Genomic DNA, 53,745 nt, shown 5'->3' on the forward strand with positions numbered 1-53,745 from the left:
CTCACGGTCGGGCGCATCGAGCGCATGTCGAAGACCGTGTCGTCCTCGGACATCGTCGGCTTTGCCGAACTGACGGGCGACCGAAACCCGATCCACTTGTCGCAGCACTTCGCGGCAAAGACCCCCTTCGGCGGGCGCATCGCCCACGGCCTCTACACGGCGAGCCTGATTTCGGCCGTGCTCGGCACCCGCCTTCCCGGCCCGGGTGCGATTTACATTTCCCAGACGCTGAATTTCCGCGCTCCGGTTCGCATCGACGACACGGTGGAGGTGGAGGTCAAGGTCGTGGAGCTCATTCCTGAACGCCACCGGGCGAAGCTCTCCTGCATCTGCAGCGTCAAGGGCGAGGTGGTGCTGGACGGCGAGGCGTGGGTGAAGGTGCCTTCGTCCGGCGTACAGAAGGTTGCTTCGGCCTGAAGGGAAAGGCAGGCTGCCCCGCGCGGATGTTCGCGAGGGGCAGCATGTTCGAATCGGCCAAGTTTGAGCATCGGCTGGACAAGGCGGCCTTCAAGGCGCTGGAGCCCAGCCTGCGCGAGGATCTCCTCAATGCGCAATTCCAGCTCATCGACCAGAAGCGCCGCAGCCTCATCGTCCTGATCCACGGGCCTGACGGCGCCGGCAAGGGCGCGGTGCTCAACCGCCTTTATGGATGGCTGGACGTCCGCAAGCTGCAGACGCTCACCTTCGACATGCCGTGCGCGACGGAAGACCGTCCGCCCATGTGGAAGTACTGGCGGGAGCTGCCGCCGTTCGGGCAGGTCGGCATCATGCTCGGCTCCTGGTACCACGCGCCCCTGTGCAAGCGGGCGCTGGGGCAATCGGGGCGGGCGGCGTTCAGCTCCATGCTCGATGAGATCCAGCGCTTCGAGGCGATGCTCCATGCCGAGGGCGTCAGCCTTCTGAAGATCTGGCTTTACCTTGACCCGCAGGAGGCGCGGCGCCGCCTGAACGCCCTCAGCAAGGGGGCCTACCAGCGGCCGGTGGTGCGCGAATGGGCCGAGCTGGAGAGCGCCCACGCGCGCGAGCGCCTCGACGTGGCGACGGAAGAGGCGGCGCGGGCCACCTCCACGGAATTCTCGCCCTGGCACGTGGTTCCCGCCGCCGACGGCGACTATCGCGACGCCATGGCCGGCAGCCTGTTGCTGGAAAAGCTGCGCGCCATGGCGCAGGAGCCGGAGCCGGCCCCCCAGCCGCTGCCGCCAAACCCGACACGAGTGCCCGGCGCCCTTCCGCCCTTCTCCATCCTGTCGACCCTCGACCTGTCGAAGCGCCTGCCGGATGCGGACTATGCGCGCGAGCTCGAATGGGAGCAGAGCCGCATCACCCGCCTTACCAACACGTCGGCGTTCGACCGGGCGGGGCTGGTGATCGCCTTCGAGGGATCGGACGCGGCGGGCAAGAGCTCCACCATCATGCGCCTGCGCCAGGCTCTGGACCCGCGGCGCTTCCGTGTCCACGCCATCGCCGCCCCCACCGACGAGGAGCGGGCGCGGCCCTATCTCTGGCGCTTCTGGCGGCACGTGCCGCAACACGGGCGCACCGTGATCTTCGATCGTTCCTGGTATGGCCGGGTGCTGGTGGAACGCGTCGAGGGCCTCTGCGGTCCGGACGACTGGGGCCGGGCCTATGGCGAGATCAACGATTTCGAGGCGCATCTCAGGCGCGCCGGCTATGTGGTGGCGAAGTTCTGGCTGGCCATCAGCCAGGCGGAGCAGGCCCGCCGCTTCGAGGAGCGCGAAACCATCGCCTACAAGCGCTTCAAGCTGACCCCGGAAGACTGGCGCAACCGCGAGAAGTGGCCGCTCTATGAAGCGGCCGTCACCGAGATGGTGGATCGCACCTCCACCCGCTCGGCGCCGTGGACCCTGGTGGAAGCCGAGGACAAGCATTTCGCCCGGGTGAAGGTGCTGCGCACCATCGCCGACAGTCTCGAGGAGGCGTTGGGATAGAGGCCATTCAGGCGGCCTGCCACACCTCGCCCGGATGCAGGGGCAGGAAGCGTCCGGCGGCGACGCCGGCGGCGGCGAGCGCATCGGCCAGGGCGAGCTTCGGTGCGTCCTGTGCCTCGTCCGTCAGGCGGAACGTGCCCCAATGGATGCCGAGGGCCTGTTCGGCGCCGATATCGTCCAGGATGCGCACGGCATCTTCCGGATTGGTGTGCTGGCCCGCCATGAACCAGCGCGGCTCATAGGCGCCGATAGGGAGCAGCGCGAGCCGCGGCGCCCCGAACATGCGGCGCAAAACGCGAAAGATCTCGCCGGACCCGTAGGCGGTGTCACCTGCGAAATAGAGGACGCCCTCCGGCGTCTCCAGCACGAAGCCGCCCCACAGGGCGAGGCGCCGGTCGTTCAAGGAGCGGGCGGACCAGTGATAGGCCGGATGGATGGTGGCCGCGACGTGGTCCGACAAGGCAAAACGCGCGCCCCAGTCTCCCGTCTCTACCCGGGCCTCGGGCAGCCGCCGGCGGATCGGCACCTCGTTGCCGAGGGGCGCGAGAAGGCGCGGGCGATGCGCCCGCCACAGCCGGGCAAGGGTCGGCAGGTCCAGATGGTCGTAATGGCTGTGGGAGATCAGCACCACGTCGATCTTCGGCAGGGCGGAGAAGGAGATGCCGGGTGCGTTGAAGCGCCGGGGACCCAGGAAGGGCAGGGGACTCGCGCGCTCAGACCAGACGGGATCGGTGAGGATGTTGAGCCCGGCGACCTGGATGAGCAGCGTGGCATGGCCCACCATGGTCACCCTGAGGCCGGACGTCACCGCGGCCGGAGGCGCGTCGATCCGCGCGGGCAGGGGCGCGGTCGCCGGCCAGCCGGCGCGGGTGCGGCGCTGTCGCCGCCAGCGCCAGAGGTCGCCGAGGTTCTTGTCCGTGGACGGGTGATCCGGATTGAAGAAGCGCGTCCCGTCGAAATGATCTGTGGGCGCGCCGGTGTGGTAGGGGCGGGGCATGGCCACACTGTAGCGCGCCCCCCGCGTGCGGCAACGCCTGCTCCGCGCCACCAAGGCGCGATCAGAGCGGAAACGCCGAAGGCCGGGAGGTGGCTGGGGCGCCTGGATTCGAACCAGGGAATGGGGGAATCAAAATCCCCTGCCTTACCACTTGGCTACGCCCCAACGCGGCGGCGGACCATATAGCCGCGTGTTGGGCTTCTGTCCAACGCGGCCGGCGATGCGGCGCGGGTCTATTGCCGGACCCTGGCTGTGCTGGCATGCTCCTGCGCGTTGGAGTCGAGCCCGACTCCTTCCAAGACTGCCGCGCGTCGAGGTGCGGCGATCCCTGGAGGCCAGCGCAATGTCCTTGCGCATCCTTGTCCTTGGTGCCGCTTTCGCCCTGGCGCTGCCGGGCGTGTCTGCTTTCGCCCAGTCGAGCACCGCTCCGGCTGCCCCTTCCACGACGACCCCGGCGACAAAGCCTGCGGCGACGGCACCTGCCGCCACCAAGCCGGCGCCCGGGACGGCCCAGACGCCGGCGACCGGAACGCCCAAGACACCCACGCCCGGGCAGCAGGCCCTGCGTGAGCGCCAGAAGGCGTGCGGCGCCGAATGGCGGGCCGCCAAGACGGCCGGAAAGATCCCCGCCGGCCAGACTTGGCCGAAATACTGGAGCGCCTGCAACCAGCGCCTGAAGGCGAAGGGCACCTAGGGGCGATCCGATCAGAGGGACACCCCCTGATCGGTGACGCCGCGGCTCAGCTGCCGGTGAAGCGGGGCGCCCGCTTTTCGCTGAAGGCGCGGCGCCCTTCACCGTAGTCTGCGCTGGCGTTGGCGACGGTGGTGGCGCGCCGGGCCTCGCCGAGCAGGCTTCCGGCCCCCGTTTCCGTCGCGCGGATGGCGAGCTTCGCGGCCTTCAGTGTCAGGGGCGCGTTCTCGGCGATGCGCTGGAGCAGGCGCTCGGCGGCGGCATCCACATCCATGGCCGGGGCGAGAGCATCCACGGCGCCCAGAGTGTGCGCCCGTGCAGCGGACACGCGATCGGCCGTGAAGAAGAGCTGGCGGGCCCCCTGGCTGCCAAACACCCTGAGGATGCGGCCGAGGCCGCGCGGGTCATAGCCGAGGCCGAGGCGCGCCGCGGGGATGGCGAAGAAGGCATCCTCCGCCGCGACGCGCATGTCGCAGCTCGCAGCCAGAGCGGCGCCGGCGCCCACGCAGGCCCCCTTCACCAGCGCGACCGTCGGGAAGGCGAGGCCTTCCAGCGCCGAGCAGGCCTGCTCCACCAGGTCGTCGTAACTCTGCGCGCCGGAGGCATCCGAGCGGGCGGAATCGAAATCGGAAATGTCGGCACCGCCGGAAAAGGCCAGGTCCCCGTCGCCCCTCAGCAGCGCTACCCGGATGTCCGTGCGCCGCGCCGCATCCTGGGCGAAGGCGCTGATCGCGCGCCACATGCCGGCCGAGATGGCGTTGCGCCGCTCGGGATTGGTCAGGACGAGGCGGGCGATGCCGCCTTCCACGCTAATGGCGATGCTGCCGGCCACATTGTCCTCCCCGGATCGCGCCGGCGCAGGCGCCGGCTTCCATGAAAAAGGCGGCGCGTGCCCAACCGGCTCCCGGCGGTGCGTGCCGCGTGCGCGCCAGCCTCATGCCCCGGCGCGCGATGCCCGAACGTCGCCGACCGGTCTAGAGGGTTTTCGAGCGAAGTGGAAACCGGTTCGCGTGAAGAAAACGCTTCGACACGACGAGAGGGGGCAGGGATGGCTGAAAGCCCGCCGCAAGCCGGGCCGGCCAGGGGACGAAGGGGCGCGCCGGCATGCAGGGGTGGAGGCGGACGCCGGGGCGGCACCAAAGGTGCCACCCCGGCCCCAACGGGCGCCGGTCAGGGCTTGGCACCCGAAGCTCGCCGGGAGCAGGAGCAGGGACTGTGGCCGTACTCGCTTCTCACCTGACAGGATTCACAATTGTGTGTGTGGCGCCTGACGATGGCGCATTCAAGGAAAATGTGTGCCTCAGTGTCATTTCCCCTGCGCAGCTGGTAATAGCTTGCTGCTTGAAGAGGGTATTTACGTAGCGGTAAGTATGTAGCCGCTCCGTTCCGGTTGAGTTCGTTCACTCCTTTCTGAATAGCAGGTTGCCAATAAATCCAATGGCGAGACTGCCGAGGGCGACGGCGAGACCATAAAGCAGGCCGCTTCGCTGCGAGAATTCTGCGATCTTCTGTTCGAACCCCGTCTTCTGCACGTCGAAGGCGGTGGCGGCGGAGGCGGTGAGCCGGCCGCCGCGCAGCAGCTTCACCTCCACCTCGTAGCGCCCGAGGGGGGCCGTGCCGGGAATGGCGACCTCGGCGCGGAACACATGGGGGGCGATGAAGGACACCCCGCGCGTGTCCTCCCGGTAGAGGCCCTGGGCCTGCTGGATGCGCAGGAAGGCGGCGCGGAACGGGTCGGCGGGCACGACGTCCGCATAGTCGGTGCCGATCCTCTGCTTCAGCAGGACACGGGCAAGGCCGATCTGGCCGAGCCGCAGGGCATCGGCATCGGCCATCTCCTCCGGCGGGCGGCTGGTGAGGATATCGAGGAAGGACGGCACCTCGAGGAAGGTGCGGCTGTCCGAATTCACCCACAGCCCCAGAAGGCGCGTCTTGCGCCAGGTGGTGAAGGTCTGGCTCGGCCCGCGCACGGTCACCACCACGTCGGGGCTCCCGTCGGCGGCATCGTCCGGATCGGCGACGCCGAACACCACGAGGTCCGCCCCCGCGAAGCCGGAGGTGATGCGCACCTTCTCCTGCGACACGGACACGACCAGCCGGTCGGCCCGCGCCATCCCGCAGCCGCAGCACAGGGCGAGGAGAAAGGCGGCGGCGCGCGCCTTCATCGCACCTTCTCCACCGTGGACACGGCGAAGGTGTCCGCCGGGCGGGTGACGAGCTCGCCCGCCACCCGCACCGCCACCGCCAGCACCAGCAGGCCGAGCAGCAGGCGCAGGTGCTCCGCCCGCAGGGACTGGCCGGTGCGCGCTCCGAACTGGGCGCCCATGGTGCCGCCCACCATCAGCACCAGGGCGAGCACCACGTCCACGGTGCCGTTCGCCTCGGCATGGAGCACGGTCGCCGCCGCCATGGTGACGAGAGTGAGCACGAGGGAGGTTCCCACCGCGGTCTGGGTCGGCACCTTGAGGAGATAGATGAGCGCCGGCACGAGGATGAAGCCGCCGCCCACGCCCAGCACCGCGCCCAGCAGGCCGATGGTGAAGCCGATGATCACCACCGGCAGCACCGACACATAGATGCGCGAGCGGCGAAAGCGCATCTTCAGCGGCAGGCGCATGAACCAGGCCCGGGTGCCGGGGCGCCGCACCACCGCGGGCCGCCCCTTCGCCGTGCGGCGGATGGCCCGCAGGCTCTCCACCAGCATGAGCGTGCCGATGGTGCCGAGCAGCAGCGTGTAGGAAATGCGGATGAAGAGATCGACCTGCCCGATGACCCTGAGGAACAGGAACAGCATCACCCCGGCGAGCGTGCCGATGAGGCCGCCGCAGAGCAACGCGCCGGCCAGCGGCATGTCCACCATCCCCTTGCGCCAGTAGGACAGGGCGCCGGAGAAGGAGGAGGCGGCCATGTAGGGCGAGACGCTCGCCACCGCCACCGCCGGCGGCACGCCCGTGAAGATGAGCAGCGGCGTCATCAGGAAGCCGCCGCCCACCCCGAACATCCCCGAGATGAACCCCACCGCGAGGCCCATGGCGAAGAGCGAGAAGATGGCGACCGGAAGCTCGGCGATGGGAAGGTAGATGGTCACGCGGGGGCTTTCCGGGACGTTCACCGCCGCTATAGAGGGCCCGGCGCGGTGAGAAAAGCCATAGCCCGTTTATAGAAGAACTCTCGTTCGCGCCGCGAGCGTTGCTCCCGCCAAGCGGTTGAGCAGGCTTTCGGTTGATGCTTCAATGCACCTCCAGTCGCGCGAGGTGGCGGGTGACGGCTTCCGACGTCTACGCATTCATCGGGACGCTTCTCGATTCGCTCGAATTGGGCTTCTGCCTTTTCGATGCGGAGGATCGCACCCTTCTCTGGAACGACACCTTCCTGCGCTTCTTTCCGGAGCATGCCGGCCATGTCCACGCGGGCGAGCCGTATCGGGAGAACCTGCGCCGCTTCTACGCGGCGCGGCTGGCCGGGGAGGAACTGCGCAGCCTCGATCGTTATGTGGAGGAAGGCATTGCCCGGCACCGGGCGCAGGCCCGCCCCTTCGTCTTCCTGCACCTCGGCCGCCGCCTGCGTGTCGCCTCCCTGCCGGCGCCGGACGGGTGCCGCGCCCGGATCTGGCGGCAACTGGACGAGGAGGCCCCGGGCCGCCCCCACAACGCCGGCTGGGACACCTTCCCCATCGATCTGCTCGACCACATCGCCGACGGGGCGACGGTGCTCGACCAGCACGACCGCATCATCGCCACCAACGACGAGTTCCGCGCGCTCTATGACGTGCCGGCCGGCGTCGCGGTCATCGGCTCAACCCTTGAGGACGTGGTGGGGGCGGCCTGGGCAAGGGTCCCGCAGCCGGAGCGGCGGACCGATGGCTTCGTGCGCGACGCCCTGCATTTCGCCGGCGCTCCGTTCGAGGTGGCGCTGCCCGGCGGCCGCTGGCGGCGCGTGATCGCCCGCCGCTCGGCCGCGGGCATCGGCTATTTCACCCATGCCGACATCACCGAATTGAAGCGCCAGCAGGCGGACCTGAAGCGCGCGCTCGGCGAGCTTTCCGCCATCGCTGCCACGGACGTGCTCACGGGCCTTGCCAACCGCCGGCACTTCGATGAGGTGCTCGCTGCGGAGTGGCGGCGCTGCGCCGAGGCGGGCACGCCGGCGGCGGTGATGGTCATGGACCTCGACCACTTCAAGCGGGTGAACGACTGCTTCGGCCATGCGGCCGGCGACGAGTGCCTGAGGTGGGTCGCCTCGGCGGTGCGCACCGCCGTCACGCGATCCAGCGACCTTGCGGCGCGCCATGGGGGCGAGGAATTCACGCTGCTGCTCCCCAACGCCACGGCGGAGGAGGCGGTCGCGGTCGCCCAGAGCATCCGCCGCGTGCTGCGCACCGAGCCGTGGGTCCGGATCCATCCGGATCTGGCGCCCCTCACCGTCAGCGTCGGCATCTGCGCCGTCGCCGATGTGCGCGCGGTGGCCCACGCGGAGGCGATGCGGCAGGCGGACGAGGCGCTTTACCGCGCCAAGAATGCGGGGCGTGACCGCATTGAGGTTCAGCGGGCCTGACGGCGGGCTGCCCTTGCGCCATGGGCAAAGGTCGCCACGAGCCCCGACAGGGCCCGCGCCATGCGCAGGCGGGAGACACCGCTCGGCCGCCCCGTCCGCCCGGGCAGGTGCACGAACAGGATGGGGCGGCGCGTTCCGCCGTCCCCTCTGCGGAGGGTCAGCTCCCAGGCGAGGGCCTCGAGGAAGCTGGCGTTGCACAGATAGCGCCCGGCATCGCGCGAGGCTGTCGCCGGCACGCCGAAGGCCCGCAGGGCAGCGAGGAGGCGCGCCGGGTCCGCCGTCGTGAAAAGCGCGTCCGGCGCGTCGGTCCGCAGGCGCCGGGCCGCCGGATGCCGGCGGGCGGCATCGGGAATGTCGCGGGTGGCGTTCACCGCCCGCGTCTCGATGCAGACGCGCCGCCGCCGCGTTGCCACGCCGAACAGCACCACCCCGTCCGGCGCGAAGGCGTCCAGCAGGGCGTCGAGCCGGGCGAGAGCGTCCCAGCGCGTCGGCAGGATCTCCCCCCGGATATGGAGGCCGGCGAGGGCGGGACGAGACACCTTCAGCAGGTCCCGCACCGCCTGCTGCGAGGGGTTGACCGGCACGCCCGGAAATGGGCCGAAGGCGCACAGGAGCAGGCGCGGTGGCCGGGCCGGGGCGGGCGCCATGCCGGTCTCAGAGCCCGATGAGGCCGGCGATCTCCGCCGCCGCCAAAGCCGGGGCGAGGGTGCCCGCGGCCACCTCCCGCTCCAGCGCGGGCAGGCGGGCCTTCACCGCCGGATCGTGCGCCACCTTCTCGGCGAGGCGCTCGTTGAGCAGGGTCCACATCCAGCGCACCTGCTGGGACTGGCGGGTGGCGGCGAAGGTGCCGGCGGCCTCGCATTTCTGCCGATGCAGGACCACCTGCTCCCACACCTGCGGGATGCCGCTTCCCGTGAGCGCCGAATAGGTGAGCACCGGCGGCGACCAGTGCGGAAGCCGGGCCCCGAGGAGGTGGAGCGCCGCGCGATATTCCCCTGCCGCGGCGCGGGCGCGGGTGATGTTGTCGCCGTCCGCCTTGTTCACGGCGACGACGTCGGCGAGCTCCAGCACGCCTTTCTTGATGCCCTGCAGCTCGTCGCCGGCACCGGGCAGCATGAGCACCAGGAAGGTGTCGGTCAGATCCGCCACCGCCGTCTCGGACTGGCCGACGCCCACCGTCTCCACCAGCACCACGTCGAACCCGGCGGCCTCGCACAGCAGCATGGTCTCGCGGGTCTTGGCGGCGATGCCGCCGAGGGTGCCGCTGGAGGGGGAGGGGCGGATGAAGGCGTTGCGGTCCACCGAGAGGCGCGACATGCGCGTCTTGTCGCCGAGGATGGAGCCGCCGGTGCGGGTGGAGGAGGGATCCACCGCCAGCACCGCCACCTTGTGCCCCTGTTCGGTAAGGTACGTGCCGAGCGCATCGATGGTGGTGGACTTGCCCACCCCCGGCACGCCGGTGATGCCCACGCGGAAGGCGCCGCCCGTGCGCGGCAGCAGCGATTGCAGCAGCGCCTGCGCCCGCCGGCGATGGTCCGCGCGGCGGGATTCCACGAGGGTGATCGCCCGCGCCAGCGCGGCGCGCTCGCCTTTCGCCACGCCCGCGGCCAGCGCCTCGTCGTCCGGCTTGCCGTTGCCCTCGTGCCCGTGCCGTGCGCCCGTCATTCCCGCCTCGTCAGCCCCTCATCGATCCGGGTGATTTAGAGCGTTTTCGGGCGAAGTGGATACCGGTTCGCGTGAAGAAAACGCGCCGGCTCGACCATACCGGGCTCCTTCAATGGGCGCATGCGCGCGAAAAGTGCGCGGAAGGCGGATCTTGTCCGCAGGTCGCCCCCTTTGAAGAAGGGGCTCCGTGTGGCGCCGTAGACACCGGAACCGGATGCGTGGAGGGGACGTTGTTGGTGCATCTTCCCACATTGACGGAGACGCAGGCAATGAATTGGGATCGCATCGAAGGCAATTGGAAGCAGGTCACCGGCAATCTCAAGGCCCAGTGGGGCAAGCTGACCGACGACGACCTTGCGGAGATCAACGGGAGCCGCAAGGTTCTCGAAGGAAAGCTGCAGGAACGCTACGGTTACGCCAAGGATGAGGTGAAGCGCCGGGTGGATACCTGGTCCACCAACATCAAGACCATGTGACGCATCGCCGGCCGGTGGGCCGCGCGCCTGCAACGACGGCCCCGTGCCCTCCGGCGCGGGGCCTTCTCATGCGCGATCGGCGGGGACCTTCTCGATGCCGCTTTGGTCGAGCCCCGCCAGCGCATCGGCCGCGCGCACGCCGCAGATGCGGATCTCGGGCGCGATCTCCGTCAGCGGCACCAGGGCAAAGGCGCGCTCCAGAAGCCGGGGGTGGGGGATCTCCAGATCCTCCTCCTGCACCTTCTGCGTGCCGAAGAGCAGGATGTCGATGTCGATGCGGCGGGGGCCGAAGCGCACCTCGTTGGGGCGGTAGCGCCCCAGCATGTGTTCCACCAGCAGGGCGAGGACCAGCAGGCTGCGGGCCGGCACCGGGCTTTCCACCTCCACAACCTGGTTGAGGTAGGGCCCCTGCGGGATCGGCCCCCAGGGCGGGGTCTCGTAGAGTGAGGAGCGGGCGCGGATGGTGAGCCCCGCCCGCGCCAGCACCCCCAGGGCGAGGCCCATGGTGGCGGCCCGGTCCCCCACGTTGGAGCCGAGGCAGAGATAGGCGATGGTCATGACGCGTCCCGGATGGCCTCGGTGACGCGCGCGGCCTGCACATGGGCGGCCACGTCGTGGACGCGGATGATCTCCACCCCTGCCATGATGCCGATGACGTTGGAGGCGATAGTGCCCGGCAGGCGTTCCGCCGGCGTGGTGTCGATCACCTTGCCGATCAGCGACTTGCGCGAGGTGCCGAGCAGCAGCGGCAGGCCCAGCACCCGAAGCTCGGCCAGGCGGCGCACGGCGGAGAGGTTCTGCGGGAAGCTCTTGCCGAAGCCGATGCCCGGATCGAGCACGATGCGCTCGCGCTTCACCCCCGCCTTGTCCGCCGCCTCCAGGGACCGCTCGAAGAAGGCGAGCATGTCGGCGACGATGTCGAGGCTCTCGTCCACCTGGTCGCGATTGTGCATCACCACGGCGGCGGCATCGTAGTCCGCCACTACCTGCGCCATGTCCGGATCCCGGGCGAAGCCCCAGACATCGTTGACGATCACCGCGCCGGCCTCCAGCGCGCGCCGGGCGACGCTGGCCTTGTAGGTGTCCACCGAGACCGGCACGCCCGCTTCCGCCGCCAGCGGGCCGATGACGGGGGCGATGCGGGCCCATTCGTCCTCGGCCTCCACCGGAGTGTGGCCCGGCCGCGTGGATTCGCCCCCCACGTCGAGCATGTCCGCCCCCTCGGCGACCAGGCGACGGGCATTCGCCAGCGCATCCTCGGGCGCGGCGCTGCGGCCGCCGTCGGAGAAGGAATCGGGCGTCACGTTGAGGATGCCCATGATGAGGGTGCGCGGGCCGAGCGGAATGGCGCGGCCACGGGCGAGGAGGGTGCGGGAGGGGGCTGCGGGCATGGGGCTCTTCCAGAAGGTCTCCTATGAAGCGCCCCGGAGCCGGGATGGCAAGCCGTGCCGGTGGCGCACCCGCCGGCGCTTCAGCCCCCCGCGCGGCGCGCCTCCACGATGGAGAGAGCCGCCGCAAAGGCCGAAGGGATGTCGAGGGTGGACGTGTCGAGCAGGACCGCGTCGTCCGCCTTCACCAAAGGGGCGGACGAGCGGGCCGAATCGCGTGCGTCCCGCTTCCTGATGTCCGCCAGAACCGCCTCGAACGTCGCGGGCTCGCCGCGGCCCTCCAGCTCGCGGAAGCGTCGCGCCGCCCGGACCTCCGGCGTGGCGGTGACGAACAGCTTCGCCTCCGCCTTGGGGCAGATGACGGTACCGATGTCCCGCCCGTCGAGCACCGCCCCGCCCGGCTGGGCGGCGAAGCGGTGCTGGAGGGCGAGCAGCGCGGCGCGCACGCTCGGCCTCGCCGCCACCACCGAGGCGGCCTCGCCCAGCTCCGCGGTCCGCAGGGCCTCGGGGTCGAGGGTGGCCACGTCCAGCGTGCGGGCGGCGTCCTCGGATGCGGCCTCGTCGTCCAGCCGGCCGAGGCAGCGGGCCGCTACCGCCCGGTAGAGCAGGCCGGTGTCGAGGTGCGGCAGGCCGTAGTGGGCGGCGAGCCGGCGCGCCAGCGTGCCCTTGCCGGAGGCCGCCGGCCCGTCGATGGCGATGATCACGGCAAGCATCAGTCGATGACCGCGCCGAGAGCGCGCATCATGGGCATGAAGGTGGGGAAGGAGGTGGCGATGAAGGCCACGTCGTCCACGCTCACGCCGTTTTCGCTGGCAAGGCCCAGCACCAGGAAGGACATGGCGATGCGGTGGTCCATGTGGGTCGCCACCGGGCCGCCGCCGCCAACCGTGGCGCCGCCGGTGACGAGGAGATCGTCGCCCTTCACCTCATGGGCGATGCCGCAGGCGGCAAGCCCGTCCGCCACGGCGGCGAGGCGGTCGCTCTCCTTCACGCGCAGCTCGGAGAGGCCCCGCATGGCGGTGACGCCGTCTGCGAAGGCTGCGGCCACGGCGAGGACGGGATATTCGTCGATCATGGCCGGCGCGCGCTCCGGCGGCACCTCCACGCCCTTCAGGCGGGAGTGGCGCACGCGCAGATCCGCCACGCGCTCGCCGCCCTCGGTGCGCTCGGCCACCACCTCGATGCTGGCGCCCATCTCAAGGAGGGTGGTGATGAGGCCGGTGCGGAGCGGGTTCATCATCACGTCCGTCAGGACGATGTCCGATCCGGGAACGATCAGGGCCGCAACCAGCGGGAAGGCGGCCGAGGAGGGGTCGGCCGGCACATCCACCGGCGCGGCCTTCAGTGCCGGACGCCCCTTCAACGTGATGCGGCGGCCGTGGGCGCCGTGGGGTTCCACCCGGATGTCGGCGCCGAAATGCTCCAGCATGCGCTCGGTGTGGTCACGGGTGGCCTCCCGCTCGATCACCACCGTCTCGCCCGCGGCACCGATCCCGGCCAGCAGCACGGCGGATTTCACCTGCGCGGAGGGCATCGGCGTCTCGTAGGTGGTGGCCTTGAGGGCGGTGGAGCCCTTCAGCGACAAGGGCAGGCGACCGCCCTCGGCGGCGGAGGCCACCTGCGCGCCCATGGCGGTGAGCGGATCGAGCACGCGCTTCATGGGGCGGCGGCGCAGCGAGGCGTCGCCGTCGAAGGTGGCAGTGACATTCTGTCCCGCCACCGCGCCCATCATCAGGCGCACGCCGGTGCCGGAATTGCCGAAGTCGAGCGGGGCGGCAGGAGTCGAGAGGCCGCGGGCGCCCACGCCCTCCACCTCCCAGGTGCCCTCGGACAGCCGCGTCACTTTCGCGCCGAGGGCGGCGCAGGACTTGGCGGTGTTGAGCACGTCCTCGCCCTCGAGCAGGCCGGTGATACGGGTCACGCCTTCGGCGAACATGCCGAAGATGAGGGCGCGGTGGGACACCGACTTGTCGCCGGGCACGCGCACCCGGCCTTCGAGGCCGCCGGAGCGGCGGGCGGTGGCGGGCGTGGCGGGGCCTTCCCCATGGCCGGCCGCGGGGCTGGCGGCGGCGGACGCGCCGGCGCTGGGGCTGTTCAATGCGGTCATGGCGGGCCTCGCTCGGGCAGTCGGTCCCACGCTTTTGGCGGGACATTCCTGTGTTTTTGTCGGGTGGGGTCGTCTAGCACACTGCCACGGCGTGCGTCACGAGCCGGCGAATCGCCCTTGACAGGGGGAGAGTCAGGCGCCAATGGAGCACGCTCCTTTTACAGCCCTACCGAGGATCTTTGCCGTGGCGAAGCCTGAACTCGGCACCAAGCGCATCTGTCCTGTCACGGGGCGCAAGTTTTACGACCTGAACAAGGACCCCATCGTGTCCCCGTTCACGGGCGAATCTTATCCGCGGTCCTATTTCGAGCCGGCTGCACGCGGTGCAAGCCGCGCCGAGCCCCGCGCCGTCGCCGAAGAGGCGGACGGCGAGGAGACGGAGGCCGAGGTCATCAGCCTGGAGGAGGCTGACGAGGAAACCGCCGGCACCGCCAAGGTGGTGGCCGACGACGTGGATGTGGACGACGACCTCGAGGCCGGCGACGACGACGCCTTCCTCGAGGAAGACGAAGATGATGGGGACGACGTCTCCGATCTCATCGGTGAAGGCCTCGAGGACGACGAAGAGGCTTGATACCCGGCGCGGCCTGTGCTTAAAGGCCGCTCTCGCTCGGCGGACACGCGCTGCCGGGCAACCCGCCGCGGGACTTCCCGGCGCTTAGAAATCCTTCAGGCACAACGGCTTGGGGAAATCAGGCGCAGCCCGCGGCCCGGTGGGGCCATAGCTCAGTTGGGAGAGCGCTTGAATGGCATTCAAGAGGTCGGCGGTTCGATTCCGCCTGGCTCCACCAAATTTTATCGAGGTTTGAAGTTCCCAGCGAATACCGATCCGGCGCCACGCGCCCGGTGAGGGGCCATAGCTCAGTTGGGAGAGCGCTTGAATGGCATTCAAGAGGTCGGCGGTTCGATTCCGCCTGGCTCCACCAAATCCGGTTCGCTGACGCCCTCCTGCATTGTGATTGCCCACCCGGCCGGCTGACCGCAGACGCGGCTTCCGCATCTCGTCCTGCTCCCGGTCGGCTGATTCGCAGCGTTGCCCTGCAGCTGCGCTGCCCCGCTTGTCCGCCGGGATCGCGCCGCTCCCTCAAACGGGGGATGCTGCGCGCGCAAGCTTTCCCTATTGTCGTCCAGGGTTGTGTGCGGCGTCGGTGATGCCGGGCCGTATCGGGCCGGGCGGGGTGGTCAATGGGGGGCGGGTGATTCCGCTCATCTGATTCGTTCGGCGCGTCGCCTCCGGGGCAGCGGTCCACCTGACCGCGAGGGCCCGACGGGTGTCTCGTCCTGCTGCGTCCGTTCCTCCCGCGCCCGCTCCTGTGCCCCTGCATCCATCGGTTGGCGCGGCCCGCCATTTCCGGAGGGAGGGCGACATGGACCTGTGGACGGCATCGGCCGCGGAGGGTTTCTTCCAGCGCAAGCCGGACGACGGGTACGATCCTAAGGCCGTGGGGCTCTGCCTGTCGGGCGGGGGCTACCGCGCCACCCTGTTCCACGCGGGGGCCATCATCCGCCTCAACGAGCTGAAGGTGCTGCCACGGCTGAGCCGCATCTCCTCCGTCTCCGGCGGGTCCATCTGCGCCGGCATCCTGGGCATGGGCTGGAAGACGCTCACCTTCGTGGACGATGTCGCCACCAACCTGCGCGAGGTGTTCGTGCGGCCGTGCATCAAGGCCACGTCCCGCACGCTCGACATCCAGGTCGGCATCGCCGGCTACCTTCCGTTCGTCTCGGCCGGCAATTACCTGTCGAGCCTCTATGACGACCACATCTTCGACGGCTTCCGGCTGCGCGACCTGCCGGCCGCGCCGCGCTTCGTCTTCAACGCCACCAACCTGCAGACCAGCGGCCTCATTCGCTTCTCGCGGGACACCATCGCCGACTGGAAGGCCATCATGTGCCGGGACCACAAGGTGTCGCTGGCGGATGCGGTGGCTGCCTCGTCCGCCTTCCCGCCGGTGCTCGCGCCGCTCCGGCTCGACCTGTTGGAGGAGAAGGTGGAAGCGCCGGAGGGCGCCGTGTTCGACGACCCCGCCCTGCGCATCCGCCCGGTGCTGGTGGATGGCGGCGTCTACGACAACCTGGGCCTGGAGACGGTGTGGAAGCGCTGCGGCGTAATCATCGGCAGCTACGCCGGCTTCAACATGCGGTCGAAGCCGGGGAATTTCGATTTCGGCCACCTCTATCCCATGGTCATGTCCATGACCGCGGCCGGCGTCGACTGGCGCGAGCGCATCCTCGTCGACCTCTTCCAGCACATCCTCGCGGACGGCCTGCCCGAGCGCCGGGGCGTCTACTGGACCGCCGACACGGCCATGGAGAAATTCGCGAAGCACGATGGCTGGAAGCCGTCCAAGGCGGCGCTCGACCGCGCGCGGGATACGCCTACCCGCCTCCAGGCCCTCGACCGGGACCAGCAGCGCACGGTGATCGAGGCCGGCTACGCTTTCGCCGATGCCGGCGTGCGCACCCGCCTCCTGCCCGATGCGCCGCCTCCGGACGGCCCGCCGGACCTGCCCTTCGACGACTGACCCGGCGCGTCGGCGCCCTCAGGTCGCCGCGTCGGCACGGAAGCGGGCGGGCGCGCGGCGCGGGCTGGGCGGGGCAGGGGCGGCGGCCGCCTGCTCCGCTTCCAATTCGGCACGATATTCCGCGATCAGAGTTTCCAGCGGTGGCCCGGCATCCACGCAGGCCAGGGGCCGCAGGCGCGTCTCCACCATGGCGAGGTGGGTCGCCATGGCTTTGCCGGCCCGCGAGCGCTCACCGCCCGCCAGGGCCCGGAAGATCGCGCGGTGCTCGTCGCAGCCGCATTGGGCGCCGGCGCTGTTCTCGTAGAAGGCGACCAGCATCCGCGTGCGCCCCACCAGCTCGCGCGCCTGCTGCTGGATGATCGGGTTGCCGGTCATGGCGGCGAGCAGGAAGTGAAACTCGGCGGAGAGCTTCAGCCAGGTCTCGCGGGCGCCGGTCTTCAGCGCTTCGCTCTCCCGCTCCATATGGTCGCGCAGCGCCTCCACCTGCTCCTGGGTGAGCGTATCCGCCAGATGCGCGGCGATGCCGCCTTCCAGAATGCGCCGCGCCTCGAAGATGAGGTGGATCTCCCCCGGATCGGGGGCGAGGGTGAAGGCGCCGCGGTTCTTCACCACCTCGATCAGCCGCTCGTGCCCGAGCCGGTGCAGCACCTTGCGCACCCGCTCGCGGCTCACCCCGAGGATCTCCGCGAGCCGGTGCTCGCCCAGCTTGGTGCCGCCGGGCAGGCGCCCCGCCAGAAGCAGGCGGGAGAGAAGGGCGTGGATGGTCTCTTCGTCCATGGGGTGGAATCGCAGGCGACGCAGCTTTCTTGCCCCGCAGCATCGGGCGAAAGCACCCCGGGGTCCAGTCCGGGCGGAAATCATATGTTGCACAAATGATAGACTATTGTGCACAATTTTTGCCGATCTGTTCCTGCCTGTCAGACGGCCTGCCATTCCCGCATCAGGCCTAAGACAATGAATAAAAAGGATTATCTAAAATCAGGGCCATGCGGGGCGTCTGGCATGCCCGTTGCGAAGAGAATGGCCGCGTCTTTCGACGCTCAGGAGAGAGCGAAAGGTTTGGCCATGGACATCATCCGCAACAGCGCCCCTACCCGCCGCGCCGTGCTGAAGGCCGGCGTCGCCGCGGCCGGCCTTCTCGCCGCCCCCTCGGTGCTGCGTGCCCAGACGAAGGAGCTCGTCGTCGGCGGCGCCGCCAGCCACAAGCCGTGGGTGGAGGGCATCGTCATTCCGGCGTTCGAGAAGAAGTACAAGGCGAAGGTCATCTTCGAGGGCACGAAATCCCTCGTGAACCTGGAGAAGATGCAGAAGAACAAGGGCGCGCAGTATCTCTCCGTGGTCCAGATGGACGACCCGGTGATGATCCTCGCCGTGAAGGAGGGCCTGCTCGATCCGCTCACGCCGGCCAACACGCCGAACCTCGCGGACCTCGTGCCCGGCGCCGTGCACATGGACGGCATGTGGGCCAATTATCTCCAGCCGTGGCTGGGCATCGCCTACAGCAAGACGGGCATGAAGACCCCGCCGACCTCCTGGGCCGACCTGTTCGAGGCCAAGTACAAGGGCCGGGTCATCATTCCCTCCCTGCAGAACACGGAAGGCCTCCCGCTGGTCTTCATGGCGGCGCACCTCGCCACCGGCGCCTCGTTCGAGGCGGCGCAGAAGGATCCGGATGCCGGCTTCAAGAGGCTCGCCGCCATCAAGGCGAACCTCCTCACCATCTACACCCAGATGCCCCAGGCCTATAACCTGATGGAGCAAGGCGAGGCGCTGATGATCGGCCCCGCGCTCTCCTCCTACGCCAGCGAGCGCAAGGCCGCCGGCGCCCCCATCGACATCGCCGCGCCGAAGGAAGGCGTGTTCGCCATGCCCTCCGGCGTCGCGGTGGTGAAAGGCGCGCCCCAGAGCGAGCTGGCCTTCGCTTATGTGAACGAGCTGCTGTCCGCCCCGCTTCAGGCGGAGCTGGTGGGCCCCACGAGCTCGCTCGGCGCCAACAGGGCGGCGCCGAAGCCCGCCGGCCTGCCGGCGGACCTCAAGGTCATCCAGATCGACTGGGCGAACGTGGCGGCGGAGCGGGGGAACTGGGTCGCCCGCTGGGACCGCGAGATGGCGCTCTGATCCCTATGGAGCGCGCAGCCTCCCCGCCGGGCGCCGCGCCCGGCTTCCTCACCGTCTCCGGCGCCGAAAAGACTTTCGGCGCCGCGCGGGTGCTCGACGGGGTGGACCTGTCCATGGCCCGCGGCGAGTTCGTCTCCCTGCTCGGCCCCTCGGGCTGCGGGAAGACCACCCTGCTGCGCATCGTCGCCGGCCTCATGGCGCCCGACCGGGGCCGCGTGGTGCTGGACGGGCAGGACATCACCCGGCGCCCGCCGCACAAGCGCGACGTGGGCGTGGTGTTCCAGAGCTATGCCCTGTTCCCGCACCTCGACGTGCGGGCGAATGTCGCCTTCGGGCTGAAGGCGCGCGGCGTCCCGGCTGCGCGCATCGGCCCGGCGGTGGAGCGCCTGCTCTCCCTCGTGCGCATGGAGGCCTATGCCGACCGCTCGGTGAAGGCCCTGTCCGGCGGCCAGCAGCAGCGGGTGGCGGTGGCCCGTGCGCTGGTGGTGGGGCCGAAGCTGCTGCTGCTCGACGAGCCCTTCTCGGCGCTGGACCGCAAGCTGCGCGAGGCGATGCAGATCGACCTGAAGCGCATCCTGCGCGAGGTGGGCACCACCGCGGTCTTCGTCACCCACGACCAGGACGAGGCGCTCGCCATGTCCGACCGCATCGCGGTGATGGCGGGCGGGCGCATCGAGCATCTCGGCACGCCGGAAGAGATCTACGAGCGGCCCGCCACCGCCTTCGCCTTCTCCTTCGTGGGCCTCTCCACCCGCCTGCCGGGCCACGTGTCCGCCGCGGCCGGGGGCGAGGTGGTGGTGGACACGGCCGTCGGACAGGTGCGGGCGAAGGCGAATTTCCTGCCCGGCAGCCCGGTGCTGGTGGGGGTGCGGCCCGAACGCATGGTGGTGGGCAACGCCTTGGCGAACCGCATCGTCGCCCCGCTCGCCGACGTGGTGTTCAAGGGCGCGCGGGTGCAGCTTCTGTTTCACGCGCCGGAGGGAGCGGAGATCGTGGTGGAGGCAGCACACCTGCCGCCGGGCGCAGCCTCGGGCTATGAGAGCATCCTCTCGTTCGCGGTGGAGGACACCCTCGTCTATCCCGCCCCCGACGCGCTGCCGGACCTGGGGGTCGCGGCATGACGCGGGCGCGCCTCGACCCCGTGGCCCTGCTGGCGTTGCCGGCGGTGGCCTACCTCGTCCTCGTCTACGGCCTGCCGCTGGCGGGCCTGCTCGCCCGCAGCGCGATGGTGGACGGCACGCCTTCGCTCGCTTCCTTCGCCTCTTTCTTCGCCGACCCCTTCTCGTGGACGGTGATGGGCAACACGGTGCGGGTCGCCGCGGCGGTCACGGCCCTGTGCCTCGTCATCGGCTATCCCACCGCGCTGGCCCTCGCCCGGGCGCGGGGCTGGGCGCAGGCGCTGATCCTGGTGGCGATCATCCTGCCGCTGTCGGTGGGCGTGGTGGTGAAGGCCTTCGCCTGGCAGATCGTGCTCCGGCGCGACGGGGTGGTGTCCCAGCTTCTCGTCGCGCTGGGCGCATGGGACGAGCCGCAGCGCCTGCTCTTCACCGAGACAGGCCTGGTGGTGGGCGCGGCCAACGTGTTCGTGCCCTTCATGATCCTTCCCATCTACTCGGTGCTGAAGCTGGTCGACCCGCGCCTCACCGAGGCGGCGGCGACGCTCGGCGCCTCGCCGCTCCACCGCTTCTTCCGGGTGGCGCTGCCCCTGTCGCTGCCGGGGATCGTGACGGGCATCGCCTTCGTCTTCGCCATGGCGACCTCCATGTATGTGGTGCCGAGCCTGCTCATCGGCGACCGCTTCCAGACGCTGGCGACCCTCACCGGTCGCTCCTTCCTGTTCATGCGCAACGCGCAGCTGGGCTCCACCACGGCGGTGGTGCTGCTGGTGCTGTCGGTGGCCGTGGTGGTGGGAAGCGCCGCCCTCTCGCGCCGGTTCGGAGGCGCCTCATGACCCTGATCGAGCGCATCGCCAATGCCGCGGTCTGGATCGTCGCGGCGGCCACCGTGGTCTTCCTCCTCACCCCGCTGGCGGTGACGGTGGCGGTCTCCTTCGGGTCGAGCGCGGTGTTCACCTTGCCGGCACCGGGCTGGTCGCTGCGCTGGTACGAGGCCATGGGCCGCTCGCGGGACCTGTGGCCGGCGGTGGCGACCTCCGTTCAGCTCGCGGCGCTCTCCACCCTCGTGGCGCTGGCGCTGGGGGCGCTGGCGGCCATCGGCCTGCTGCGGGGGCGGTTTCCGGGGCGCGATTTCGTCGTCACCTTCCTCGTCTCGCCGCTGATGCTGCCGGGGCTGGTGCTGGGCATCGCCATGCTGGAGGCCTTCCGCGCCGCCGGCCTTACCCATGTGTGGACGAGCCTCGTCCTCGCCCATGTGGTGATCACGCTGCCTTACGTGGTGCGGACGGTCTATGCGGCGCTGAGCCTGTTCGACTTCACGCTGATCGACGCGGCGCGCACGCTGGGCCTGTCCTACCCGAAGGCCGTCGCCAGGGTGATGGTGCCGGCGCTGGCGCCCGCCTTCGTCACCTCGGGCATGTTCGCCTTCCTCGCCTCCATGGACAATTACCCCATCTCCATCTTCTTCACCGACGCCTGGACCAAGACCTTGCCCATCAAGATGCTGCAATATGTGGAGGAGAGCCCCGATCCGATGATCGCGGCCATCTCCACGCTCCTCATTCTCTTCGCCGTGCTGGTGCTGGTGGCGGGCGACCGGCTGGTGGGCCTGCGGCGGATGGCGGACCTGTGATGGACGCGCCGAACACCGATCGCGACTTCCTGGGCTACGGCGGCCATCCACCGGCGGTGCGCTGGCCGGGCGGCGCGCGGCTCGCCGTCTCGGTGGTGGTGAACGTGGAGGAGGGCGCCGAGCTCTCCCTCGGTGCCGGCGATGGGCGCAACGAAGGCGTCTACGAGGTGGCGGACGAGGTGGTGGGCGCGCGCGACCTGTGCATGGAATCCCACTTCGAGTATGGCCCGCGCGCCGGCTGGCCGCGCATCCGCGCGGTGCTGAAGCGCTATGGTGTCGCCGCGACGCTGAACGCCAACGGCCGGGCGCTCGCCCTCTGCCCGTGGATCGCCCGCGAGGGCGTCGCCGATGGCCATGAGGTGGCGGCGCACGGCTGGCGCTGGGAGACCCATGCCCACATGGCGGAGGAGGAGGAGCGGGCCGCCATCGCCCGCACCGTCGAGGCCATCACCGCGGCGGCCGGCGCCCCGCCGCGCGGCTGGCACACCCGCTCGGCCACCTCGGTGAACACCCGGCGGCTGCTGCGCGAGCATGGCGGCTTTCTCTACGATTCCAACGCCTATAACGACGATTTGCCCTATCTGGTGCGGGAGGACGGCGCGGACAGCCTGGTGCTGCCCTATGCCTTCGACACCAACGACATGCGCTATTCCCCCGGCGGCGGCTTCGTGTTCGCCGACGACTTCGCCCGTTACTGCATCGATGCGTTCGACAAGCTCTATGAGGAAGGTGAGGAGGCGCCGCGCATGATGTCGGTGGGGCTGCACCTGCGCATCATCGGCCGGCCGGGCCGGATCGGCGGGCTGGAGCGCTTCCTTGCCCACGCGGCGGGAAAGGCCGGCGTCTGGTTTGCCCGGCGGGAGGACATCGCCCGCCATTGGCTTGTGGCCATCGGGCGGGAGGACCTCATCCGTCGGGCGCTGGGCGCCGATGCGGCGAAGGCCGCGAGATGACCCGCCTTCTCCTCCTCAACCCCAACACCAACACCGCGACCACGCAGGCCATGCTCGCCATCGCCCGCCGCGCGGCGCCGGAAAGCGTCGTGATCGCGGGGCGCACAGCTCCGCGCGGGCTGCCGCTCATCACCGACGAGGCGGCCCTCGCGGTGGCGGCGGACGCGGTGGCGGAACTGGTCCCCGAGATCCGGGCCGATGCGCCGGACGGCGTCATCCTCGCCGGCTTCGGCGATCCCGGTCTGGAGCGGCTCCAGGCGGGTCTCGCCTGCCCGGTGACGGGCATCGGCGAGGCCTCCATGCGCGAGGCGATGGATGGGGGCGGGAGCTTCTGCGTGGTGACCACCACGCCGGACCTCGCGGCCTCCATCTCCGCCATGGCGGAGCGGTGCGGTGCCGGGACCCTGTGGCGCGGCGTGGTGCTCACCGAGGGCGACGTGCATGCGGTGATGGCGGACGAAGGCCGCCTCCTCGCCAGCCTCGCGGCGGCGTGCCGCATGGCCATCGACCAGTCGAAGGTGGCCGCCGTCATCATCGGCGGCGGGCCGCTGGGGGTGGCGGCGGACGTGCTGAAGACGCGCTTCCCGATCCCCATCATCAACCCGGTGGTCGCCGCCGTGCGTCTTGCCCTGCGCCGCTGCGCGGAGCGGTAGAGCGCGGTCCGACCGGCCTGCATGGCAAGCCGGTCGGACGATGCGTTCTCTGTCCTGAAGCGATGGGCGACACATCGAGTACGTGGCTTCAAGCAACCCGGATCGCGTTCAGGCGCGCGGCACCTGAAAGAGGCGCGCCGGTGCCGCGACATCAAACCAGCATCTGCAGATCGGCATCCACGGCGATGGCCTGGCCGGAGATGGAGGAGCCGAGCGGCGAGGCCAGGAACACCGCCACGTTGGCGAGGTGCTGCGGCGGCACGAGCTTCTTCAGCGAGGTGGCGGCCAGCGCCATGGCCTGCACCTGCTCCACCGACAGGTTGCGCTCGCGCGCCTTGTTCTGGAACACCGACTGGATGCGCGGGCCGTCCACCGAGCCGGGCAGGATGGCGTTGGCGCGGATGCCGAACTCGCCGAGCTCCATGGCGAGCGACTTGATGAAGCCCACCACGCCCCATTTCGCCGCCGCATAAGGCGAGCGCAGCGGAAAGCCGAAGCGCCCCGCCGCCGAGGACAGGCCGATGATGGAGGGGTTGGCGCTCTGCTTCAGCGCCGGCACGGCAAGCCGGGTGACGTTGAAATGGCCGGTGATGTCCACGGCCAGCGTGCGGTCCCAGTCCTCCGGGGAGATCTGGTCCACGCGGCCGGTGGGGCCGGCGATGCCGGCGTTGTTCACCAGCACGTCGAGCCCGCCGAGCCGGCCGAGGGCCGCCTCCATGTAGCGGCCGACAGCGGCGCGATCAGCCACATCGCACACCGCGCCCACCGCGCCCGGCGCGGTCTCGGGCAGGGCGGCGAGGGCGGCCTCGTCCACGTCGCTGACCTCGACGCGCGCGCCCTCCTTCAGGAAGGCGCGGGCGATCTCGAGGCCGATGCCCCCCGCGCCCGCAGTGATGAGCACCCGAAGGCCGGTGATGCCGAGGTCCATGGCGTTTTCTCCGTAAGGTCCGAGCTTGGGCCGGTTCAGTCCGGCAGGATGCCGCGCGAGAGGATGAAGTCCCCGGCGCTCCAGATGTCCGCGACGAGGGCCGCGCGCGCGGCCTCCGCATCGCGGGCCCGGAGCGCGGCGACGAGGGCGGCGTGGTGGACGTGGGCCTCGCCCTCCCGCACGCGGGCCGGGCCGGCGCGGAAATCGAGGTTCAGGACAGGGCCGATCTGCAGCCACAGCCCCTCGATCATCTGCATGAGGGTGGGCATGTGCGCGGCCCGGTACAGGGCGAAGTGCAGGTTCTTGTTGTGGCGCATGGCGGCTGCGCCGTCGGGCTTCTTCTTCTCCCGCTCGGCGGCGAACAGGCGCTCGTGGCGGACCACCTCGGCGATTTCCTCCTCGGTGGCCGAGGTCGCGGCGGTGGCGGCGGCGAGCCCTTCGAGGCTGACGCGGATGAGGCGCAGCTCCACGAAGCGGGCCTGGGGCATGAGCGGCACGCGCACCGCGCGGTTGGGCAGCACCTCCAGCGCGTTCTCGGCGACGAGCCGCGAGACCGCCTCGCGCACCGGCATGGCGCTGGTGCCGATGGCGCTGGCGAGCCCCCGCAGGGTGAAGCGCTCGCCCGGCGCGGCGCGGCCGGCGAGCAGCAGCTCCTTCAGGTCGCCATAGACCTGATTGGCCAGCGTCTGACGGACGATGCGGCCCATCCGGGCGTCGAGCCCGCCGGCCTCGCCGTCGCTCTCCCCGACCTGCGCGCCTGTCTGTTGCGCCTGCGCAGATGCCGTCTTGTGTTCCATCTTGCCCGTCTGCTATGTGTGATCACAGATAACAGATCGCCGACCCGTTCGGCAATCGCCCGGCGCGGACAGGACAGGGAAAAATCCCGCCACCGCAGGAAAAGCCGGCCCTCTGGGAGGAGACGACGCCTGTGAAAGATCCGAAGCTTCCCGTCCCCGGTCTGTCTGCATCGAGCCTTGCCGCTCCGGTCGCCCGCCGCACGCTGCTGAAGGGGGTCGGCGCGGCCGCCCTGCTCGGCGGCGTGGGCATGCCGGCCATCGTGAAGGCCCAGGCCGACACCATCACCTTCGGCCACCTCACCCCGCTCACCGGCTTCCTCGGCCCGCTCGGCGCCTACGGACAGATGGGCGTGCAGCTGGCGGTGGAGGAGCTGAACGCCGCCGGCGGCATCAACGGCCGCAAGATCAACCTGGTGATGGAGGACAGCGTGAACCCCGCCACCGCCTCCTCCAAGGCGGAGCGCTACATCGAGCGCGACAAGGCGGCGGTGATCATCGGCGAGATTTCCTCCGCCTCCGCGCTCGCCATCTCGCAGGTGGCCGCGCGCAACAAGATCACCTTCTTCAACACCGGCGGCAATTCCGACGCCTTGCGCGGCAAGGACTGCAACCGCTTCATGTTCCACGTGGAAGGGGCGAACACCCAATATGTGAAGGCGGTGGGCGCGGCCATGCTGCGCGACGGCCTCATCAAGGGCAAGAAGCTGTTCTTCCTCACCGCCGACTACGCCTTCGGCCATGACCTCTCGCGCGTCGCCAAGCGCTACATCGGCCAGAACGGCGGCGAGGTGGTTGCGGACGAGCTGGTGCCCACGGATGCCACCGACTTCTCCCCCTACCTGCTGAAGATCCGCCAGGCGCGCCCCGACGTGGTGATCTCCAACCTAGCCGGCAACCAGATCACCAACTTCATCAAGCAGTATTCGGAGTTCGGCCTGAAGTATCCGTTCGGCGGCTTCGGTTTCGACACGGCGGTGGCCTGGGGCGCGGGCAAGGGCACGTTCGGCGGCATCTGGCCCCTGATCTGGCACCACGACGTGCCGGCAGCGGACTCCAAGGCCTTCGTCGCCGCCTTCGTGAAGAAGTTCGGCAAGCCGCCGGAGAACCAGGCCTGGGGCGACTATGTGGCCGCCAAGGTGGTCGCCCGGGCGATGATCGAGACCAAGAGCACCGACAGCGCCCAGCTCATCGCCTTCTTCGAGAAGGAGCCGGAGCTGGACATCCTGAAGGGCCGCAAGGGCTACTTCCGCGCCTGGGACCACCAGCTGATCCAGGAGATGTACACGGTCACCGCCCGTCCCGTGGCCGAGGTGAAGGACCAGTGGGACCTCATGATCCTCGGCCCCGCCGTGCCCGGGGCGGAGACCGCGCTCTCCGCCATCGCGCCGACGCCGGAAGAGAACGCCTGCACCTTCCCGGGGTGAGGAAGGGGGGGATCCTCCCCCTTCCCCTCACAGGAGAAGGCCGGCGCCGCGCTCAAGAGTGCGGCGCCTGCGTGCCCCGGACCAGCGACGGCGGAGCCGGAGCGCCGATCCGGGGCCCAGCGGAAAATGCGGCGAACCCGGCGATATCCGCCGCGTTCGTCGTCCGCCGGGGTCGTCGATGGAGCCGCCTTCGGCGCATCCTTGCGCCGGGCCTCGGCTCTCCTTCCACGGCGCTGACGCTCCGTTCCAGTCGGCCGGGGCACGACCGTCGCCGCCGTGTCCCGCGCCCTCTCCCGTCCGAACCCGGCTGTGGCCGACTTCGAGGGGAGAGGGAAAGGCTTGTCGCCGCCGATGACCCGATCCGCCTCAGGCCGGAGATGACCAAGATGCCCCTTGAACTCGTCTTCCTCATCGAGCAGCTGCTCAACGGCCTCCTGGTGGGCGTCGCCTATCTGCTCATCGCGCTGGGGCTCTCGCTCATCTTCTCGCTGGGCGGCATCGTGAACCTCGCCCATGGCGGCTTCTATGCCATCGGCGCCTATATCGGCGTGGCGGTGGGCACTAGGTTCGGCTTTCCCGCCGCCTTCCTCGCCGCGCCGATCGCGGTGGCGCTTATCGGCATGGTGATCGAGCGCACCCTGTTCGCGCGCTTCTACCGGGCCGATCCCATCCTGTCCCTGCTGCTCACCTTCGGCCTCGCCATGGTGATCGAGCAGGCGCTGCGCATGGCCTTCGGCGCCACGCCCATTCCGTTCTCCATCCCGGAGTTCCTGAGGGGCCAGGTGTTCATGGGGGACTTCATCTATTCACGCTATCGCCTCGCCATCCTCGGCGTCGCGGCGGCGGCGGTGCTGGGCCTGTGGCTGCTGCTTCAGCGCACCGCCTTCGGCCGGGTGGTCCGGGCCGGCGTGCAGAACCCCGACATGGTGGGCGCGCTCGGCATCTCGCTCAGGCCGTACCTGACCGCGGTGGCGGCACTCGGCATCGGCCTTGCCGGGCTTGCCGGCATCATGCTCGCGCCCATCTCCGGCGTGCATCCGGCCATGGGCGCGGAGATCCTCACCGCCGCCTTCGTGGTGGTGGTCATCGGCGGCCTCGGCTCCTTCTGGGGCGTGGTGGCGGCGGGCCTGCTGGTGGGTCTCGTGCGCGGGCTCACGGTCTATTTCTTCCCGCCCGCCGCCGAAGCCTCCATGTACCTGCTGATGCTGCTGGTGCTGCTGACCCGCCCGAGGGGCCTGTTCGGCGAACGCATCCTCCGCTTCGAGTGAGGCTGAAGATGCTCCAGCAGTCCTCCGCCTTCCGCCCCGAAACCGAGACCCGCCCGGCCAAAGGAGGCGTCATGCTCGCCCGGAACGCCAACCTTCTCATCGCCGCCGCGAGCCTGCTGGTCCTGCCCTCCCTGCTCTCGGCGCTCGGGCTGACCACCACCTCGGCCACCGACGTGGTGATCCTCGCCATGGCCTGCATGGCGCTGAACCTGCTGGTGGGCTACACCGGCCTCGTCTCCTTCGGCCATGGCGCGTGGTTCGGCCTTGGGGCCTATGCCGCGGCGCTCATCCAGCAGAAGCTCTTTCCCGGCTGGGGCGTGGCGCTGGCGTTGCCGGCGGCCTTCGCGGTGATGCTCGCGGCGCTGCCCATCGGCTTCGTGGTGCTGCGGCGCCGGGGCGTCTACTTCTCGCTGCTGACCCTCGCCTTCACCGCGCTGCTCTATTCCGTCGCCTTCCGCTGGACCGAGGTGACGGGCGGCGAGAACGGGCTCGGCGGCGTCCGTCGCGGGCCCTTCCTCGGCCTCGACCTGGAGCAGAACGCCACCTTCTACGCGGTGGTCGCGGTGGTGGCGTTCGTCGTCATCTTCAAGCTGCAGCGCTTCGTGCGCTCGCCGGTGGGCACCGTGCTGGTCGCGATCCGCGAGAACGAGCAGCGCGCGCGCTTCATCGGCTATGACACGCGCTTCTACAAGATCCTGTGCTTCACCCTCTCCGCCGGCATCGCCGCGCTTGCCGGCGCGCTCATGGCCTTCAACCACCGCTTCGCTTCGGCCGATCCCATCGCGGTGGCCTTCTCCGGCGAGCTGCTGGCCATGGTGGTCATCGGCGGCATGCGCAGCTTCCTCGGCCCGGCGCTGGGCGCGCTGTTCTTCGTGCTGTTCCGCGAGTTCCTCTCCATGTGGACGGCCAACTGGCTGTTCTTCTTCGGCCTCTTGTTCATGGCCTTCATCGTCTTCTCGCCCACCGGCCTCGTCGGCGTGGCGGGGCGGCTCCTCGCGCCGCTCAGGAAGAAGAAGGTGGAGGCCGCCGCCATGGGCCAGCGGACGGCGGCGGAGGCCCGCCCGCTGCCCGCCGGCCTCATGGCGCGGCCCCGCTGGGACAGCGCGGCGCCCATTCTGGAAGCCAAGGGCCTGGTGCGCAGCTTCGGCGGCATCAAGGCGGTGCGCGAGGGCGCGGTGGCGGTGAAGGATCGCACGCTCCACGCCCTCATCGGTCCCAACGGGGCGGGCAAGACCACCGCCTTCAACCTCATCTCCGGCATGTTCGCCCCACAGGCCGGCGAGATCCGCCTCGCCGGGACGCGCATCGACGGCCTCGCCCCCAATGCGGTGTGCATGAAGGGCCTCGCCCGCTCCTTCCAGATCACCAACCTGTTCCCCACCCTCACCGTGGAGGAGAATCTGCGCCTCGGCGTGCAGGCCACCCACGCGAGCCGCCTCGATCCCTGGCGGGACGCGGCCTCCATCCCCGAGATCGCCGCCGAGACGAAGGAGATGATGTCCTTCCTCGGCGTCACCGGCATGGAGAAGGCGGAGGCGGGCGCGCTCTCCTACGGCGGCCAGCGGCTGCTCGACATGGGCCTCGCGCTCACCTCCCGGCCGCGCGTGCTGCTGCTGGACGAGCCGCTCGCGGGCCTCGCGGCGGCGGAGCGCACACGGGTGTCCAACCTCATCAAGCAGATTTCCGGCGAGGTGCCGGTGCTGCTGGTGGAGCATGACATCGACCGCGTGTTCGAGCTGGCCGACGCCGTCACCGTCATGGCCGACGGTGCGGTGCTGGTGGACGGCACGGTGGAGGATGCCCGCTCCAACAAGCGCGTGCAGGAGGTCTATATCGGCTCGGGCGCGGCCGCGCTGGCGGCGCGGGATCTCGAATCCGCCGCCACCGACGCCCCCATGCTCACGCTCTCCAAGGTGGACGCCTTCTACGGCAAGAGCCGGATCCTCTCCGGCGTCTCGTTCGATGCGAAGGAGGGGGAGATCATCGCCCTGCTCGGCCGCAACGGCGCGGGCAAGTCCACTTTGCTGAAGACCGTCACCGGCATCGTCAAGCCGGCCGCCGGCTCCATCACGCTCGCGGGGGAGGAGCTGGCCGGCCTTTCCTCCGCGGCTATCGCCCGGCGCGGTGTCGGCTACGTGCCGCAGGGCCGGGCGCTGTTCCACGGCATGAGCGTGCGCCACAACCTGGAGCTCGGGCGGTTGAAGCGCATCACCGGCGCCGGGAAGCACTTCACGGAAGAGGAGGTGCTGGACCTCTTCCCCCGCCTCAAGGAACGCATCGACACGGCGGCGGACCTCCTCTCCGGCGGCGAGCAGCAGATGGTGGCGGTGGCCCGCGCGCTGATGGGCGACACCCGCGTGCTGCTGCTGGACGAGCCGTTCGAGGGCCTCTCGCCGGCGGTGACGGAGGAACTGTTCGACGCCTTCGACCGGCTGCGCCGGACGCTGACCCTCGTCATTGTCGACCACCATCTCGACGTGGTGCTGAACCTCGCCGACCGGGCCGTGGTGCTGGAGCGCGGGCAGGTGATGCACGAAGGCCCCGCCCGCCCGCTCGCCCGGGACCTCGACCTGCGGCGCAAGGTGCTGTGGCTGTGAGGGCCCGGCGCAGGACTCCGCCGAAGGCGGCTTCAGCGGAGATGGCGGACATCGCCGGCTTCGCCGACTTTTCCCCTGGGCCCCGGATCAGCGCTCCGGCTTTGCCGTCGCTGGTCCGGGGTGCGGGGCCGATCGACCACAAGAGGCTTCCATGACCAAGATCGCCATCGTCGGCTCCGGCTTCATCGGCCGCGCCTGGGCCATCACCTTCGCCCGTGCGGGCTTCGACGTGGCGCTCGCCGACAAGGCGGATGGCGCCCCCGAGGCCGCGCTCGCCTATATCGAGGGCGTGCTGCCGGACCTCGCGGCCAATGACCTGCTCAACGGCGCCGCGCCCGAGGCGGTGCGGGCCCGCCTGTCCGCCGCGAAATCCTATGCGGAGGCGCTGGATGGCGCCGCCCATGCGCAGGAGAACGCGCCGGAGGACCTCGCCGTCAAGCAGGCGCTCTATGCCGAGCTCGACGCCATCGCGGCACCGGAGACGGTGCTCGCCTCCTCCACTTCGGCCCTCCTGCCGTCCCTGTTCACGGAACACCTGAAGCACCGCGAGCGGGTGTGCGTGTGCCACCCCATCAACCCGCCCTATCTCATCCCCGCGGTGGAGGTGGTGCCGGCGCCGTGGACCTCGGCCGAGACCATGCAGCGCTCGGCGGAGCTGATGCGCGCCGCCGGCCAGTCCCCCATCGTGATGAAGAAGGAGCTGGACGGCTTCGTCATGAACCGCATGCAGGGCGCCCTGCTGGAGGAGGCCTTCCGCCTCGTCGCCGATGGCTATGCCAGCGTCGAGGACGTGGACGTGGGCATCCGCGAGGGCCTTGCGCTGCGCTGGTCCTTCATGGGGCCGTTCGAGACCATCGACCTCAACGCGCCGGGCGGTGTCGCCGATTATGTGGCGCGCTACCAGCAGATCTACGAGCGCATCTCCCCCGACCAGTGGCGCCGCGTGGACTGGGCCGGCCCGGTGCTCGGCACCGTGCTGGCCGAGCGCCGCGCGCGCCTTGCCGAAGACCGGCTGCAGGAGCGCCAGGTGTGGCGCGACCGGCGGCTGATGGCGCTCGCCGCGCACAAGCGCAAGGCGGCGAAGGATATCGGCGCCTGACCGCGAGACGCCGCACGCATTTCCCGATCATCCAACAGAGGCTCGAAGACGATGGCCGAAGCAGCGCCTGCCAAAAAACCGAACCGCAAGGTGATCATCACCTGCGCCATCACCGGGGCGATCCACACCCCTACCATGTCGCCCTATCTGCCCATCACGCCCGACGAGATCGTCGCCGATGCGCTCAAGGCGGCGGAGGCCGGCGCGGCCATCCTGCACCTGCACGCCCGCAATCCCGAGACCGGCCAGCCGGACCAGACGCCGGAGGCCTTCGCTCCCTTCCTGCCGCGCATCAAGCAGGCCACCAAGGCGGTCATCAACATCACCTCCGGCGGCAGCCCCTACATGAAGGTGGAGGAGCGCGTGCTGCCGGCCGCCACCTTCAAGCCGGAAGTGGCCTCCCTCAACATGGGCTCCATGAACTTCGGCCTGTTCCACCTCGCCGACAAGTACAAGGAGTTCAAGTTCCCGTGGGAGAAGGCGCATCTTGAGAATACGCGCGACCTCGTCTTCCGCAACACCTTCAAGGATATCGAGTACATCCTCTCCACCTGCTACGACAACGGCACGCGCTTCGAGTTCGAGTGCTACGACATCGGCCATCTCTACAATCTCGCGCACTTCCTGGAGCGCGGGCTGGTGAAGCCGCCGCTGTTCGTGCAGTCGGTGTTCGGGCTCCTGGGCGGCATCGGTCCCCATCCGGAGGACGTGATGCACATGAAGCGCACCTGCGACCGCCTGTTCGGCAACCAGTATCGCTGGTCCGTGCTCGGCGCGGGCCGCAATCAGCTGCCGATCGCCGCCATGGCCGCCTCCATGGGCGGCAACATCCGCGTGGGGCTGGAGGATTCCCTCTGGGCCGGCAAGGGCAGGCTCGCCACCTCCAACGCCGACCAGGTGAAGCTCGCGGCCAAGATCATCGAGGGCCTGGGCCTCGAGGTCGCCAGCCCCGACGAGGCGCGCGAGATCCTGGAGCTGAAGGGCGCCGACAAGACCAACATCTGACGGCTCTTTGAGAGCCACGATCCGGCGGGCCTCTCGCCGCGCCGTCGTCCCCGGGACATGCCCGGCCGCGACGGCGGAGCGTGAGGCTCGCAGATCATGCCGCGGCTTCGATCTGCTCCGCCGTCATGCTTCGGAGCGTCCGCGGCATCCACTCGAGCCTCTGCGGGCGGCGCGGAAAGCGGGCGCGCCGCCGCGGAGGGGTAGATCGTCCGGACAAGCCGGGCGATGACGGTGGTGCGGAAGGGCCGCCTGGAGTTTGTTCCGGAGCCCGGCTCGCGCCTCAGCGCACGTGGCGGCCGGTGAGGGCGTAGCAGAAGATGTCGAGCATCTCCGCCTCGCGCTCGTTCACCACGCCATCGGCGGAGACCACCCGCATGCCGGCGCGCAGCAGGGTGGCGATGGCCTCGGTGCCGGTCTCGAACAGGGTGTCGAGGGCGCCTTCCACCGTCTCGCGGGTGGGGCGCAGGCGCGCCACCCATCCGGACAGCCGCTCCCGCTCGGCGCCGGTGAGGTCGATGCCCTCGGCCGCGCAGGCGCGCTCGCAATAGAACACTATCTCCTCCACCTCGGCGGCGCCGACCTCCCGGTCGGCCCGGGCGAGGGCGGCGAGCAGCACCACGCCGGCGCGGCGGATGACGGTGCGGATCTGGTCCCAGCGCTGGTCGTCCGCTTCCATCTCCGGCACCAGGATGGCGTCCTTGGGCCAGAGGAAGCCGAAGGTCTCGTAGAAGAAGCGGGAGAGCGGCTCGCGCCTCGCCCCGTCGAGATCGGTGACGGAGAGGATGCGGTCCACCCGGAAGGACCGGGTGGCCTGCCGCTCGTGGCACTTGGCGATGAGGATGGGCACGCCCTCCACATTGCGCTGCACCGCCCACACCGAGATGCGGCGATGGCTCTCGTTGCCCACATGGTCCACGTAGTCGATGACGAACGACTGGCCCTCCGCCGGGTCGTGGTCCTCCCCGTGGCCGGCGGCGAGGTCGTCGTGCGGGTCGTCCGCAGGCACGCTGACGCGCCCCGCATGGGCATAGAGCGGCGTGCCGAACAGCTCCACGCGATCCATGAGGAAGGTCTTGAGCGACATGATGGCGTTCATGGGGGCGTCACCGGGCAGAAGAGCGTGCAACCTTGATAGCCGGCGGAAGAGGCGCGATCCAGCCTTGTGGCGGGGCAAGAGCGGGGCAATGCAGCCGGAGCGTGCATTCCCGCTTCCTTTTTTGTGGTCGCACGGTTTCAATGCCCACGGGTCGGGGGGCTCGCCATGGGGAAGACCGGGGCAGGGTGGTATTTAGGGGCCGTTGTCCTGGTCGCGTCCTGCGTGTTGCCCGGGCTGGCGGTGGCGCAGCCTGCGGCGGGGCAGGGCACGGCGCAGCCGGTGGCCGCGACGTCGGGCGAGGTGGTGAGCACCCGATACGGTCCGGTGCGCCTTTTCGCCGATGCGCGCGACGGGTCGGGCGAAGGGGGCGAGGCGGTCTTCGGCGCCCAGCGGATCAAGCTTCCCGGCTATGGCTTGTCGCTGGAGGCGAGCTTCCAGATGCCGGAGGCGGACCTCCTCGTCCTGACTTCGGGGAGTGGCGCGCGTGGCATGCCTCCCGCTTATTTTCTCATTCAGGTGACGGCCCAGGGCATGGCGGAGCTGTCCGCCGGCAAGGATTTCAGCACGGCCGATCATACGTTCAGGATGGAGCGGACCGGCATCGGCCTCGTTTTCGATCTCGGCTTTGAAAACAAGCGCAAGAAGAAGGCGATCTACCGCGACGGCGTGCTCACCGTCGAATTCGGCCCCAGCCGGCCCGACGAGCCCTTGAATCGGGAGACCTGCGCGGATCTGCTCAACACCGTCGTCCAATGCCTGGGAAAGGAGGAGTGCGCTGGCGATTCCCTCGACCTGTTTGCCATGGGCACGCAACGGATGCTGTTCGCCCTCGACAACACACCCGGGTTTTCCTCGGACACTTTCTTCAAGGTGTGCCGGGAGATCTGCCGGAGCCGCCGCTACGATGCCCGCGCGGCCCGGCAGAGGATCTGCCATTATTGAAGTGCGCCACACCGGCCTGGTCTCTCGTCCGCATGGCAGCGTGACGCAGGGGCGCATCTTGGTTGCGGCCGCATTCGGTGGCACAGTCTCCCACCCTTGAGGAGACGCACCCGATCGTGACCCGCCACCGCCCCGCATGGAAGGACTGGACCGCGTTGATCGCGGCCTATGTCCTTGTGCTGCAGGCGATCGTGCTGGGGCTCGCGTCGGGGGCCATGGCCGCGCCCCGCTTGGACGGGCCGGGCGCCCTCCTGTGTCACGGCGCCGATCCACGCTCCGCTCCCGCCTCCGGCGACGGGTCCCTCCCGCACGGGGACGAGCCCTGCTGCCCCATGGGCTGCGCCGCCCTCGGCCCGCTGGTGGCTCCGCCCCCGGCGGAAGGCGCGCTGCCCGAGCGGCCCTCGGCCTTCATCGCGGCGCAGGCGGTGCGTGCGGGGGAGGCGCCCCGGCGGGCCGGCAATGCGGGGACGCCGAACCTCGCCCGCGCGCCTCCGGCCGCGTGACGTCCGGGCCGGACGGCCCGCTCCTTTCCCTCAGGCGTTCGACAGGTCTGCCCGGCCCCATGGCGGGCGGGCGACCCTTATCCGGAGCATCCCCATGTCCTTCTTCCTGCGTTCCACGCGCGGCGGCGCGCGCCTGCGCCGGCACTTCTCCGTGGAGGAGATGCTGGCCGCGGCGGCCTTCTCCGCCTGCGCCCTCGTCTTCTCGGCCCAGGCGCTGATGGCGAGCGATTTCAAGGCCGGCCCCATCGAGATCGACCATCCCTGGTCGCGCGCCACCCCCAACGGCGCCAAGGTGGCCGGCGGCTTCCTGGTGCTGAAGAACACCGGCGCCACGCCCGACCGCCTCGTCTCCGCCACCGCGCCCTTCGCCGGCAAGGTGGAGATCCACGAGATGGCGGTGAACAACGGCATCATGACCATGCGGCCGCTGGACAAGGGCCTGGAGGTGCCGGCCGGCGGCACGGTGGCGCTGAAGCCGGGCTCGTACCACATCATGTTCACCGACCTGAAGCAGCCGCTGAAGGAAGGCGAGCTGGTGGATGGCACCCTCACCTTCGAGAAGGCCGGCACCGTGAAGGTGCAGTTCAAGGTCGAGGGCATCGGCGCCGGCGCCCCCGCGCCGGCGCCTGCTGCCGATCCGCACGCCAGCCACACCGGCCACTGACGCCCCCCGGCGTCAGGCAGGGAGGGCGGCCGGATGCGGGGCCTGCCGCCCTCCCGTGGTGTTCAGGCCGCGGGCAGGGCGTCGCGCAGCAGCAGGGCGATGTGGCGCGCCTTGCGGCCCGCGCCGTGCTCGATCTGGTGGCGGCAGGAAAAGCCGTTGGCGATGAGCGGGGCGTCCTCGGCGGCGGCGCGCATGGCGGGGAGCAAGGCGATCTCCGCCATCAGCATGGAGGCGTCGTAATGCTCCGCCTCCAGCCCGAAGCTGCCGGCCATGCCGCAGCAGCTGGTCTCCACGATATCGTAGGAGAAGCCGGGAATGAGGCCGAGCACCTTGCGCGTCGCCTTCATCACCCCGAACGCCTTCTGGTGGCAGTGGCCGTGCAGCACCGCCCGCGGCAGGTCGAGCGGCTTGAGCTGAAGCCTCAGGCCCCGGTTCTGGTGCTCGCGGGCGAGGAATTCCTCGAACAGGAACAATTGCTTGCCCAGCGCCCCCACCTTCTCCCCCAGGCCGAGGCTGTAGAGCTCGTCCCGCAGGGAGAGGAGGCACGAGGGCTCCAGCCCGATGATGGGCGTCTGCGCCGCGATCTCCTTCTCGAACGCGGCGAGCACGCGCTTTCCCTCGCTGCGGGCCTTCTCCACCATGCCGGTGGTGAGATAGGTGCGCCCGCAGCACAGGGGCCGGTCCGGCTCGGCGTCGGCGGGATCGGGCCGGGCGATGCGCACGTGGTAGCCCGCATGCTCCAGCACCTGCTGGGCCGCCTCCGCCACCTCCGGCTCGAAATGGTGGCAGAAGGTATCCACGAACAGGATCACCTCGCCCCGCGGCGCCTCGGCGGCGGCGCTGTCGGTGGCGGCGAAGGGGGCGGGGGCGGGCTCGGGGATGGGCCGCCGGGCGGTGATGCCGAGGAGGCGTTCCGTCAGCCAGGCGAGGCCGGGCACCCGGTTGCGCAGGAGGATGGCGCGGCGCAGCAGGCCGCGGTGCCGGCCGGTCCATTCGGGCACGCCGCCGAACAGCCGGGTGCGGGTGGGCACCCCTTTGATCTCGTGGCGCTGGGCGAGATACTCGGTCTTGATCAGCGTCATGTCGACGGCGGAGGGGCATTCCTTCTTGCAGGCCTTGCAGGACACGCACAGGTCCATGGCCTTGTCGAGCCGCGGATCGGCGAAGGCGTGGGCGTCGCCCCCGTCGTTGAGGGCGGCCTTGAAGGCGGCGACCCGTGCCTCGGTGGAATGGGCCTTGTCCCCGGTGATGCGGTAGCTGGGGCACATGACGCCCTTGCCGGTATTCTGACAATCGCGGCTGTGCATGCACACGGCCACCGCCTTCGCGTAGTTCCCGCCGGTCGCGGGGATTCCGGAATAGGCGTCGCCGATGCCGTAGGTGTCGTAAGCCGACCAATCCAGGAAGGTTTTCATGCCGCGGATCCCGTTCGCGCATGCCCAAGCAAGAAGCGAACCGCAGCGGGACGGCCGGCCCGGTGGCGCACGAGGGGCGGGTGTGCACCACCGGGACCGCCCTGCGGAGCGTCACTGGACGACAGATGCCCCGCAGCCTGGGGGAGGGGCCCCGTGCGGGCCGCCTCCGGTCTCAGCGATGGGAGGGATCAGAAGCGGGTGGTCAGGCTGGTGAGCCAGGCCGGGGAGGCCTGGACCAGCGCCGCCTCGATGGTTTTGTCCCAACCGGTCACGATCAGCAGCCCGACCCCCACCAGCACAAGGCCCAGCAGCGCCTTCGCCCCGGCGCCGCCATTGATCATGCGCGTGCGCCAGCGCATCAGCGTCGGGCGCGACAGGGTGCCGAGCAGCGCCAGCGGCAGGCCGGCGCCGAGGCCGAACAGGGCCATCACCGCCGCCACCTCGCCGAGGTTCCGTCCCTGTGCCGCCAGCACCGAGGCCGCGCCCAGTGTCGGCCCCACGCACGGGCTCCACACCGCCCCCAGCAGCAGGCCGACGGCGAACTGCCCGCCGACGCCCCGGGTGCCGAACCCGGAGAGGTGCCGGCTGGCGAGGTCGCTGACCGGCCCGCCGGCGGCGGCGAGGCGCACCTGGAGCGGCGGCACCGCCAGCACCGTGCCGATGCCGATCATGAGCACCGCCGCCACCAGCCGGAAGGTGTCGCCCTCCAGCCCGATGGCATAGCCGATGGTGGCCACGAACAGGCCGATGGCGACGAAGGAGAGCGCCACCCCGCCGGCCAGCGCCAGCGGGGCGCGGCGATGCTCCGCCGCGGCCGCGCCGAGCACCAGGGGCAGCAGCGGCACCACGCAGGGCGACAGGATGCTGAGGACCCCCGCGAGGAAGGCGAGGCCGAGGCTGCCGATGGCCATGGCGGGCCTCAGATGGCCTTGGCCAGCAGGGCCTCGATGGACGCCTTGCTGGTGTCACCCACCGAGCGGCCCTCCTCGGTCATGCCCTTGTAGACGATGAGGGTGCTCTGGGAGCGGGCGCCGAAGCGCTTCACCGCGTCCTTCTGGCTGTCGAAGTCCACGCGGAACACCACCATGTCCTTGAACTTCGGCGTTCCCAGCAGCTCGCCGAGGATGGGCGCCTGCGCGGCGCAGACCGGGCACCAGCTGGCGTGGATCTCCACCAGGATCGGCTTGCCGGCGTGCTGGGCCTGCTGGAAGGCGGCCGGGGTATAGGCTTCGTGGGCGGTGCCGGCGAAGGCGGAGGCGGCCGCCAGGGTGCCGGCGACAGCGGCGGCGAAGGTGAGTGCGAGGGTGGCGCGGCGGGTGAGCATGCGGGGGTCCTTCATCCCGGACGACGGCCTCTTTCGGGCCGACATGAGCTTCTTCGGACGGGAGGCCGCGGTGGTTACACGGGGGAGGCGTGGTCACGGCCAGTTGATCGGCGTTCACAGGCCGCGCGGATTCCGCTAGACCTCGGGACATGTTTGGGGCTGGTGCGTCGCCGGTCCGGGAGGTTTTTGATCCGTGAACGATCCGGTGAAGCTCGTCCTCGCCTCCGGCTCCCCGCGCCGGCTCGCGCTGCTCAACCAGGCGGGGATCGAGCCGGACCTCCTGATGCCCGCCGATGTGGACGAGACGCCCGAGCGCGGCGAGCTGCCGCGCCGTCTCGCCCAGCGCCTGGCGGAGGAGAAGGGCAAGCTGGTGGCGGGGCGCGCCCGCGAGGCGGAGATGAACGCCCTGGTGCTGTCGGCGGATACCGTCGTGGCCGTGGGCCGGCGCATCCTGCCCAAGCCCGACCTGGTGGACGAGGCGGAAGGCTGCCTGCGCCTGCTCTCCGGCCGCACCCACCGGGTCTACACCGGGGTGTGCCTGGTGGACACGCGGGGCCGCGCCCACACCCGCCTCGTCGAATCCCGCGTGCGTTTCAAGCGCCTGTCGCGCGAGGAGATCAACGATTACCTCGCCTGCGGGGAATGGCGCGGCAAGGCGGGCGGCTACGCCATCCAGGGCATCGCCGGCGCGTTCGTGGTGAAGCTGGTCGGCTCCTACACCAATGTGGTGGGCCTGCCCTTGGCGGAGGCCGTCGGCCTCATCGCCGGCCAGGGCTATGACGTGCGCGCCGGCTGGGTGGAGCGCGCGGCATGAGCGCGGGCGGCAAGAAGCCTCGCGCGCCTTCGGACACCGGCGTCGCCCCGGCTGCGGCAGAGCCCCCGGCGGCGAAGCCCGCCAAGGCGTCCAAGACGACAGAGTCCAAGACGACAGCGCCCAAGATGACGCCCCCCAAGACGCCGGCCCCCGAGACGCCGGCCTCCAAGGCCAGGGCAAAGCGGGCCGCGGCGAAGCCGGCCAGGGCCGCGGCGCCCCGGCCGGAGGCCGCAAAGCCTGCGCCTGCCGCGCCCGCCGGGGGCCCGCCGCCGGCCGCCGCGCCGACGCTGGCGCCGGAACTGCCTTCCAAGCCCTGTCCCATCTGCGGCAAGCCGTCGGTGGAGCGCTACCGTCCCTTCTGCTCCAAGCGTTGCGCCGATATCGACCTCCACCGCTGGCTCTCCGGCAGCTACGCCATTCCCGGCAAGCCCGAGGAAGACGAGGACGGGGAAGGCGGCACGGACGCCTGATCGCCCGCATGGGCCATCCGGCGCGTTTTCTCCGCGGCATTCGCAGCGCGCCGTCATTCCCCGGTTCGTCCGGAGGATCCATTCTGCGGCCGCGATGGCGTTCGGGTATGAGGCGGACCGGCCCGGAGGTGTGGATGCCCCGGACGAACGGGGCATGACGGGTGTTCCTGGGGCTCCACCCAGGCGGGCCCTGAGCCCGCCTGCCGCGCCGGATACCATCTTGGCCGCCCCAGCTTGACGCCTTCCCGGCGCCGCGCGAGGTTCTCCATACGCAAGGCGCAAGGAGCACATCATGGCGGTGGCGGAACGGGTCGCGGATCAGCATCCCACCTTCCGGACCCTGGCCCTCATCGACGGGGCCTTCGTCCCCGCCGCATCGGGCCGCACCTTCACCGCGATCAACCCCGCCACCGGCAAGCCCCTCGCCGAGGTGGCCGCCTGCGATGCGGCGGACGTGGACAAGGCGGTCGCGGCCGCCCGCCGCGCCTTCGAGGATCGCCGCTGGTCCGGCCTGCGCCCGGTGGAGAGGAAGCGCGCCCTCCAGCGCTTCGCCGAGCTGATCCGCAGCCACCGCGACGAGCTGGCGCTGACCGAGGCGTTGAACATGGGCAAGCCCATCGCCGACGCCCGTTCCATCGACGTGCGCTCGGCCGCCGACTGCTTCGCCTATTACGGCGAGTGCTGCGACAAGGTCTATGGCGAGGTGGCGCCCACCAATGGCGACAACCTCGCCCTCGTGCTGCGCGAGCCCCTCGGCGTGGTGGGCTGCGTGACGCCCTGGAACTTCCCCATGATCATGGCCGCCTGGAAGGTGGCCCCCGCCCTCGCCATGGGCAACTCGGTGGTGCTGAAGCCGGCGGAGGAGAGCCCGCTCACGGCCCTGCGCCTCGGCGAGCTGGCGCTTCAGGCCGGCATCCCGGCCGGCGTGTTCAACGTGGTGCCGGGCCTCGGCGTGGAGGCGGGCCGGGCGCTCGGCCTGCACATGGACGTGGACGCCATCGCCTTCACCGGCTCCACCGAGGTGGGGCGCTATTTCATGCGCTATTCCTCGGAGAGCAACCTCAAGCGCGCCTATCTGGAGCTCGGCGGCAAGACGGCGTTCGTGGTGGCCCACGACGTGCCGAACCTGGACAAGGTGGCGGAGGAGGTGGCCGCCGGCATCTTCTTCAACCAGGGGGAGATGTGCACGGCCGCCTCGCGGCTGCTTGCCGACCACCGCATCAAGGACGAGCTGGTGGCGCGCGTCGCCGCGCTCGCGCCCCGCTGGATGCCGGGCGATCCGCTCGATCCCAACTCCCGCGCCGGCGCGGTGGTGAGCCGCGAGCACCAGGGCCGCATCCTCTCCGCCATCGCCGAGGGGGTGTCCTCCGGCGCGCGGCTCGTCACCGGCGGCACGGCGGTGCACGAGGAGACCGGCGGCGCCTTCGTGGCGCCCACCGTGTTTGACGGCGTGGACCCCTTCTCGCCGCTGGCGCAGAAGGAGATCTTCGGCCCGGTGCTCTCGGTCATCGGCTTCGACGGGCTGGACGAGGCGGTGTCCATCGCCAACAACACGGTCTATGGCCTCGGCGCCGCGGTGTGGAGCGGCGACCTCTCGGCTGCCCACAAGGTGGCGCGGCGCTTCAAGGCCGGCGTCGTCTATGTGAACTGCTTCGATGCCGATGACATCACCACCCCCTTCGGCGGCGTGAAGCAGTCCGGCTTCGGGCGCGACAAGTCCCTGCACGCGCTCGACAAATATTGCGACCTGAAGACCGTGTGGACCAGGCTGTGAGATCGTGGCCCGGTCCCTTCCCAACCGCTCAGGCGTGATCGAGCAGCCAGACCTGCTCGGAGGCCGCGCACTTGCCCTTGAGGCCGCCCGGCACCTCGACGCTCTCCACGAGCGTGAGGCGGTAGGCCGCCCCGTAGAGCGCCTCCACCGTCTCCGGCGGCACGGAGAAGGGCGGCCCCTCCTGCAGGGACTGGTCGTAGACGAAGCAGATGACAAGCTGCGGCGCATCCGCGGTGATGCCCGCGAGGTGGGTGGCGTAGCTTGCGCGCATGGGGCCGGGCAGCGCCACGAGGGCGGCCCGGTCGTAGACCGCATCCACCTTGCCGAGGGTCTCGGCGTCGAGGTCGAAGATGTCGCCCACGAAGATATCGAGGCCGGGGGCGGAAAAGCGCGTGAGCGGGCCCGCCGCTGCCACCTCGGGCGCGACGGCGAGCTCGTCGAACAACTGCTCCACGGCGAGGCGGCTCAGCTCCGCGCCCACCACGCGGAACCCCTGGTCGAGCAGGAAGGCGATGTCCCGGGTCTTGCCGCACAAGGGCACGAACACCCGCGCGCCCGCCGCGAGGCCGAGGCGCGACAGGTGCTTCACCAGCAGCGCGTTGGGCTTGCCCTCGTGGAAGCCGATCTGGTTGCTTTCCCACCGTGCCTGCCAGAATCCCGGTTCCATCGGATGCGGCCTCCCCTGCATGTGGCCATGGGTCTAGCAGAAGCCGCGCGAAGGCGGCAGGCCGCCGATGCGCGCAGGCCCGCGGGGGACCATCGGCGCGGACACCGTCCTCATGTCACAGGGCCTGCGTAAGCAGGGGCCCTGATCCCAACCGGTCCAGAAGGAGCAACATCATCGTGACATCGGCCCCCCTCTCCAACTCGACGGCCCACTGGCGCGCGCTCGACGCCGCGCATCACCTGCACCCCTTCTCCGACACCAAGGCGCTGAACGCCGAGGGGGTGCGGGTCATCACGCGGGCGGAAGGGGTCTATGTCTTCGACAGCGACGGCAACAGGATCCTCGACGGCATGTCGGGGCTGTGGTGCTCGCAGGTCGGCCACGGGCGGCGCGCCATCGTCGATGCCATCGCCCAGCAGCTGCACCAGCTCGATTATTACAACACCTTCTTCAAGACGACCCATCCCGGCGCGGCGGAGCTGGCCGCCGCCATCTCGGAGGTGGCGCCGGCGCACATGAACCATGTGTTCTTCACCTCCGGCGGGTCGGAGGCGGTGGACACGGTGCTGCGCATGGTGCGCCACTACTGGGCCGCCATGGGCAAACCCGAGAAGTCCATCTTCATCTCCCGCCGCAACGGCTACCACGGCTCCACCATGGGCGGCGCCTCGCTGGGCGGCATGAAGCCCATGCATGCCCAGGGCGGCCTGCCCATTCCCGGCATCATCCACGTGGCCCAGCCCTACTGGTGGGCCGAGGGCGGGGAGATGAGCCGCGAGGAGTTCGGCCTCTACGCCGCCCGCGAGGTGGCCCGCGCCATCGACGAGGCGGGACCGGAAAATGTCGCCGCCTTCATCGGCGAGCCCATCCAGGGGGCGGGCGGCGTGGTGATCCCACCGGCCAACTACTGGCCCGAGGTGGAGAAGATCTGCCGCGAGCGCGACGTCCTGCTCGTCTGCGACGAGGTCATCTGCGGCTTCGGCCGCACGGGACAGTGGTTCGGCGCCCAGTTCATGGGGGTGAAGCCGGACCTCGTCACCTTCGCGAAGGGGGTGACCTCCGGCTATTTCCCGCTGGGCGGCGTCATCGTGGGCGACCGGGTGGCCGAGGGCTTCATCGAGCACGGCGGCGACTTCAACCACGGCTACACCTATTCCGGCCATCCCGGCGGCTGCGCGGCGGCGCTCGCCAACCTCAGGATCATGCACGAGGAGAAGCTGGTGGACCGGGTGCGGACCGACATCGGTCCGTATCTCCAGGAACGCTGGCTGAAGCTGGCCGAGCATCCCCTGGTGGGCGAGGCGCGCATGGTGGGCCTCATCGGCGCGCTGGAGCTGACGCCGGAGAAGGCGACCCGCGCCGCCTTCGCCGCGGAGGAGGGCACCATCGGCCTCATCTGCCGCGATTTCTCCTTCCGCGAGGGGCTGGTGATGCGTGCGGTGCGCGACGGCATGATCCTCGCCCCGCCCTTCACCCTCTCCCATGAGGAGGCGGACGAGCTGGTGGCCATCGTCTGGCGGGTGCTGGACCTCACCCACGCGGAGCTTCTGAAACGCTCCCTGATGGTTCCGGTTCCCCGCGTGCCCGCGCGCGCCGCATAAGCTTTGGCGTAGTCGGACGCGCAGGGCCGGCGGGATGATGTTCCGCCGGCCGGGGATTGATAAAGATTTTCTCTTGCATCTCACAAGACTAGCGCCGCATCCGGCCTCGCGGTGAGGCTGGATGCGGAACGATGTCGCATGTTCATCTGTTTCTGCTGCGACCCGACCACAGCAGGGAGAGGTATGATGCGAAACAAGCTTCTGATCGGCCCGGTACTGCTGGGCCTTGCGCTGCCGGCATTCGTCCCGGCATCGGCCTTCGCCCAGGCGTCAACCGCCACGGGCGCCGTGGGTGGCGCGGCGGTGGGGGCCGTCGTCGGCGGTCCTGTGGGTGCGGTGGTGGGCGGCGCGGTGGGCGCGACCGTGGGCGCCACGGCCGAGCCGCCGCCGGAGGTGCGCAGCTATGTGATGAGGGAGCGCCGCGCCTCGGTCCGCGTGGAGCAGGACGTGGTGGTGGGCGAGCCGCTGCCGCCCGACGTGGTGCTCTACGAAATCCCCGACACCGATGCCTACGAATACACCGTGGTCAACGACCGCCGGGTGATTGTGGAGCCGAGGACCCGGAAGGTGGTCTACATCGTCCAGTAAGGCCGGTGGCCGGAGAGGTCCTCTCCGGCCCGCGCCCGCCCGCCGGGGAGCACGGTCGAGGCCGGGGCGTCACGCCACCGGCTTCGACGCCTCGAAGCCGGGGCAGGCCTGCACGAAGCCTTCGTACCAGGCGACGAGGCGGGGGTGGTCCGCCCGCCAGGCGCCGCCGAAACGGAAATCGAACCAGCCGAGCGCGCAGCCCAGCGCGATGTCGCCTACCGTCGCCGGCGCCGCGAAGGGGGCCGCCTCCGCCTCGAAGGCGGCGAGGGCGCGCGCCATCTTCTGTGACTGGTGCTCCAGCCACTTGGGCTCGTGCTTCTCCTGCGGGCGGAAGCGCGCCTCGTAGAGCACGAGGATGCCGGCATCCATCATGCCGTCCGCCAGCGCTTCCTTGCGCAGGGCCGCGAAGCGCGCCTTCGGCTCGGCGGGCACGATGCGGTGGCCGCCGGCCAGATGGTCCAGATAGGCGAGGATCACGGAGGAATCGAACAGCACCTCGCCGTCCGCGGTGACCAGCGTGGGCACCTTGCCCAGCGGGTTCTGGCTGCGGAGCGTGTCGCCCGGGTTCAGCGTGTCGGCCGGCTCGAGCTCGAGCGTCTGGCCGAGCAGGGCGGCGGCGACGCGCACCTTGCGCGCGAACGGGGAGGTGGGGGAGAGGCGCAGCTGCATGGCGGGAGGTCCGGGGCACGGGAAGGCGCCTCTGGATAACCTCGGGCGCCGTCAGGCGAAAGCGGAAATCGCGCGGATCACCCGCCGGGCGTCAGCCAGGACACGCGGACCCGCCCCGTGCCGTCCTTCGAGATCAGCGGGGCGAGGGCGGTGAGGATGGTGCGCATCTCGTCCGCCAGGGTGAAGGGCGGGTTGACGATGATGAGCCCGGAGCCGGAGAGGGTGTCGAGGGCGCGCACGGTGGAGAAGTCCAGCTCCACCCGAAGCGTCTTCGGCAGGCCGAGGCGGCCCACGTCGCGGCGGAAGGCGTCCACCGCGCGCAGGTCCTTGATGGGGTACCACAGCATGTGGATGCCGGTGGCGAAGCGCCGGTAGGCCGCCTCCAGCCCCGCGACCATGCGCTGGAACTCGCCCGGTTCCTCGAACGGGGGGTCCACCAGCACCAGCCCGCGCCGCTCGCGCGGGGGCAGATGGGCGGACAGCGCCTGCCAGCCGTCCTGCGCCAGGATCTTGGCCCGCGCATCGGCGCCGATGCGCTTCTCCAGCTTGGCGCGCTCTTCCTTGTTCAGCTCGCAGAACAGGAAGCGGTCCTGCGGCCGCGACAGGGCGAGCGCCAGCGCCGGCGAGCCGGGATAGAGCCTGCGCCCCTCGGCCCGCAGCGCGCGGATGGCGTCGAGATAGGGGGCAAGGAGGGTGGCGGCGGGCTCCGGCAAGGGCGCCGCCAGCACCCGCTCGATGCCGTCCTCCGCCTCCAGCGTGCGCTGGGCGCTGGCGCCGGCAAGGTCGTAGAGCCCCGCGCCGGCATGGGTGTCGAGCACGCGGTAGGGCGTGTCCTTCCTGCCGAGATAGGCGAGCACGCGGGCCAAGGCCGCATGCTTCATGACATCGGCCGGATTGCCGGCATGGAAGGCGTGGCGATAATTCATCGGTGCAGGGCGGATGCCGTCACTGCGCGCCGCGCATGGGCGGCATCACCATGCGGTCGAGCCGGCAGGCGCGGCGGTCCACGTCCGGGCAGGCGCGGAAGGAGAGGTCGCGGGAGAGGCAGACGCGCACCTCCTTCAGCCGCCGCCGGTCGCATTCCACGGCCATCATGTCGGGGGTGAGCCCGGGGTTGGCGGCGAGGAAGGCCTTCTCCACATCGGCCGGCGAGACGGTGCGGTAGTAATAGAGGCGCTTGAACTCCTCCGGCACCGTCACCTTGTCCCGCGCCGCGCGCACCTGCGCGAAATAGCCCTCGGCCGCGAGGCCGGAGCAGGTGCCGTGGGTCTTCCATTCATGGATCACGAGGCCGCGGCTGGGCATCACGTCCAGCATGGAGCGCACGAGGGAATTGGAAATATAGGGCGCCGGCACCTGGCAGCTGCGGGGAAAGCCGCGCTCGTATTGCGGCCACAGGCCGTGCACCACGAAGGCATAGGGCCGCTCCACGCTGCACTGCGGCTCGCGCGCGGCCCTGTCTCCCTTGTCCTCGCAATAGGTGGGCGACCAGGAGAGGGAGAGCACGTAGAAATCGAACTGGCCGGGGGTGCCGCCCGGCTGGGCCCGCGCGCCGGACAGGGACAGCAGCAGGCCGCAAACGGCGAGGGCGAGCGCCGGAAGCCGGCACTCGCCCGAAAACGCGCGGAAGAGGCGACGCAGGATGGGGCGGACCAGGTTCACGGGCCCGCCATCTTGCAGGACGGGGCATACGCGTAATTGCGGTCGAGCCCGACGATGCACCACTCCACACCCCAGCTGGCGCCGATGAAGCCGCCATCCTCGATGATGGAATAATAGATGGCGCGCTTGCGCGCGTCGCTGGTGTAGATCGTGCCCTTGCAATACCGCCGCGGCTGGTATTCCGGCCCCCACGGGCGGAAGGCGATCTCGTGCACCTTCTCGAACTCCGTGATGGTGAGGGTGGAGGCCCAGAAGCGCGCCTCGGTCTCGGCGAAGCGGCTGGAGATGGTCTCAAGCGCGCTCGGCTCGTCGCAGGCCGGGACCACCCCGGAATAATTGGGGCCGGAGAGCCAGAAATTCTTTTCCCACAGGTTCGCGGCCTCGGCCCCGGGGGCGACGGCGAGCACGGCGAGCCCGGCCGCGAGCGCAAGGCCCGCCGCCCGGGGTCCGGCGATCGCATCCAGCGCACGAGCCACCACGCCGCGGGCCTTCGCCCCGACGCCCAGCGCCCGATCCACCATGGTTCTCTCCACTTCCGCCCCGCTTCGGCTCCGCCCGGACGGGCGGCATTCCGCCGGACGATGCGGCGGCGCTTCAGCGCGGTCAAGCGCTGCGGAGACACACCTTAGGAGAAAATTAACGCCGCCCGGGGTCGTGCTCTCGCCGGAAAATGCGGGCATGCTCTCCAACTCCAAAAGAGAGCATGCGTCATCCGCTCAGTTTGCGATGCAAGTTGATCGGCGCGCGCTCTCAAGGCGAGGGGGCCGCGCCGGCGCGGGGCCCCGAACGCAGGATCGGGGAGAGCCCATGTCGCAGTCCCGCTTCGCGCCGCAGGTGGTTGCGCCCCCCTCCGATGCGGCCCGCCCGCGTTTCGCCAGCGGGCGGGAGGCGGCGCTGGAGCTGCGGCCGGACCAGCCGGTCTACTGCTTCCGCCCCCAGGTGCTGGCCGCAGATGCGCGCGCCTTCCTCGACGCCTTCCCCGGCAAGACCGCCTATGCGGTGAAGACCAATGGCGAGCCCATGGTGCTGGACGTGCTGGCGCGCACCGGCATCAACGCGTTCGACGTGGCGAGCCCGGCGGAGTTCGCCGCCGCCCGCGCCGCCGCCCCCGAGGCGGAGCTGCTCTACATGCATCCGGTGAAGGCGCAGTCGGACATCCGGCTGGCGCTGGAGCGCTACCGCATCCGCACCACCGCCCTCGACCATGAGGACGAGGTGGCGAAGATCCTGCGCATCGTCCGCGCGCTGGATCTCGATCCGGCGGACCTCACCTTGTTCGTGCGCATCGCCTCCAGGGGGGAGGCGGCCTACGAGCTGTCGCGGAAGTTCGGCGCGGCGCCGGGCCATGCCGCCGAGCTGCTCCAGCGCATCGACGGGCTCGGCATCCGCTGCGGCCTGTGCTTCCACGTGGGCAGCCAGGTGGAGGACGTGGAGACCTATGCCCGCGCGGTCGCCGTGGCGGCCGAGGTGCGCGAGGCATCCCGCGTGCCCGTGGTCGCCCTCGACGTGGGCGGCGGCTTTCCGGCCGCCTATGCCACCGACCCCCGCCGTCCGGTCCCGCCCATGCCGCCCCTGCCGCAGATCGTCTCCGGCCTGATGGCGGCGGTGGAGAAGAACGGCTTTTCCGGCACGCCGCTGGTGGCCGAGCCGGGCCGGGTGATCGTGGCGCGGGCCTTCTCGGTCATCGTGCGGGTGCTGCTGAAGAAGGGGCAGCGGCTCTACATCAACGACGGGGTGTGGTCCTCCCTCTCCGATTCGTGGACCGGCAAGATCCTTCTGCCGGTGCGCCACATTCCCGATCCCGCCCGCCGCCGCCGGGCCGGGCGGGACGACCGCATCGAGCCGTTCCGCATCTATGGCGCCACCTGCGACAGCGTGGACGTGCTCTCGCGCCCCTTCTACCTGCCCGAGAGCGTGGACACGGGGGACTGGATCGAGATCGGCCACATCGGCGCCTATTCCCTCTCCCTGCGCACCCGCTTCAACGGCTTTTATCCTGATACCTTCGTCGAGGTGGAGACCCCTTTCGAGGCGGGAGATGCGCCCGCGGGCTTCGCCGAGCCGGAGCGGCGGGGCGCCGTGGAGATGTGAGGGGAGGGCCAGGGGGGATCGGCCCGTCATCCTCCGGCTCTTGTTTCAAGGCGAAGGCGTCGAAGGGGGCGAACGTCTCGAAGCCCGTCGCCGGCGGGCCGGTCGAGGCGGGGGCCTTGATATGAACCCGTCGATCCCGGCGAAGGTCTGGAAGGGGCGGCCCCGCCGCAGCGGGGCCGGATCCGTGTCAGTACCAGATCTTCCTGTCTTCCTGGCCCTTGTAGAGATCGGCCACGAACGCGCCGTAGCCGTTGAAGATCAAGGTGGGCCGGCGCTCGCCCGTGGTAAGGTCCTCCTCGCTCGCCTGAGACCAGCGAGGGTGCGGAACCTTCGGGTTCACATTGGCCCAGAAACCGTATTCGGCGCCCTGCACCTGCTCCCAATAGCTCACGGGCTGCTTGTCCGTGAAGGTGAAGCGGACGATGCCCTTGATGGATTTAAATCCGTATTTCCAAGGTGTTACAAGGCGCAACGGGGCGCCGTACTGGTTCGGGGCCGGCTTGCCGTAGACACCGGTGACGAGGAAGGCCAGCTCGTGGGTCGCCTCCGCCAGGGTAAGGCCCTCCACATAGGGCCAGGGGAAGCGGAAGTCGCGCTGGTTCGGCGCCACCTTCGGATCGAGAAAGGTCTCCATCTTCAGGTACTTGGCCCCGGAGGTGGGGGCCGCGAGGGCGACCAGGTCGGCGAGGGGAAAGCCGGTCCACGGCACCGCCATGGACCACGCCTCGACGCAGCGATGCCGGTAAAGTCGTTCTTCCAGTTGAACTTTCTTCAACAGGTCGTCGATGCCCAGCTCCTGCGGCTTCTCCACCATGCCGTCGATCTTCACCACCCAGGGCCGGCGCTGGAAGCGGGACATGGAGGGGGCGACGTTCTTGCCGTAGCTGAACTCGTAATAATTGTTCACCACGGAGGACTTGTCCTCGGGCGTGATCGGCCGGTCCAGGGTGTAGCGGGGATTCTGCTTGGCAGGATAAAGGCTTGCGGACGGATCGGGCAGGTCCGCCGCGCGCTGCGCCGCAGCCGTTCCGCCGAAGGTCGCGGTGGCAAGCAGGGCGGCGCCTGCCCCCATCATCTGCCGGCGGGACAAGTAGATCTGCTCCGGCGTTGCGGCGGCTTCGGGAAGCTCCCAGCCGCGCGGGCGTCGAATATGCATGCTGTGTGGTCTCCGATCCGCCGGGAGGATCGGGAAAGGTGGGGGCGGGGGCAATTCAAAGGCCCGTGTAACCACTCACTGGCGCGTGACCGGCCCTGGATCGCTGCTGTCGGCGCGGGCCGCGGCTATCGCCCAGGTCATTGACCTCACAGCCGTTTTGGGCGCGAGGCCGCCCTACTGCCGGGTCGAGGCGGATGGCTCAAGCGTCAGCGTCGCCCCGGCGAACGACAGGCTGAGGCCGCTGTCGGCGGAGACGCTGAGGGGCTGGAGCGTGACCTGCCGGTTCGCGTCCTCGGAGGCCAGGAGGTTGGCGGAGAAGCCCGGCCCCACGGCAAATCCCGTTGTGAGGCCGACATATTTCCCCGCGAGCGCGCCGGGGTCCACCTGCGGCGAGGTGGCGAGCACCGCCCACAACATGCTGCCCTGGTCGGATATGCCGAAGTCGAGGCCGATGCGGTCGAGCGTGCCGGCGTAATAATGGTTCGTCCCCATGGACGGGCGGAACTCGCAGCGCACCTTGCGGGTGGAGCCGAAACCGTATGCGGTGGCGAACTCTCCGCGGCATTCCAGGAGGCCGGCCGAAACCTGCGGCATGCCGGCGGAGCCGGCGACCTCGACACTCAAAGGCAAAAAGGCTGTCCCCGCAAGGAACAGCGGCAGGTAGACACGCATCGGTTCGCCCCCGATCGGATGCCGGTCCGGCGCGGGAGCGCGGCCGGACCAGCATTCAATGTGTCATCATTGGCCGGAAGTTCCGGCGATTTCATGAAGTCGCGGCGCCGCCGCGAAAAAATCGCGCCTGCGGCTCAATTGGGCAGCAGGGTGAGGGTGAGGTCGGCGACGCCGGCGGCGATATCCGCGCCGATCATGCCCTCCAGGGAGATGGTCTGCAGGGCGATCTGCTTGTCGGAGCCGCCGAGCAGCACGTTGGTGCCGCCGCCAATGGTCCAGGCGGCATCCACCGAGACGCCCACATAGGTGCCGGCGATGTCCCTGGGGTCAGGGTTCACGGTGGGCGCGAAGACCGCCCAGGCGAGGGTGTCGGCGGCCAGCACGCCGATATCGATGCCGAAGCGGGCGAAGGTGCCCCTGTAGCGCGACTTCACCACATAGGGCTGCACGCTGACGTCGCGGAACTCACAGGCGGCCTCGCGCATGGAGCCGAGCACGAAGCCGATGGAGGGCGCCACCTTGCAGACCAGCATGCCGGACTGGACCTTGCTGGATTGGGCCGCGGCCGGGGCGGCGGCGAGGAGGGCGGCGAGAGCGGTGACGGCGGCGAGCGAGGCGCGCATGAAATCCCCCGAAAGGTTGCTGCGGTTGCGAGCTAAGGCGGACTGGCGGTGGGAGGCAACCACCAAGGTCGCATTCAGCGGCGGACCGCGGCGCGGCGGGTGAAATCCGGCCGTCGCAATTCCTTCCAGGCTCCTGAAAACGCAAGCGCCCCCGGCCGGGGCCGGGGGCGCGGGAAATTTCGCCGAGAGGTCCCTGATTCCGCAGCGGAAACGGCCTGAAGCCGTGATCCGCCGCGGCGGGAGACCGAATCAGCGCAGCGTGAGGTCGGAGACGCCGAGGGCGAGGTTGAGGCCGGTCTGGCCCTGCACCGACAGCGGCTGGAGAGCGAAGGTGTTCTGCGAGCCGCCCACGAGGACGTTGGCGCCGAGGCCCACGCCGATGGAGGCGTTGCTGGACGCGCCCACATAGGTGCCGCGCAGCGCGCCCTTGCCCACCTTGGCGGACGGAGCGAACACGCCCCACACCAGTTCGCCGCTGCCGCTGAAGCCGATGTCGAGGCCGAGACGGCGCACCGTGCCCTGGTAGGAGCCACCCTTGGCGCCACGGACGGACGGACGGAAGGAGCAGCTCATCTCGCGCACGGAGCCGATGACGAAGCTGATGTTCGGAGCGAGGCTGCAGACGAGCGTGCCAACCTGAACGCGCGACTGGGCAGACGCGGGCACGGCGCCGGCAGCGAGCAGGGCGACGGCGGCGAGGCCGGCCTTCACAACGGTCTTCATGATGTCGTTCCTCCTGTAGGAAGCGGGTGGGTTGATCCCTGTGCCCGACGACTGCGAAGCCTTAGCCCAGACTTCACTGCGGCGCCAACGCTTCAATCAACCTATGGTTCCTTTTTGAGCGCAATGTGCCCGTTTCAGCTCAGTGACCCACAGAAACGCTGGATGCGCCGGCAGGCCTCCTCGAGGTCGGACGTGGCGGTCGCATACGAGATGCGGAACGCCGGGCCGAGGCCGAACGCCGAGCCGTGCACCACCGCGACGCCCTCCGCCTCCAGCAGCTGGGTGGCGAAATCCTCGTCGGTGGCGATCTTCACGCCCGAGGGCGTGGTCTTGCCGATGGTGCCCGCGCACGACGGGAAGACGTAGAAGGCGCCTTCCGGCTTCGGGCAGTGCAGGCCCTTGGTCTGGTTCAGCATGGAGACCACGAGGTCGCGGCGCTCCTTGAACACCTTGTTGTTGGCGGCGATGAAGTCCTGCGGGCCATCCAGCGCCTCGAGCGCCGCCCACTGGGCGATGGACGAGGGGTTGGAGGTGGACTGGGACTGCAGCGTGCCGATGGCCTTGATGAGCTGCTCCGGGCCCGCCGCATAGCCGATGCGCCAGCCGGTCATGCAATAGGCCTTGGACACGCCGTTCATGGTCAGCGTGCGGTCGTAGAGCGCGGGCTCCACCTGCGCCGGGGTGACGAACTTGAAGTCGTCGTAGACGAGGTGCTCGTACATGTCGTCGGTGAGGATCCACACGTGGGGATGCTTCACCAGCACGTCGGTGAGCGCCTTCAGCTCGTCGAAGGAATAAGCGGCGCCCGAGGGGTTGGAGGGCGAGTTGAAGATCAGCCACTTGGTCTTGGGCGTGATGGCGGCTTCCAGCACCTCGGGGCGGAGCTTGAAATTGTCCTCGATGGTGGTCATCGCCGGCACCGGCGTGCCGCCGCAGAACTGGACGATGTCCGGATAGCTCACCCAGTAGGGAGCCGGGATGATCACCTCGTCGCCGGCATCCACCGTGGCGACCAGGGCGTTGAACAGCACCTGCTTGCCGCCGGTGCCGACCGTGACCTGCGAGGGCTTGTAGTCGAGCCCGTTCTCCCGCTTGAACTTGCGGCAGATGGCGGCCTTCAGCTCCGGCATGCCGTCCACGGCGGTGTACTTGGTCTCGCCGCGGCGGATGGCCGCGATGGCGGCTTCCTTGATGTTGTCCGGCGTGTCGAAGTCCGGCTCGCCGGCCGAGAGCGCGATGATGTCCCGCCCCGTCGCCTTCAGCTCCCGCGCCTTGTTGGAGATGGCGATGGTGGGCGAGGGGTTGATGCGCTTGAGGGCGGACGAGATGAGGCTCATGGCCTTTGGGCTCCGGACACGCCCCGCCGCGCGGACGTTCGGCGGGGTCTCGATAGGGTGGGACGCTACGTCAGGCTGGATATCGGGCCGGCCGGGGCCGGCGCGGCGGGACACTAGTTCAGCCCTTGGCCGCAAACAAGCAACGATCGCGAATATGGCGGCACGCGGCTGTGATGAATCGGCGCGCGTGCGCGGTGCGTGCGCGCCTGCCCTTGCGGTTGTGCCCGCCGGCCGCCACATGGCGGGCGGGGCAGGGAGGAACCGGTGCTGAAGCTCTATTCCACGCAGTCTTCGGGCAATTCCTACAAGGTGCGCCTGATGCTGGCCCTCACCGCCCGTCCCTTCCTGCTGGAGGAGGTGGACATCTTTGCCGGCGAGAACCGCACCCCCGAATTCCTCGCCATGAACCCGGAGGGCCGGGTGCCTCTGCTCGACGTGGACGGCCGGCTGCTCGCCGAGTCGAACGCCATCCTGTTCTATCTCGCCGAGGGCACGCGCTTTTTGCCCGACGACCCGCTGGACCGGGCGGAGACGCTGCGCTGGATGTTCTTCGAGCAGAACAGCCACGAGCCGGGCATCGCCGCCGCCCGCTTCTGGCTGCGGCAGGTGCGCGGCGGGCGCGACCTGCGCACCCATGACGTGGACCGCTGGATGGAGGAGGGCTACGCCGCCCTCAAGGTGATGGAGCGGCACCTGGGCGGACAGGCCGGGGGGCGGCACTACTTCGCCGCCGACCGGCTGACCATCGCCGACATCGCGCTTTATGCCCACACCCATGTGGCGGAGGAGGGGGACTTCTCCCTCGCCGCCTTTCCCGCCGTGCGCGGCTGGCTGGAGCGTGTGGCCGCCGAGCCGGGCCACGTGACCATGGACTGGCGCCCGGATCTGGCCGCGGCGCCCGGCAAAGGTGCGGCAGCAGGTCCCGTCGAACAGCGGGGATGAATCGCGGTTCTGTGAGAATGCGACATTATCTTGCCATGTTCTGCGGAAGCTAAGCCGTGGTGTGGCCACG

At 70.1% G+C, this 53,745-nt stretch carries 55 protein-coding genes and 3 tRNA genes (1 of these 58 running past the window's edge); 30 read left to right on the top strand and 28 right to left on the bottom strand.

Annotation, left to right across the window (positions count from 1 at the left end; genetic code table 11):
• On the top strand, positions 1–417 hold the 3' portion of the coding sequence (locus V5F59_RS03695; RefSeq protein ID WP_393980457.1) for a MaoC family dehydratase. Its footprint begins 36 nt before the window's first position; only the last 417 of its 453 coding nucleotides appear in the window; the start codon falls outside the window, past its left edge; it ends in the stop codon at positions 415–417.
• Between the two features lie 44 nt (positions 418–461).
• The gene (pap, locus tag V5F59_RS03700) at positions 462–1,949 is read left to right on the top strand and encodes a polyphosphate:AMP phosphotransferase (RefSeq protein WP_393980420.1); all 1,488 of its coding nucleotides are present in this window, start codon (positions 462–464) and stop codon (positions 1,947–1,949) included.
• 7 nt (positions 1,950–1,956) lie between these two features.
• Here the strand turns inward: pap and V5F59_RS03705 are convergent, their stop codons facing one another.
• Both V5F59_RS03705 and V5F59_RS03710 read right to left on the bottom strand, forming a co-directional pair.
• A complete protein-coding gene (locus tag V5F59_RS03705; protein WP_393980455.1) occupies positions 1,957–2,946 on the bottom strand; it encodes an MBL fold metallo-hydrolase in 990 nt (329 codons plus the stop codon).
• A 90-nt stretch (positions 2,947–3,036) separates the two neighbouring features.
• A tRNA-Gln gene (locus tag V5F59_RS03710) sits at positions 3,037–3,111 on the bottom strand.
• A gap of 178 nt (positions 3,112–3,289) precedes the next feature.
• Between V5F59_RS03710 and V5F59_RS03715 the strand changes: the two genes are divergently transcribed.
• Entirely contained in the window at positions 3,290–3,640 is a 351-nt protein-coding gene (locus V5F59_RS03715) for a hypothetical protein (protein WP_393980418.1), read from the top strand.
• A gap of 46 nt (positions 3,641–3,686) precedes the next feature.
• Here the strand turns inward: V5F59_RS03715 and V5F59_RS03720 are convergent, their stop codons facing one another.
• The 3 genes from V5F59_RS03720 to V5F59_RS03730 form a co-directional block, all read right to left on the bottom strand.
• On the bottom strand, positions 3,687–4,469 hold the full coding sequence (locus V5F59_RS03720) for an enoyl-CoA hydratase-related protein (RefSeq protein WP_393980416.1): 783 nt from the start codon (positions 4,467–4,469) through the stop codon (positions 3,687–3,689).
• A 568-nt stretch (positions 4,470–5,037) separates the two neighbouring features.
• Entirely contained in the window at positions 5,038–5,802 is a 765-nt protein-coding gene (locus V5F59_RS03725; RefSeq protein WP_393980414.1) for a TIGR02186 family protein, read from the bottom strand.
• Positions 5,799–6,725: a sulfite exporter TauE/SafE family protein gene (locus V5F59_RS03730; RefSeq protein ID WP_393980412.1), complete on the bottom strand. Its 927-nt coding sequence runs from the start codon at positions 6,723–6,725 to the stop codon at positions 5,799–5,801. Before V5F59_RS03730 ends, V5F59_RS03725 begins: the two co-directional genes overlap by 4 nt.
• Positions 6,726–6,898: 173 nt before the next feature.
• On the opposite strand from V5F59_RS03730, the gene V5F59_RS03735 reads away from it, so the two are divergent.
• A complete protein-coding gene (locus V5F59_RS03735; RefSeq protein ID WP_393980410.1) occupies positions 6,899–8,191 on the top strand; it encodes a sensor domain-containing diguanylate cyclase in 1,293 nt (430 codons plus the stop codon).
• Here V5F59_RS03735 and V5F59_RS03740 read toward each other — a convergent pair.
• Positions 8,179–8,838 (bottom strand): pyroglutamyl-peptidase I, encoded by a 660-nt coding sequence (locus tag V5F59_RS03740; protein WP_393980408.1) that lies wholly within the window; start codon positions 8,836–8,838, stop codon positions 8,179–8,181. The genes V5F59_RS03735 and V5F59_RS03740 overlap by 13 nt on opposite strands.
• A 7-nt stretch (positions 8,839–8,845) precedes the next feature.
• Positions 8,846–9,856: a methylmalonyl Co-A mutase-associated GTPase MeaB gene (gene meaB, locus V5F59_RS03745; protein WP_393980406.1), complete on the bottom strand. Its 1,011-nt coding sequence runs from the start codon at positions 9,854–9,856 to the stop codon at positions 8,846–8,848.
• 269 nt (positions 9,857–10,125) lie between these two features.
• Between meaB and V5F59_RS03750 the strand changes: the two genes are divergently transcribed.
• Entirely contained in the window at positions 10,126–10,332 is a 207-nt protein-coding gene (locus tag V5F59_RS03750; RefSeq protein ID WP_393980404.1) for a CsbD family protein, read from the top strand.
• A 66-nt stretch (positions 10,333–10,398) separates the two neighbouring features.
• Here V5F59_RS03750 and folK read toward each other — a convergent pair whose 3' ends face one another.
• From folK to aroA, 4 genes are all read right to left on the bottom strand, one after another.
• Positions 10,399–10,890 (bottom strand): 2-amino-4-hydroxy-6-hydroxymethyldihydropteridine diphosphokinase, encoded by a 492-nt coding sequence (gene folK, locus V5F59_RS03755; protein WP_393980402.1) that lies wholly within the window; start codon positions 10,888–10,890, stop codon positions 10,399–10,401.
• The gene (gene folP / locus V5F59_RS03760) at positions 10,887–11,723 is read right to left on the bottom strand and encodes a dihydropteroate synthase (RefSeq protein ID WP_393980400.1); all 837 of its coding nucleotides are present in this window, start codon (positions 11,721–11,723) and stop codon (positions 10,887–10,889) included. Before folP ends, folK begins: the two co-directional genes overlap by 4 nt.
• 80 nt (positions 11,724–11,803) lie before the next feature.
• Positions 11,804–12,424, bottom strand: a complete 621-nt coding sequence (locus V5F59_RS03765) for a (d)CMP kinase (RefSeq protein ID WP_393980453.1) — start codon at positions 12,422–12,424, stop codon at positions 11,804–11,806.
• A gap of 8 nt (positions 12,425–12,432) precedes the next feature.
• Positions 12,433–13,827 (bottom strand): 3-phosphoshikimate 1-carboxyvinyltransferase, encoded by a 1,395-nt coding sequence (gene aroA / locus V5F59_RS03770; protein WP_393980398.1) that lies wholly within the window; start codon positions 13,825–13,827, stop codon positions 12,433–12,435.
• Between the two features lie 184 nt (positions 13,828–14,011).
• Between aroA and V5F59_RS03775 the strand changes: the two genes are divergently transcribed.
• The 4 genes from V5F59_RS03775 (at position 14,012) to V5F59_RS03790 (ending at position 16,352) form a co-directional block, all read left to right on the top strand.
• A complete protein-coding gene (locus V5F59_RS03775) occupies positions 14,012–14,401 on the top strand; it encodes a TIGR02300 family protein (RefSeq protein WP_393980396.1) in 390 nt (129 codons plus the stop codon).
• A 141-nt stretch (positions 14,402–14,542) separates the two neighbouring features.
• Positions 14,543–14,618: transfer RNA gene (locus V5F59_RS03780), tRNA-Ala, on the top strand.
• 59 nt (positions 14,619–14,677) lie between these two features.
• Positions 14,678–14,753, top strand: a tRNA-Ala gene (locus V5F59_RS03785).
• A gap of 441 nt (positions 14,754–15,194) precedes the next feature.
• Positions 15,195–16,352 carry a patatin-like phospholipase family protein gene (locus tag V5F59_RS03790; protein WP_393980394.1) on the top strand — a complete coding sequence of 386 codons (1,158 nt, stop codon included), beginning with the start codon at positions 15,195–15,197 and terminating at the stop codon, positions 16,350–16,352.
• Positions 16,353–16,370: 18 nt separating this feature from the next.
• On the opposite strand, the gene V5F59_RS03795 is transcribed toward V5F59_RS03790, so the two are convergent.
• A complete protein-coding gene (locus V5F59_RS03795; RefSeq protein ID WP_393980392.1) occupies positions 16,371–17,129 on the bottom strand; it encodes a GntR family transcriptional regulator in 759 nt (252 codons plus the stop codon).
• 288 nt (positions 17,130–17,417) lie between these two features.
• On the opposite strand from V5F59_RS03795, the gene V5F59_RS03800 reads away from it, so the two are divergent.
• Genes V5F59_RS03800 through V5F59_RS03825 form a run of 6 tightly spaced genes read left to right on the top strand, consistent with a single transcriptional unit; the run spans position 17,418 to position 22,824 of the window.
• Positions 17,418–18,470 (top strand): ABC transporter substrate-binding protein, encoded by a 1,053-nt coding sequence (locus V5F59_RS03800; RefSeq protein ID WP_393980390.1) that lies wholly within the window; start codon positions 17,418–17,420, stop codon positions 18,468–18,470.
• A gap of 5 nt (positions 18,471–18,475) precedes the next feature.
• Positions 18,476–19,591 (top strand): ABC transporter ATP-binding protein, encoded by a 1,116-nt coding sequence (locus V5F59_RS03805; protein WP_393980388.1) that lies wholly within the window; start codon positions 18,476–18,478, stop codon positions 19,589–19,591.
• Positions 19,588–20,421: an ABC transporter permease gene (locus tag V5F59_RS03810; RefSeq protein ID WP_393980386.1), complete on the top strand. Its 834-nt coding sequence runs from the start codon at positions 19,588–19,590 to the stop codon at positions 20,419–20,421. Before V5F59_RS03805 ends, V5F59_RS03810 begins: the two co-directional genes overlap by 4 nt.
• Entirely contained in the window at positions 20,418–21,218 is an 801-nt protein-coding gene (locus tag V5F59_RS03815; RefSeq protein WP_393980384.1) for an ABC transporter permease, read from the top strand. The genes V5F59_RS03810 and V5F59_RS03815 overlap by 4 nt, the downstream gene beginning before the upstream one ends.
• A complete protein-coding gene (locus tag V5F59_RS03820; protein ID WP_393980382.1) occupies positions 21,218–22,171 on the top strand; it encodes a polysaccharide deacetylase family protein in 954 nt (317 codons plus the stop codon). The genes V5F59_RS03815 and V5F59_RS03820 overlap by 1 nt, the downstream gene beginning before the upstream one ends.
• Entirely contained in the window at positions 22,168–22,824 is a 657-nt protein-coding gene (locus tag V5F59_RS03825; protein ID WP_393980380.1) for an aspartate/glutamate racemase family protein, read from the top strand. The genes V5F59_RS03820 and V5F59_RS03825 overlap by 4 nt, the downstream gene beginning before the upstream one ends.
• 151 nt (positions 22,825–22,975) lie before the next feature.
• Here the strand turns inward: V5F59_RS03825 and V5F59_RS03830 are convergent, their stop codons facing one another.
• Both V5F59_RS03830 and V5F59_RS03835 read right to left on the bottom strand, forming a co-directional pair.
• Entirely contained in the window at positions 22,976–23,752 is a 777-nt protein-coding gene (locus tag V5F59_RS03830) for an SDR family oxidoreductase (protein WP_393980378.1), read from the bottom strand.
• Between the two features lie 35 nt (positions 23,753–23,787).
• Complete coding sequence (locus tag V5F59_RS03835; RefSeq protein WP_393980376.1) at positions 23,788–24,549, bottom strand: GntR family transcriptional regulator; 762 nt, start codon at positions 24,547–24,549, stop codon at positions 23,788–23,790.
• Between the two features lie 161 nt (positions 24,550–24,710).
• Here V5F59_RS03835 and V5F59_RS03840 point away from each other — a divergent pair, with 161 nt between their 5' ends.
• From V5F59_RS03840 to kce, 5 genes are all read left to right on the top strand, one after another.
• The gene (locus V5F59_RS03840; protein WP_393980451.1) at positions 24,711–25,973 is read left to right on the top strand and encodes an ABC transporter substrate-binding protein; all 1,263 of its coding nucleotides are present in this window, start codon (positions 24,711–24,713) and stop codon (positions 25,971–25,973) included.
• 386 nt (positions 25,974–26,359) lie between these two features.
• Positions 26,360–27,241, top strand: coding sequence for a branched-chain amino acid ABC transporter permease (locus V5F59_RS03845; RefSeq protein ID WP_393980374.1), 882 nt, complete (start codon positions 26,360–26,362; stop codon positions 27,239–27,241).
• An 8-nt stretch (positions 27,242–27,249) separates the two neighbouring features.
• On the top strand, positions 27,250–29,838 hold the full coding sequence (locus tag V5F59_RS03850) for a branched-chain amino acid ABC transporter ATP-binding protein/permease (RefSeq protein ID WP_393980372.1): 2,589 nt from the start codon (positions 27,250–27,252) through the stop codon (positions 29,836–29,838).
• Between the two features lie 151 nt (positions 29,839–29,989).
• The gene (locus tag V5F59_RS03855; protein ID WP_393980370.1) at positions 29,990–30,937 is read left to right on the top strand and encodes a 3-hydroxyacyl-CoA dehydrogenase; all 948 of its coding nucleotides are present in this window, start codon (positions 29,990–29,992) and stop codon (positions 30,935–30,937) included.
• A 51-nt stretch (positions 30,938–30,988) separates the two neighbouring features.
• Positions 30,989–31,942, top strand: coding sequence for a 3,5-dioxohexanoate:acetyl-CoA acetone transferase (kce, locus tag V5F59_RS03860; protein WP_393980368.1), 954 nt, complete (start codon positions 30,989–30,991; stop codon positions 31,940–31,942).
• Between the two features lie 280 nt (positions 31,943–32,222).
• Here kce and V5F59_RS03865 read toward each other — a convergent pair whose 3' ends face one another.
• A complete protein-coding gene (locus tag V5F59_RS03865; RefSeq protein ID WP_393980366.1) occupies positions 32,223–33,038 on the bottom strand; it encodes a tellurite resistance TerB family protein in 816 nt (271 codons plus the stop codon).
• Positions 33,039–33,203: 165 nt separating this feature from the next.
• On the opposite strand from V5F59_RS03865, the gene V5F59_RS03870 reads away from it, so the two are divergent.
• The 3 genes from V5F59_RS03870 to V5F59_RS03880 all read left to right on the top strand — a co-directional run bounded on the left by V5F59_RS03870 (position 33,204) and on the right by V5F59_RS03880 (position 35,147).
• A complete protein-coding gene (locus tag V5F59_RS03870) occupies positions 33,204–33,980 on the top strand; it encodes a hypothetical protein (RefSeq protein WP_393980364.1) in 777 nt (258 codons plus the stop codon).
• A 116-nt stretch (positions 33,981–34,096) separates the two neighbouring features.
• Positions 34,097–34,483 carry a hypothetical protein gene (locus V5F59_RS03875; protein WP_393980362.1) on the top strand — a complete coding sequence of 129 codons (387 nt, stop codon included), beginning with the start codon at positions 34,097–34,099 and terminating at the stop codon, positions 34,481–34,483.
• Positions 34,484–34,577: 94 nt separating this feature from the next.
• The gene (locus V5F59_RS03880; RefSeq protein WP_393980360.1) at positions 34,578–35,147 is read left to right on the top strand and encodes a copper chaperone PCu(A)C; all 570 of its coding nucleotides are present in this window, start codon (positions 34,578–34,580) and stop codon (positions 35,145–35,147) included.
• A gap of 62 nt (positions 35,148–35,209) precedes the next feature.
• On the opposite strand, the gene V5F59_RS03885 is transcribed toward V5F59_RS03880, so the two are convergent.
• From V5F59_RS03885 to V5F59_RS03895, 3 genes are all read right to left on the bottom strand, one after another.
• Positions 35,210–36,562, bottom strand: a complete 1,353-nt coding sequence (locus tag V5F59_RS03885) for a (Fe-S)-binding protein (protein WP_393980358.1) — start codon at positions 36,560–36,562, stop codon at positions 35,210–35,212.
• Between the two features lie 188 nt (positions 36,563–36,750).
• Complete coding sequence (locus tag V5F59_RS03890; protein ID WP_393980356.1) at positions 36,751–37,473, bottom strand: cytochrome c biogenesis CcdA family protein; 723 nt, start codon at positions 37,471–37,473, stop codon at positions 36,751–36,753.
• 8 nt (positions 37,474–37,481) lie between these two features.
• Positions 37,482–37,901: a thioredoxin family protein gene (locus V5F59_RS03895; RefSeq protein WP_393980354.1), complete on the bottom strand. Its 420-nt coding sequence runs from the start codon at positions 37,899–37,901 to the stop codon at positions 37,482–37,484.
• A gap of 178 nt (positions 37,902–38,079) precedes the next feature.
• Here V5F59_RS03895 and V5F59_RS03900 point away from each other — a divergent pair, with 178 nt between their 5' ends.
• From V5F59_RS03900 to V5F59_RS03910, 3 genes are all read left to right on the top strand, one after another.
• Complete coding sequence (locus V5F59_RS03900; RefSeq protein WP_393980352.1) at positions 38,080–38,700, top strand: Maf-like protein; 621 nt, start codon at positions 38,080–38,082, stop codon at positions 38,698–38,700.
• A 287-nt stretch (positions 38,701–38,987) separates the two neighbouring features.
• Positions 38,988–39,170, top strand: a complete 183-nt coding sequence (gene yacG, locus V5F59_RS03905) for a DNA gyrase inhibitor YacG (RefSeq protein ID WP_393980449.1) — start codon at positions 38,988–38,990, stop codon at positions 39,168–39,170.
• A gap of 292 nt (positions 39,171–39,462) precedes the next feature.
• A complete protein-coding gene (locus tag V5F59_RS03910) occupies positions 39,463–40,944 on the top strand; it encodes an aldehyde dehydrogenase (protein WP_393980350.1) in 1,482 nt (493 codons plus the stop codon).
• A 28-nt stretch (positions 40,945–40,972) separates the two neighbouring features.
• Here the strand turns inward: V5F59_RS03910 and tmpT are convergent, their stop codons facing one another.
• The gene (tmpT, locus tag V5F59_RS03915; RefSeq protein ID WP_393980348.1) at positions 40,973–41,611 is read right to left on the bottom strand and encodes a thiopurine S-methyltransferase; all 639 of its coding nucleotides are present in this window, start codon (positions 41,609–41,611) and stop codon (positions 40,973–40,975) included.
• Positions 41,612–41,787: 176 nt separating this feature from the next.
• On the opposite strand from tmpT, the gene V5F59_RS03920 reads away from it, so the two are divergent.
• The gene (locus V5F59_RS03920; RefSeq protein WP_393980346.1) at positions 41,788–43,212 is read left to right on the top strand and encodes an aspartate aminotransferase family protein; all 1,425 of its coding nucleotides are present in this window, start codon (positions 41,788–41,790) and stop codon (positions 43,210–43,212) included.
• Positions 43,213–43,398: 186 nt separating this feature from the next.
• Positions 43,399–43,800: a DUF1236 domain-containing protein gene (locus V5F59_RS03925; RefSeq protein WP_393980344.1), complete on the top strand. Its 402-nt coding sequence runs from the start codon at positions 43,399–43,401 to the stop codon at positions 43,798–43,800.
• A gap of 69 nt (positions 43,801–43,869) precedes the next feature.
• Here the strand turns inward: V5F59_RS03925 and V5F59_RS03930 are convergent, their stop codons facing one another.
• From V5F59_RS03930 to V5F59_RS03945, 4 genes are all read right to left on the bottom strand, one after another.
• Complete coding sequence (locus V5F59_RS03930; RefSeq protein WP_393980342.1) at positions 43,870–44,469, bottom strand: glutathione S-transferase N-terminal domain-containing protein; 600 nt, start codon at positions 44,467–44,469, stop codon at positions 43,870–43,872.
• A 77-nt stretch (positions 44,470–44,546) separates the two neighbouring features.
• On the bottom strand, positions 44,547–45,395 hold the full coding sequence (locus V5F59_RS03935) for a 23S rRNA (adenine(2030)-N(6))-methyltransferase RlmJ (RefSeq protein ID WP_393980340.1): 849 nt from the start codon (positions 45,393–45,395) through the stop codon (positions 44,547–44,549).
• Between the two features lie 19 nt (positions 45,396–45,414).
• Positions 45,415–46,125, bottom strand: a complete 711-nt coding sequence (locus tag V5F59_RS03940) for a ribonuclease T2 family protein (RefSeq protein ID WP_393980447.1) — start codon at positions 46,123–46,125, stop codon at positions 45,415–45,417.
• Positions 46,126–46,127: 2 nt separating this feature from the next.
• Entirely contained in the window at positions 46,128–46,652 is a 525-nt protein-coding gene (locus V5F59_RS03945) for a hypothetical protein (protein ID WP_393980338.1), read from the bottom strand.
• Between the two features lie 286 nt (positions 46,653–46,938).
• On the opposite strand from V5F59_RS03945, the gene V5F59_RS03950 reads away from it, so the two are divergent.
• Positions 46,939–48,222: a type III PLP-dependent enzyme domain-containing protein gene (locus V5F59_RS03950; protein WP_393980336.1), complete on the top strand. Its 1,284-nt coding sequence runs from the start codon at positions 46,939–46,941 to the stop codon at positions 48,220–48,222.
• Positions 48,223–48,409: 187 nt separating this feature from the next.
• Here V5F59_RS03950 and msrP read toward each other — a convergent pair whose 3' ends face one another.
• The 5 genes from msrP to V5F59_RS03975 form a co-directional block, all read right to left on the bottom strand.
• Entirely contained in the window at positions 48,410–49,378 is a 969-nt protein-coding gene (gene msrP, locus V5F59_RS03955) for a protein-methionine-sulfoxide reductase catalytic subunit MsrP (RefSeq protein ID WP_393980334.1), read from the bottom strand.
• 174 nt (positions 49,379–49,552) lie between these two features.
• Positions 49,553–50,050, bottom strand: a complete 498-nt coding sequence (locus tag V5F59_RS03960; RefSeq protein WP_393980332.1) for a DUF992 domain-containing protein — start codon at positions 50,048–50,050, stop codon at positions 49,553–49,555.
• Positions 50,051–50,184: 134 nt separating this feature from the next.
• On the bottom strand, positions 50,185–50,673 hold the full coding sequence (locus V5F59_RS03965; RefSeq protein ID WP_393980330.1) for a DUF992 domain-containing protein: 489 nt from the start codon (positions 50,671–50,673) through the stop codon (positions 50,185–50,187).
• Between the two features lie 249 nt (positions 50,674–50,922).
• Positions 50,923–51,396: a DUF992 domain-containing protein gene (locus V5F59_RS03970; RefSeq protein WP_393980328.1), complete on the bottom strand. Its 474-nt coding sequence runs from the start codon at positions 51,394–51,396 to the stop codon at positions 50,923–50,925.
• A 134-nt stretch (positions 51,397–51,530) separates the two neighbouring features.
• Entirely contained in the window at positions 51,531–52,733 is a 1,203-nt protein-coding gene (locus V5F59_RS03975; RefSeq protein ID WP_393980326.1) for a pyridoxal phosphate-dependent aminotransferase, read from the bottom strand.
• A 318-nt stretch (positions 52,734–53,051) separates the two neighbouring features.
• Here V5F59_RS03975 and V5F59_RS03980 point away from each other — a divergent pair, with 318 nt between their 5' ends.
• A complete protein-coding gene (locus V5F59_RS03980) occupies positions 53,052–53,675 on the top strand; it encodes a glutathione binding-like protein (protein ID WP_509211225.1) in 624 nt (207 codons plus the stop codon).
• Positions 53,676–53,745: the final 70 nt, after the last annotated feature.

It is taken from the genome of Xanthobacter nonsaccharivorans, from assembly GCF_043194755.2.
Lineage (GTDB): Bacteria > Pseudomonadota > Alphaproteobacteria > Rhizobiales > Xanthobacteraceae > Xanthobacter > Xanthobacter autotrophicus_G.

What these genes read in the sequence shown, in the direction of transcription:
- pap (WP_393980420.1), top strand. Translation starts at nt 462, where the DNA reads ATGTTCGAATCGGCCAAGTTTGAGCATCGGCTGGACAAGGCGGCCTTC.
- V5F59_RS03705 (WP_393980455.1), bottom strand. Translation starts at nt 2,946, where the DNA reads ATGCCCCGCCCCTACCACACCGGCGCGCCCACAGATCATTTCGACGGG.
- V5F59_RS03715 (WP_393980418.1), top strand. Translation starts at nt 3,290, where the DNA reads ATGTCCTTGCGCATCCTTGTCCTTGGTGCCGCTTTCGCCCTGGCGCTG.
- V5F59_RS03725 (WP_393980414.1), bottom strand. Translation starts at nt 5,802, where the DNA reads ATGAAGGCGCGCGCCGCCGCCTTTCTCCTCGCCCTGTGCTGCGGCTGC.
- V5F59_RS03740 (WP_393980408.1), bottom strand. Translation starts at nt 8,838, where the DNA reads ATGGCGCCCGCCCCGGCCCGGCCACCGCGCCTGCTCCTGTGCGCCTTC.
- meaB (WP_393980406.1), bottom strand. Translation starts at nt 9,856, where the DNA reads ATGACGGGCGCACGGCACGGGCACGAGGGCAACGGCAAGCCGGACGAC.
- V5F59_RS03750 (WP_393980404.1), top strand. Translation starts at nt 10,126, where the DNA reads ATGAATTGGGATCGCATCGAAGGCAATTGGAAGCAGGTCACCGGCAAT.
- folK (WP_393980402.1), bottom strand. Translation starts at nt 10,890, where the DNA reads ATGACCATCGCCTATCTCTGCCTCGGCTCCAACGTGGGGGACCGGGCC.
- folP (WP_393980400.1), bottom strand. Translation starts at nt 11,723, where the DNA reads ATGCCCGCAGCCCCCTCCCGCACCCTCCTCGCCCGTGGCCGCGCCATT.
- aroA (WP_393980398.1), bottom strand. Translation starts at nt 13,827, where the DNA reads ATGACCGCATTGAACAGCCCCAGCGCCGGCGCGTCCGCCGCCGCCAGC.
- V5F59_RS03790 (WP_393980394.1), top strand. Translation starts at nt 15,195, where the DNA reads ATGGACCTGTGGACGGCATCGGCCGCGGAGGGTTTCTTCCAGCGCAAG.
- V5F59_RS03795 (WP_393980392.1), bottom strand. Translation starts at nt 17,129, where the DNA reads ATGGACGAAGAGACCATCCACGCCCTTCTCTCCCGCCTGCTTCTGGCG.
- V5F59_RS03800 (WP_393980390.1), top strand. Translation starts at nt 17,418, where the DNA reads ATGGACATCATCCGCAACAGCGCCCCTACCCGCCGCGCCGTGCTGAAG.
- V5F59_RS03805 (WP_393980388.1), top strand. Translation starts at nt 18,476, where the DNA reads ATGGAGCGCGCAGCCTCCCCGCCGGGCGCCGCGCCCGGCTTCCTCACC.
- V5F59_RS03810 (WP_393980386.1), top strand. Translation starts at nt 19,588, where the DNA reads ATGACGCGGGCGCGCCTCGACCCCGTGGCCCTGCTGGCGTTGCCGGCG.
- V5F59_RS03815 (WP_393980384.1), top strand. Translation starts at nt 20,418, where the DNA reads ATGACCCTGATCGAGCGCATCGCCAATGCCGCGGTCTGGATCGTCGCG.
- V5F59_RS03820 (WP_393980382.1), top strand. Translation starts at nt 21,218, where the DNA reads ATGGACGCGCCGAACACCGATCGCGACTTCCTGGGCTACGGCGGCCAT.
- V5F59_RS03825 (WP_393980380.1), top strand. Translation starts at nt 22,168, where the DNA reads ATGACCCGCCTTCTCCTCCTCAACCCCAACACCAACACCGCGACCACG.
- V5F59_RS03830 (WP_393980378.1), bottom strand. Translation starts at nt 23,752, where the DNA reads ATGGACCTCGGCATCACCGGCCTTCGGGTGCTCATCACTGCGGGCGCG.
- V5F59_RS03835 (WP_393980376.1), bottom strand. Translation starts at nt 24,549, where the DNA reads ATGGAACACAAGACGGCATCTGCGCAGGCGCAACAGACAGGCGCGCAG.
- V5F59_RS03845 (WP_393980374.1), top strand. Translation starts at nt 26,360, where the DNA reads ATGCCCCTTGAACTCGTCTTCCTCATCGAGCAGCTGCTCAACGGCCTC.
- V5F59_RS03850 (WP_393980372.1), top strand. Translation starts at nt 27,250, where the DNA reads ATGCTCCAGCAGTCCTCCGCCTTCCGCCCCGAAACCGAGACCCGCCCG.
- V5F59_RS03855 (WP_393980370.1), top strand. Translation starts at nt 29,990, where the DNA reads ATGACCAAGATCGCCATCGTCGGCTCCGGCTTCATCGGCCGCGCCTGG.
- kce (WP_393980368.1), top strand. Translation starts at nt 30,989, where the DNA reads ATGGCCGAAGCAGCGCCTGCCAAAAAACCGAACCGCAAGGTGATCATC.
- V5F59_RS03865 (WP_393980366.1), bottom strand. Translation starts at nt 33,038, where the DNA reads ATGAACGCCATCATGTCGCTCAAGACCTTCCTCATGGATCGCGTGGAG.
- V5F59_RS03870 (WP_393980364.1), top strand. Translation starts at nt 33,204, where the DNA reads ATGGGGAAGACCGGGGCAGGGTGGTATTTAGGGGCCGTTGTCCTGGTC.
- V5F59_RS03880 (WP_393980360.1), top strand. Translation starts at nt 34,578, where the DNA reads ATGTCCTTCTTCCTGCGTTCCACGCGCGGCGGCGCGCGCCTGCGCCGG.
- V5F59_RS03885 (WP_393980358.1), bottom strand. Translation starts at nt 36,562, where the DNA reads ATGAAAACCTTCCTGGATTGGTCGGCTTACGACACCTACGGCATCGGC.
- V5F59_RS03890 (WP_393980356.1), bottom strand. Translation starts at nt 37,473, where the DNA reads ATGGCCATCGGCAGCCTCGGCCTCGCCTTCCTCGCGGGGGTCCTCAGC.
- V5F59_RS03895 (WP_393980354.1), bottom strand. Translation starts at nt 37,901, where the DNA reads ATGAAGGACCCCCGCATGCTCACCCGCCGCGCCACCCTCGCACTCACC.
- V5F59_RS03910 (WP_393980350.1), top strand. Translation starts at nt 39,463, where the DNA reads ATGGCGGTGGCGGAACGGGTCGCGGATCAGCATCCCACCTTCCGGACC.
- tmpT (WP_393980348.1), bottom strand. Translation starts at nt 41,611, where the DNA reads ATGGAACCGGGATTCTGGCAGGCACGGTGGGAAAGCAACCAGATCGGC.
- V5F59_RS03925 (WP_393980344.1), top strand. Translation starts at nt 43,399, where the DNA reads ATGCGAAACAAGCTTCTGATCGGCCCGGTACTGCTGGGCCTTGCGCTG.
- V5F59_RS03930 (WP_393980342.1), bottom strand. Translation starts at nt 44,469, where the DNA reads ATGCAGCTGCGCCTCTCCCCCACCTCCCCGTTCGCGCGCAAGGTGCGC.
- V5F59_RS03935 (WP_393980340.1), bottom strand. Translation starts at nt 45,395, where the DNA reads ATGAATTATCGCCACGCCTTCCATGCCGGCAATCCGGCCGATGTCATG.
- V5F59_RS03945 (WP_393980338.1), bottom strand. Translation starts at nt 46,652, where the DNA reads ATGGTGGATCGGGCGCTGGGCGTCGGGGCGAAGGCCCGCGGCGTGGTG.
- V5F59_RS03950 (WP_393980336.1), top strand. Translation starts at nt 46,939, where the DNA reads ATGTCGCAGTCCCGCTTCGCGCCGCAGGTGGTTGCGCCCCCCTCCGAT.
- msrP (WP_393980334.1), bottom strand. Translation starts at nt 49,378, where the DNA reads ATGCATATTCGACGCCCGCGCGGCTGGGAGCTTCCCGAAGCCGCCGCA.
- V5F59_RS03960 (WP_393980332.1), bottom strand. Translation starts at nt 50,050, where the DNA reads ATGCGTGTCTACCTGCCGCTGTTCCTTGCGGGGACAGCCTTTTTGCCT.
- V5F59_RS03965 (WP_393980330.1), bottom strand. Translation starts at nt 50,673, where the DNA reads ATGCGCGCCTCGCTCGCCGCCGTCACCGCTCTCGCCGCCCTCCTCGCC.
- V5F59_RS03970 (WP_393980328.1), bottom strand. Translation starts at nt 51,396, where the DNA reads ATGAAGACCGTTGTGAAGGCCGGCCTCGCCGCCGTCGCCCTGCTCGCT.
- V5F59_RS03975 (WP_393980326.1), bottom strand. Translation starts at nt 52,733, where the DNA reads ATGAGCCTCATCTCGTCCGCCCTCAAGCGCATCAACCCCTCGCCCACC.
- V5F59_RS03980 (WP_509211225.1), top strand. Translation starts at nt 53,052, where the DNA reads ATGCTGGCCCTCACCGCCCGTCCCTTCCTGCTGGAGGAGGTGGACATC.